Source organism: Lysobacter antibioticus HS124 (assembly GCF_000336385.2).
GTDB classification, from domain to species: domain Bacteria; phylum Pseudomonadota; class Gammaproteobacteria; order Xanthomonadales; family Xanthomonadaceae; genus Lysobacter; species Lysobacter firmicutimachus.
The window spans coordinates 1-47,568 of record NZ_HG424447.1 but is presented as its reverse complement, the minus strand read 5'-3'; the positions used below and the strand labels follow the sequence as shown (position 1 = coordinate 47,568).

Here is a 47,568-nt window from a genome sequence, read left to right as displayed (position 1 = left end):
CGCTACTGGCAGGACGGCAGCGGATCGGTCCGCAAATTCACCGCCAGGCCCGGAAACCATATGAACGAAAAAGGCCCGCGCAGTCGCGCGGGCCCATCGGGCGCTTGAATGGGCGCGCCCGGATCGGGCGTGCGGTCGCCTCAGGCGGCGATCAGGCGCACCCGGGCGAAATTGCGCTTGCCGACGGCCAGCACCCCCTCGAAGCCCGGGGCGAACAACTGCTGGGCGTCTTCGATCACGTTGCCGTCGATCCGCACCGCGCGCTCCTTGAGCTTGCGGTTGGCCTCGGAATTGCTCGGGGTCAGGCCGGCCGCGGTCAGCAGGGCGGCGATGCGCAGGCCCTCGGCGGGCACGCTGAGGTCGGTCAGCGGCAACAAGGCGGTGTCGCCCTCGCCGCGCACCGCGGCGTTCCAGCCGGCCACCGCCTGCTCGGCCGCGGCGGCGCCGTGGAACCGCGCCGCCAGTTCGCGCGCCAGGCGCAGCTTGAGGTCGCGCGGGTTGAGCTGGCCGGCCTCGATCTCGCCCTTCAGGCGCGCCGCCTCGGCGATGCCGATCTCGAAGCTGAGCAGGTCGATCCAGCGCCACATCAGCACGTCGTCGATCCTCATCGTCTTGGTGACGATATCGATCGCCGGCTCGTTGATGCCGATGTAGTTGCCCAGCGACTTGGACATCTTGTTGACGCCGTCCAGGCCTTCCAGCAGCGGCATGGTCAGCACGATCTGCGCCGGCTGGCCGTGGTGCTCCTGCAGGCCGCGGCCCATCAGCAGGTTGAATTTCTGGTCGGTGCCGCCGAGTTCGACGTCGCACTGCAGCGCCACCGAGTCGTAGCCCTGCACCAGCGGGTAGAGGAATTCGTGGATCGCGATGGGCTGCTGGGCGGCGTAGCGCTTGGCGAAGTCGTCGCGCTCGAGCATGCGCGCCACGGTGTGCTGGGCCGCCAGCTTGATCATGTCGGCCGCGCCCATCTGCCCGAACCACTCGGAATTGAAGCGGACCTCGGTGCGGTCCTTGTCCAGCACTTTGAACACCTGGTCGGCGTAGGTCTGGGCGTTGGCCAGCACGTCCTCGCGGGTCAGCGGCTTGCGGGTGACGTTCTTGCCGGTCGGGTCGCCGATCATTCCGGTGAAGTCGCCGATCAGGAAGATCACCTGATGCCCCAGGTCCTGGAACTGGCGCATCTTGTTGAGCAGGACGGTATGGCCCAGGTGCAGGTCGGGCGCGGTCGGGTCGAAGCCGGCCTTGATGCGCAGCGGGCGGCCCCCGGCCTTCATGGACGCGCCGAGCCGCGCCTCCAGCTCGTCGAGCTTGAGGATTTCGTCGGCGCCGCGGGCGATCAGGTCGAGGGTTTCTTGTACGGATGTGGACACGGGGGACTCTGGGACTCGTCGGGTCGGCCGCGGCCGCGCTTTGCGCAATCGGTCACGGATTCAGGTTAATTGGGAGTTAAACGAAAACGGCCTCGTTCGATGCGAAAACCCCATTCAGCTCAAGGGTTTGACGCGTACAACTCGCGTGTCTATGGTAACGCCGCAACGCGGCCTTCACACCTCGAACGAGGGATCGATCCATGACAGTACCCGAGCAGGCTTCCAGTGTGGGCGCCGAACGACGCGAACGCCTGAAAGCCCTGCGCGAGGCCGCGCTTCGACGCCCCGTGCTGGCGCGTCATATTTCCGATGGTTTCAACGGCCGCTGGTCGGGCCGCCAGTGGGTGCAGGCCGGCCTGTTCGCGACCCTCGGCATGATGGTCGCGGCGATCGTGCCGGGCTTCAGCCAGCCCGCGCCGACCCTGCGCGCCCATGAGCCGCGCCAGTCGCTGGCGCTGGCTCTGCCGCCGCTGCCGCTGGCGCGGGTGCGCGGCCAGAACGGCGACAGTTGGCAGTTGGTCCGGGTAGGCCGCGGCCAGACCCTGGGCTCGGTGTTCGAGGATCTGGAGATCCCGGCCTCGACCCTGAGCAAGATCCTCGAACAGCCCGGCGCGAAAGATGCGCTGACGCGGATGAAACCCGGCACCGAACTCGCGTTCGACATGCCGGTCGACGGCAGCCTGCGCACCTTCCGCTACGACCGCGACGACAGCCACCGCATCGAGCTGAGCATCGCCGGCGACAAGATCACCCAGAAAGTCATCAACCGACCGACCGAGACCCGCACCGTGGTGCTCAGCGGCAAGGTCGGCAAGTCGCTGTTCCGCTCGGCGCGCAAGGTCGGCCTGACTCCGGCCAACATCAACACGCTGACCGACGAGATCTTCAAGTACGACATCGACTTCAACGAAGACGTCGGCGCCGACGACCGCTTCAGCGTGGTGGTCGAACAGACCTGGCGCGAAGGCGAGTTGCTCAAGACCGGCCCGGTGCTGGCGGCGACCTTCACCAGCGACGGCAAGCTGCACACCGGTTTCCGCTTCGAGCGCGGCGGCAAGGCCGAGTACTTCACCGGCGACGGCCGTCCGCTGAAGAAGAGCTTCATCCGCATGCCGATCCCCTACGCCCGCCTGACCTCGGGTTTCGGCTCGCGCCGTCACCCGGTGCTGGGCCGGATCCGCATGCACACCGGCGTCGACTACGCCGCCGGCACCGGCACCCCGATCATGGCCGCCGGCGACGCGCGGGTGCAGTTCGTCGGCTGGAAGGGCGGCTACGGCCGTGCGGTGATCCTCGATCACGGCCGCGGCTACACCACTCTGTACGGGCACATGTCCAACTTCGGCCGGGTCAAGCCAGGGCAGCGCATCGGCCAGGGCACGGTGATCGGCTACGTCGGCAGCTCCGGCCTGGCCACCGGCCCGCACCTGCACTACGAATTCCGCATCAACGGCGTGCACCGCAATCCGCTGTCGATCACCATGCCGCCGCCGGAGCCGCTGAGCGGCATGGCGCTGGCGCAGTTCCGCACCCAGACCAGCGTCGCCCTGGCGCGCATTCGCCAGGTCGAGAACATCATCTACGCCGATGCGGGCCCGGCCCCGGCCGCGCCGGCCAAGACGGCGGCCAAGACGACGGCGAAGAAGAAGACCACGCGGGCCTGAGCGGCCGCCGCGGGTACGCAACGAGAGCCTCTTCGGAGGCTCTATTTTTTTGCGCCAGTTGTTAGCCTTCCACGATGGGACACAGGGAAGCCGCGCCGTGACTGAAACCTCTTCGACCCGCTCGGACGCCGGCGCGGGCCTGCCGCCCTCCGGCCTTTGGGAGCCTCGTCGTGGCTGAAACCTCCTCGACCCGCTCGGACGCCGGCGCGGGCCTGCCGCCCTCCGGCCTTTATCTTGGACTGATCTCCGGCACCAGCGCCGACGGGATCGATGCGGCGCTGGTGCGTTTCGCCGCCGGCACGCCGACCCGTTGCGAACTGGTGCTGGGCCGCACTTATGCCTGGGAAGCGCGGCTGCGCGAGCGCTTGGTCGAACTCGGCCAGGGCGGCGATGCGCGCGCGCTGGAAGAACTGGGCACGCTGGACGTGCAGGTCGCCGAAGCCTTCGCCGACGCCGCCACCGCGCTGATCGGCGAAGCCGGGATCGCCGCGGACGCGGTTGCCGCACTGGGCTCGCACGGCCAGACCGTGCGCCATCGCCCGGCCGGCGCCGGCTACGACGGTCGCCACCCCTTCACCTGGCAGATCGGCGACGGCGCGGTGATCGCCGAGCGCAGCGGCATGACCACGGTGGCCGACTTCCGCCGCCGCGACGTCGCCGCCGGCGGCCACGGCGCGCCGCTGATGCCGGCCTTCCACGCCGCCCTGCTGCACGACCCCGGCGAGGATCGGGCAGCGCTCAACCTCGGCGGCATCGCCAACTTCACCCTGCTGCCGGCGCGCGGCGAGGTGCGCGGCTTCGATACCGGGCCGGCCAACTGCCTGCTCGACGCCTGGGCGCTGCGCCACCTGGGCACGCCCTACGACGCCGACGGCCGCTTCGCCGCGTCCGGCGCGGTCGACGCCGGACTGCTCGCGCGCCTGCGCGGCGAACCCTGGTTCGCCCTGCCGCCGCCGAAGAGCACCGGTCGCGAACAGTTCCACCTGACCTGGCTGGAGGCGCAGTTGCGAGGCGGCGAGGCGCCGCAGGACGTGCAGGCGACCTTGCTGGAACTCAGCGCGATCACCGTCGCCGACGCCCTGCGCGCGCACCAGCCGGCGACCCGACGGGTGCTGGCCTGCGGCGGCGGGGTGCGCAACGGCGCCTTGCTGGCGCGGATCGCGGCGCACCTGCCCGGGGTGACGGTGGAATCGACCGCGGCTTATGGCCTGGACCCGGACTTCGTCGAAGCGATGGGCTTCGCCTGGCTGGCGCGGCAGACCCTGGCCGGGCTGCCCGGCAACCTGCCCAGCGTCACCGGCGCGCGCGGGCTGCGCGTACTCGGCTGCGTGCACCCGGTGGCCTGAGCCGCTGCGGGCGGCGGCGCAGGCCGGGCAGGCGGATTCGCCTGTCGGGACGGGGCGACCGCCCTGGGCGCTGCGATGCTGAACGTTGCGGTGCGCGCGGCGCGGGCTTAGGCCGGATCGCGGTCGAGGCGGTACTCGTCCAGCAGGTCCAGGCCGCTCAGGTCCGGCCCGACGGGCTTGGGCGCGACCGGCTCGGCGCGGCCGATCTTGGAGAAGCCCGGATCGCTGGGGATGCCCTCCAGCGCGGCGATGGCCTGCTGCAGGGCGATCGCGTCGGAATCGTCGAAGCGGCCGACCATCTCGGCCTCGACCGCGAACAGGCCGTTCTCGATCAGGTACAGCGCGGTACGCGGCAGACTCCAGCCGCGCGTTTCCGCGACCCGACGGATGCGGTCGGCCAAAACGCCGTCGAGGTTGTGCAGGATGATGTCGGTCACTGCCGGGAAAGGTGCCACCGCACACTGACGACCGCAACACAAAGTTGGCGGATTCGTGTTCAGGTACTCGACTGCCCCCGGCGCCGCGCCGATCCGGCACCGCCGTGCCGCCGTTTCGGCGAGACGGGAACGCCGTTCAGCCGCCCCGTCTTCAGCCGGCTGCCGCGGGCGGGCGGCGCAAGGCCAGCACGATGCACAGCACCAGCGCCGGCACGCCGATCAGCGCAGTGCCGACGAAGAACAACGAATAGGCTTCCAGCAGGCTGCGGTCCAACGCCAGGTGCTCGACCGCCACCCCAGACAGCCCCTTGAGCAGCTTGCCGAGCAGGGCGTAGAACGAACTCAGCAGGGCGTACTGGGTGGCGGTGTAGCCGACGTTGGTCAGGCTCGACATGTAGCCGACCAGGGCCACGCCGGCGTAGCCGTTGCAGAAGTTGTCGATCACCATCGCCGCGGTGAACACGCCCGGGTCGTTGCCGTGGATGGCCAGGTAGGCGAAGGCCAGGTTCGAACCCGGGCCGAGCACCGCGCCGGCGAGCAGGGTCGGAATGAAGCCGAAGCGGACCGCGGTCAGGCCGGCGGCGGCGACCCCGGCGATGGTCGCGACCAGGCCGAACGAGCCGCGCACCGCGCCGACGGTTTCCTTGGCCACGCCAAGGTCGGCGTAGAACGGATTGGCCATCGGCCCGAACAGGAAGTCCGGCAGGCGATACAGGCTGATGGTCAGCAGCATCAGCAGCGCCCAGTGGCCGTGCTGACGGAAGAAGGCCACGAACGGACCGACCAGGGCGTCGAACAGGCCCTGCAGCGTGAACAGCGCCGGATGCGGCACGGCCGCGGCCTGCAGCGACGCGGCCGGCTCGCGCGCGATCAGGGTCGCCAGCACGCCCACGCCCATCAGCGCCGCCATCGCGCCGTAGGACAGCGACCAGCCGGCCTGCGAGGCCAGGATCAGGATCAGCGAGTCGGTCACCAGCAGGGCGCCGCGGTAGCCCAGGGTCGAGGTCGAAGTCAGCAGGCCCTGCTGCTCGGGATTGGAAGCGCTCTCGATGCGCCAGGCGTCGATGACGATGTCCTGGGTCGCCGAGGCGAAGGCCACCACCAGCGCCAGCGCGCCGAACACCAGCAACTGATTCAGCGCCACTCCGCCGAGCAGCAATTGGCCCTGGCGCGGCTCGACCAGGGCCATGCCGATCAGGGCGACGGCGGCGACCACCTGGGTCAGCAGCATCCAGCCGCGACGCCGGCCCAGCCAGCGGCCGACCACGGGGGCGTCGAGTTTGTCGACCAATGGCGCCCACAGGAACTTCAGCGAATACGCCAGGCCGACCCAGGACAGGAAGCCGATCGTCGACAGCTCGATGCCGTTCTCGCGCATCCAGAAGCCGAGGGTGTTGCCGACCAGGTAGATCGGGATGCCCGAGCTGAACCCGAGCAACAGCATCACCAGCACCTTGGGCTCGCGCAGGTTGGCCAGCACCAGGCGCCAGCCCTTGCGCGCCGGCGCCGCCGCGCGCGCGCCCGCGGCGCCGGCCTCAGAGGTCATAGTCGACGACGAAGGGGGCGTGGTCGGAGAAGCGCGGCTCCTTCAGGATCGAACAGCCGCGCAGCCGATCGCGCAGGCTCGGAGTGGCGAACTGGTAGTCGATCCGCCAACCCACGTCGTTGGCGCGCGCCGCGCCGCGGTTGCTCCACCAGGTGTAGTCCTGGCCCTCGGCCTTGAGCGTGCGGTAGGCGTCGACCCAGCCGCTGTCGTCGGCGCACACGCCGTTGAGCCAGTCGCGTTCGGGCGGCAGGCAGCCGGAGTTCTTCTGGTTGCTGGTCCAGTTCTTGATGTCCAGGCGGCTGCGCACGATGTTCCAGTCGCCGCACAGCACGTAGTCGCGGCCGCTGGCCAGCCACTGGTCGAGAATGGGCTTGAGCCATTCCATGACTTCGAACTTGAAGCCCTGGCGCAGCTCGCCGGACGAACCGGACGGGATGTAGAACGAGACCACGCTGAGGTTGCCGTAGCGCGCCTCGATGTAGCGGCCCTCGTCGTCGAACGGGGCCCAGCCCAGCGCGGTGCGGACCTCGTCCGGCTCGCGCTTGGAGTAGATCGCCACGCCGCTGTAGCCCTTCTTGGTGATCGCGTCGCGGAAGAAAGCGCAGTAGCCGTCGGGCAGGAAGGCCGGGCCGGCCAGCTGGTGCTCCTGGGCCTTGGTTTCCTGAACGCAGAGCACGTCGGCGTCCTGGGTCTTGAACCAATCGAAGAAGCCCTTGGTCGCGGCCGAGCGCAGACCGTTGGCGTTGAAGCTGATGATGCGCATGCGCGCTCCACGTCAGGGGTGCGGGGATCATAACAACGGGCACGGGTATCATGCCGGCCATGTCCTCGCCCCCGGCCTTTCCGACCGCCCCGCCGCCGGCGACCGCCGATGCGCCTGTGCGCGTCGTGGCGGTCGACGCCGCGCTGGCGCCGGCGGTGCGCGCATTGCAGGTCGCGCCCGAACAATGGCCCTTCGTCGGCGACGCGAGCGCCAACCTCGATCAGGCCTGGGCCGATCCGGCCAGCGAGGCGATGGCGATCCTTGCCGGCGAGCGGGTGATCGGTTTCTACCGCCTGGATTTCGCGACGGCCGCGATCGCCGGCCGCGCCTTCGCCGAACCCAGCGTCGGTCTGCGCTCCTACGTCGTCGACCGCGATGCGCAAGGCCGCGGCTACGGCCGCGCGGCCATCGCCGCCTGCCGCGACGACGTGCGCCGACGCCATCCGCAGCGGCGTTTGTTGGCCCTGACCGTCAACGTCCGCAATGCCGCCGCCATCGCCGCCTACCGCAAGGCCGGCTTCGCCGACACCGGCGAGCTCTACCACGGCGGCAGCGCCGGGCCGCAGCACCTGATGCTGCTGCGCCTGCAGTCGGCTGCCGATTCCTCTTCCCCCGATCCCGTTCGCGACGCCCCATGACCGACCACCGCTCCCGTTTCCTGCAACTGGCCCTCCAGGCCGAGGCCCTGCGCTTCGGCGAATTCACCCTGAAGTCCGGCCGGGTCAGCCCGTACTTCTTCAACGCCGGCCGCTTCGACTCCGGCGCCCGCCTGGCCGGCCTGGCGGCGTGCTACGCCGACGCGATCGAGCAGCACGGCCTGCAGTTCGACCTGCTGTTCGGCCCGGCCTACAAGGGGATTCCGCTGGCGACCGCGCTCGGCTGCGAATACGCGCGCCGCGGCCGCGACCTGCCGTTGGCGTTCAATCGCAAGGAGGCCAAGACCCACGGCGAGGGCGGCACCCTGATCGGCGCGCCGCTGGCCGGGCGCCGGGCGCTGATCGTCGACGACGTGATCACCGCCGGCACCGCGATCCGCGAGGCCCTGGGCCTGATCGGCGCGGCCGGCGGCGAAGTCGCCGGGATAGTCATCGCCCTGGACCGGCAAGAAGCCGTGGACCCGGCACAATCCCGACGCTCGGCGGCAGAAACTGTCGCAATCGAACACGGCTTGCCCGTGATCTCGATCGCCGGTCTCGACGACCTGCTGGCCTTCACCGGCGAAAGCGCGGAATTCTCCACGCAGCGCGAACGCTTGCTGGCCTACCGTGCCGCCTACGGCCGCGGCGACGCGGCCTGAACGGTCTTCCGCGGCGACCGGCGCGCCGGCGCCGCGGGATCGAACCGTGACCGCTGCCGCAACCGGCGCGCATGCCATGGCCCGACTCTTGCTTGGTTTTGCTCGAATGACCGCGGGTTCCGACGGTACGAGGGCGCTATGAACCGAATCCCATCCCTGACCGCGGCTGCCGTGCTGCTGGCGCTGGCCTTGCCGTTCGCCGCCGGCGCCCAAGAGCAGACCGCGAAGAAGAAGCTGTACTGCTGGAACGAGGGCGGCCGCAAAGTCTGCGGCGACGCCCTGCCGGCCACGGCGGTGGACAGCGCGCGCACCGAGATCAGCTCGCGCAGCGGTCTGCCGGTGGGCCAGGTCGGGCGCGCCCTGACCCCGGAAGAGCGCATCGCCGCCGATCAGGCCGCGCGCGCGGCGCGCAGCGCGGCGATGGCGGAAGAGGCGAAGAAGCGCCGCGACCACGCCATGGCCGAGTCGTATTCGACCGAGGAAGAGCTGCGCAATTCCTTCCAGGAGCGGATCATCCTGCTCGACGAGACGGTCAAGGCCTCACGGCTCGGCATCGAGGGCCGTCGCCAGACCCTGCTGAGCCTGCTGCGCAAGGCCGGCGAAGCCGAGCTCGGCAACAAGCCAGTCGACAAGTCGCTGGCCGACAACATCCGCCACCAGCACGACGAGCTGCTGCGCCAGCAGGATCTGCTCAAGCAGCAATTGGTCGAACGCAGCCTGGCCGACGAAGACCTGGCCACCGCCCTGCTGCGCTACCAGTCGATGCGCAAGCGTCCCGGCCAAGGCTGAGCCGAGCGGCCGGCGGCCGGACGGTTTCGTCGCCGGCGCCGTCGTCCCAACGAAAACGCCGCGGCCAGGCCGCGGCGTTTTGCTGGGTTCCTCGCCGGCGGCGCCAGTGGCGCCGCCTTAGGCACGACGCTCAGAACGGCAAGGCCAAATCCGGCTTGAGCGCCAGCAACTGCTCGCGGAACGCGTCCTGGATCCGCTTCAACGCCTCGACGTTGTCGGCGTCGAAACGCATGACCAGGATCGGGGTGGTGTTGGACGCGCGCACCAGGCCCCAACCGTCGCTGAAGTCGACCCGCAGGCCGTCGATGGTGGACAGCCGCGCCCCGTCGAAGCTGGCCTCGTTGCGGAAGCGCTCGACGAAGCTGTGCGGGTCGCCGTTGGGTGCATCGACCTTGATCTCCGGGGTCGAGATGCCGTTGGGCAGGGCGTTGAGGGTCTCGCTCGGGCTCTGCGGCTGCGCGGCGAGGATCTCGAGCAGACGCGCGGCGGCGTAGATGCCGTCGTCGAAGCCGTACCAGCGTTCCTTGAAGAAGAAGTGGCCGCTCATTTCGCCGGCCAGCTCCGCATCGGTCTCGCGCATCTTGGCCTTGATCAGCGAGTGCCCGGTCTTCCACATCAGCGGGCTGCCGCCGTGGCGCAGGACATGGCCGGGCAAGCGGCCGGTGCACTTGACGTCGTAGATGATCATCGCGCCGGGGTTGCGTTCCAGCACGTCGGCCGCGAACAGCATCAGCAGGCGGTCCGGGAAGATGTTCTGGCCGTCGCGGGTGACCACGCCCAGACGGTCGCCGTCGCCGTCGAAGGCGATGCCGAAGTCGGCATTGAGGCGGCCGACCATCTTGATCAGGTCGTTGAGGTTGTGCGGCTCGCTCGGATCGGGGTGGTGGTTGGGGAACTCGCCGTCGATCTCGCAGTACAGCGGCGTGACCTCGGCGCCGATCGCCTCCAGCACGCGCGGGCCGACATCGCCGGCCACGCCGTTGCCGGCGTCGACCACGACCTTGAGCGGGCGGTCGATCTGGATGTCCGAGGCGATGCGCTGGACGTAATCCTCGGAAATGTCGCGATGGCTCAGCTGGCCCGGCTCCTGCGCGGTGTGCAGGCGGCCGCCGACGATGCGGCGGTAGAGGTCGGTGACGGCGTCGCCGGACAGGGTCTCGCCGCCGACCACGATCTTGAAGCCGTTGTAGTCCGGCGGATTGTGGCTGCCGGTGACCGAAACGCAGGAGCCGGCGCGCAGGTGATAGGCGCCGAAGTACACCACCGGCGTCGGCGCCATGCCGATGTCGACGACGTTGCGCCCGGCCTTGCGCAGGCCGGCGATCAGGCCTTCGACCATCGTCGGGCCGGACAGGCGGCCGTCGCGGCCGACCACGATCTCGCTGAGCCCCTGCTCCTGCATCACCGTGCCGATGGCGTGGCCGATCTTCTCGGCGACGCCCGCATCGAGGCTGCGTCCGACCACGCCGCGGATGTCGTAGGCGCGGAAGATGCCCGGATCGACGGCCAAGGGACCGGATGCGGCGGCTTGCGAGGATGGGGTCATGTCGTGAGCGTCCGGCTGGGGAGAGGCCGATATGGTCTCAGCCAGCGTCTGAACCGGACCTTCGTCCACCGCCGGCGGCGGCGCGTTGAAGCGTTGACGCAGGCGCGCCAGCACGAACCCGAGCACGGCGAAAATCACCGCGGCGATGAAGCAGGGAATCGCGCCCAGGCCGAACGGCCCGCCGGCCACGTCGGGCACCGCCGCCGCCACGCGCAGGTCGCTGCCGGGGATCTTGGCGGCGAGCGCTTCGGCGCCGTTGCCGAGCGCGGTGTCGCCGCGCTCGATCACGCTGAATCCGCCCTGGCGCAGGGCCAGGTAACTGCTGCCGTCGACCGGCGCGTTCTCCAGCGCGGCGCTGATGCGCTGCAAAGGCAGCTGCAGATACGCCACGCCGACCAACTGCTCGCCGACCCGGGCCGGCGCGGCCAGGGCCAGCACGGGCTTGCCGCCGGCGCGCACGATCGAGGCCATCGGCTTGTCGGCGACCATCGCCGCTTCCATCGCCGCCAGCCGGCCGTAGCCGCCCTTCGGCAACTGGGCGTAATCGGGGGCCAGATCCTGAGCCAACACCTCGCCCTCGCTGGCCCCGGCCCAGCCGCGGGTCAGCTGCGCCGAGGCGGCGGCGAAATCGCCGGCCTGCAGCGCGGCCTGCATGTCCGCCGCGGCCAGGCGCTCGCGCAAGCGCTTGTGCTCGACTCCGAGCGCGTTGTGCGCCTCGCCCACCGCCTGGTCGCGCAACTGGCTGATGTCGGCGCGGCGCTGGGTGTCGACATGCTGCTGCACGCCGCTCCAGCCCAACCACAGCGCCAGCACCAGGCTGACCGCCGCCAACGGCACCAACGCCGGCTTGAGCTGCGCGGCGCTGATCTGCGGTTTTTCCATCTTCAGATCGACCATTCCAAGATCCTTTCCCCTGTCTGTGCTACGCGCACGACCCGTTCAGTGTGCACCGGAGGCGGCGACCGATTCCGTCGACTACGCCTCGCGCCGAGCTAGCAGGCCGCGCGCCCCGCACATTCCTAGCAGGTTGCGTGCCATCGCCCCCCGGCGCCGGCCCGCCTTGCGCTCAACGCACGCCGGTATGGCCGAAGCCGCCGGCGCCGCGCTCGCTGCTTTCGAACTCCTCCACCACCTGCAGGCTGGCGCGCACGATCGGCAGCACCACCAGCTGGGCGATACGGTCCCCCGGCTGCATCGTAAAAGCCTCGCGGCCGCGATTCCACACACTGATCAGCAGCGGCCCCTGGTAATCGGCGTCGATCAGGCCGGTGCCGTTGCCGAGCACGATGCCGTGCTTATGGCCCAGCCCGGAGCGCGGCAGGATCACCGCGCACAGGCCAGGGTCGCCGAGGTGGATCGCCAGGCCCGAGGGCACCAGGGCGGTGTCGCCGGGATGCAGGACCAGCGATTGGTCCAGCGCGGCGCGCAGGTCCAGGCCGGCGCTGGCCGCGGTGGCATAGCTCGGCAGCGGCCATTCGCCGCCGTGGCGCGGGTCGAGGATCTTGATTTCCAGGGTGTGGTGCATCGAAAGCGTTCCGCTGAGAGAAAAGAGTCGGTCCGGCCCGCGCTGCGGCGCCGGCCCCGGGCCGCACGGGCGGCGGAAAGCGGGCTGGCGCGGCGTCAGGCCGGCCAGCGTTCCAGGATCAGGTCGAGCAGGCGGTCGGCCAGCTCGGTCTTCGGCGCCGGCCCCAGCGCGCGTTCGCCATCGATCCAGTACACGGTCAGGGCGTTGTCGTCGCTTTCGAAGCCGCTGCCGGCGACGCCGACGCGGTTGGCGGCGATCAGGTCGACGCGCTTCTTCTCCAGCTTGCCGCGGGCGTAGAACTCGACATCGTGGGTCTCGGCGGCGAAACCGACCACCAGGGTCGGCCGCTGCGCGTGCACGGCGACCTCGGCCAGGATGTCCGGAGTACGCACCAGCGCCAGGGTCAGCTGCTCTTCCTTCTTCTTGATCTTGCCCGGGGCGACCTCGGCCGGCGCGTAGTCGGCGACCGCCGCCGCGCCGATGTAGGCGTCGGCCGGCAGCGCGCCGATCACGGCCTCGCGCATCTGCCGCGCCGAACGCACGTCGATGCGCTCCACGGCGGCCGGGGTCGGCAGCGACACCGGGCCGGCGATCAGGGTCACCCGGGCGCCGCGGCGCGCGGCGGCCTCGGCGATGGCGAAACCCATCTTGCCGCTGCTGCGGTTGCCGATGAAGCGGACCGGGTCGATGTCCTCGAAGGTCGGCCCGGCGCTGACCACCAGCCGGCGACCGGCCAGGTCGCGCAGGTCGCGTTCGCCGCCGCTCATGCGCCGGCTCCGGCCAGCGCAGCGACCAGCTCGTGCGGTTCCAGCAAGCGGCCCGGCCCCGATTCGGGTTCGGCCATGCGGCCTTCGCCGGGGCCGAAGAAGCGGACTCCGCGGCTGCGCAGGGTGGCGACGTTGGCCTGGGTGGCCGGGTGCCCCCACATCCGATGATTCATGGCCGGCGCGATGGCCACCGGCGCCTCGGACGCCAGGCACAGGGTGCTGATCAGGTCGTCGGCGAAGCCGTGGGCGAGCTTGGCGATCATGTCGGCGGTGGCCGGCGCGATCAGGATCCGCTGCGCCCAGCGCGCCAGTTCGATATGGCCCATCGCCAGCTCCGCCGCCTCGTCCCACAGCGAGGTGCGCACCGGATGGCCGGACAGGGCCTGGAAGGTCGCGGTGCCGACGAAACGGGTCGCGTTCTCGGTCATCGCCACGCGCACCTGAGCGCCGGCATCCTGCAGGCGGCGCACCAGGTCGGCGGCCTTGTAGGCGGCGATGCCGCCGCAGACGCAGAGCAGGATGCGCTGGTCGTGCAGCGTGGGTTGGGAATCTGGCGCCATGTTCGGCAGGGGCTCTTCGATACGGTGCGGACAACGGACACTGAGCGGGGGAACGTGATGCGGTCGCGACGGCACTCGCGTCGGCCGATCCCTACCCTGCTCCGGGCACCTAGCTTACCCGATGCGCCGGATCCGCCCGATGGCCGCCCCGGCCGGCGCCGCGGAGGCTGTGCGCATGAGAATCCACGAATGGCCCAGCGCGGAACGGCCGCGCGAAAAACTCCTGGCCCGCGGCGCCGGCGCGCTGTCCGACGCCGAGCTGCTGGCGATTTTCCTCGGCTCGGGCCTGCGCGGCCAGGACGCGGTCGGCACCGCCCGTAGCCTGCTCAGCCGCCACGGCCCGCTGCGCGCCTTGCTCGAACAGCCGCCGGCCCAGCTGATGCGCATGCGCGGAATCGGCGCCGCCCGCGCCTGCGCGCTCAAGGCCGCGCTGGAGCTGGCCTCGCGCAGCCTGCACGCCGAGCTCGAACGCGGCGCGGCCCTGTCCGACCCCGGCTCGGCCGGGTTGTATTTCGCCCAGCGCCTGCGCGGCCTGCAGCACGAAGTGTTCGCGGCCATGTTCCTGGACGCGCGGCACCGGGTGATCGGCTTCGAGGAGCTGTTCCAGGGCACGGTCGACGGCGCCGAGGTGCATCCGCGCGAGGTGGTGCGGCGCGCGCTGCAACGCAACGCCGCGGCGGTCATCGTGGGTCACAACCACCCCAGCGGCAATGCCGAGCCCAGCCAGGCCGACCGCCAGGTCACCGCCCGGCTGCGCCATGCCCTGTCCCTGGTCGATGTGCGCCTGCTGGATCACTTCGTGGTCGGCGACGGTCGGCCGGTGTCGATGGCCGAGCGCGGCTGGATGTAAGGCGACGAACGAATGCAGGGCCGTAGCGGGCGGGTCGCCGGGGGCATGGCGGAAGGAACGACGGACGGGGCGAGCGCCGACGCCAACGGGAGACGAGCGGGCAAAGGCGAGGGTGCGGGTACGCTCCGGGTCGGGCACCGCATTCTCGGCATGACCGGCAGCGCAGCGATCGCGGGCCGGCGTCGGAAGAGCCGGTCTTCACTCATTCCTCACCCCTGTGTCCTCACTTCTATCGCCGTCGCCGCCGCCCCGGGCAGCGGCGGAAGCTAGTAAAATGCCCGGTTCCGTAACGCCCGCGAACACGCCCATTCCCGTGAAAGCCACCCTTCAAGCGCTCGTCGCGCAGGCCATTGACGCCCTGCGCTCCGCCGGCACCCTGCCGGCCGATCTGCCTGCGCCCGATTTCGTCATCGAGCGTCCCAAGACCCGCGCCCAGGGCGACTTCTCGACCAACGCCGCGATGCTGCTGGCCAAGCCGGCGCGCGCCAATCCGCGCGAGATCGCGCAGAAGCTGGTCGATGCGCTGCCGGCCAACGCCGACATCGCCCGGGTCGAGATCGCCGGGCCGGGCTTCATCAATTTCCATGTCGACGAATCCGCCTGGCGCCGCCAGCTCGGCGAAGTGTTCGCCGACGGCGCCGGCTACGGCCGCAACGCCAGCGGCGGCGGCCGCCGCGCCGGGGTCGAGTTCGTCTCCGCCAATCCGACCGGTCCGCTGCACGTCGGCCACGGTCGCGCCGGCGTGATCGGCGACTGCATCGCCCGCGTGCTCGCCGCCAACGGCTGGGACGTGGCGCGCGAGTTCTACTACAACGACGCCGGCGTGCAGATCAACAACCTGGCGATCTCCACTCAGCTGCGCGCGCGCGGCCTCAAGCCCGGCGACGAAGGCTGGCCGGAAGCGGCCTACAACGGCGACTACATCGCCGACGTCGCCCGCGCCTATCTGGACCGCGCCACGGTCGAATTTGAGAACCACGCCGTCACCGGCAAGGGCGACATCGACGACCTCGACGCGATCCGCCAGTTCGCCGTGGCCTACCTGCGCCGCGAACAGAACGAGGACCTGGCCGCGTTCGGCGTCGGCTTCGACGTCTACTTCCTGGAAAGCTCGCTGTACGAGCAGAACAAGGTCGAGGAGACCGTGCGCGAGCTGGTCGCGCACGGCCACACCTACGAGGAAGGCGGCGCGCTTTGGCTGCGCAGCACCGACTTCGGCGACGACAAAGACCGGGTGATGCGCAAGTCCGACGGCACCTACACCTACTTCGTGCCGGACGTCGCCTACCACCTGAGCAAATGGCAGCGCGGCTACGAGCGCGCGATCACCGAACTGGGCTCGGACCACCACGGCAGCCTGGCGCGCGTGCGCGCGGGCCTGCAGGCGCTCGACCAGGGCATTCCGCCGGGCTGGCCCGAGTACGTGCTGCACCAGATGGTCACGGTGATGCGCGGCGGCGAAGAAGTGAAATTGTCCAAGCGCGCCGGTAGCTACCTGACCCTGCGCGATCTGATCGACGAAGCCGGCCGCGACGCGGTGCGCTGGTTCCTGATCGCGCGCAAGCCCGATTCGCAGCTGACTTTCGACATCGACCTGGCGCGTTCGCAATCGCTCGACAACCCGGTCTACTACGTCCAGGTCTCGCATGCGCGCATGTGCGGCCTGATGCGTCAGTTGGCCGAACGCGGCCTCAGCTACGATCAGGCCGACGGCCTGGCCCAGCCGCTGGACCTGAACGACGCCGCCGCGCACGAGCTGGTGGTCACCCTGTTGCGCTACCGCGACGTGGTCGCGGCCGCCGGACGCGACCTGGAACCGCACCAGATCGCCGCTTATCTGTTGGAATTGGCGCAGACCTTCCAGACGTATTACAACGATCACCAGTTCCTGGTCGACGACGCCCATCAACGCCATGCGCGCCTGGTCCTGGCGATGGCGACCAAGCAAGTCCTGGCGAACGGTCTCGAGCTATTGGGGGTCCAGGCCCCGGAGGTGATGTAAGTGGCTGCACGTCGCGGAAAGTCCCAGGCCAAGCGCAACCATCAGAGCAACGAGAGCCTGCCCGGCTGGGCCTGGGGCGTGCTCGGGTTGTTGCTGGGCGTGGTCTTGATCCTGGTCGCGCCGAAGTTCCTCAAGTCCGAAGGCGACGGTTTCTTCCGTCCGCAGCCCAACCCCGACGCCCAGCCGGCGGCGGTGGCGGCCGACGAGGAATCCGTCGCGCCCGAAGGCGATACGCCTGCGCGCGCGGCCGCCGGCGAGCGCGCGCAGGCCGCCAAGGCCGAGCCGAAGGCCGCCGAGGCCAAGGACACCGACTACGACTTCTACACCCTGCTGCCGGGCAAGGAAGTCGAGATGAGCGATGCCGAACTCGCCGCGACCGAGGCCGCCGAGGAGCAGCGCCGCGCCGCGCAGCAGCGCCGCGCCAACCAGGCCGCCGCCACCCAGATCGCGGCGAACGGCTCGTCCGGCCAGACCGCGCCGGCGGCGACACCGGCCCGGCCGTTGCCGGCGCCGGTCGCGTCCAATCCGCAGCCCGCCGCGCAACCGGCGCAGAACGCGCCGGCCACGGCCAGCCTGCCCAAACCGGTCGACACCATCGCTCCGCCGCCGGCACGGCCGAACGCCGCCGCCCAGATCGCGGCGTCCGCTCCCGTCGGCGCGACGCCCAAGCCGCCGAGCGTCTCGGCCAGCCAGGGCGCGGCGGCCAAACCGGCCGCCGCGGCGGCCGCGATCGACGACAAGACCCGCTACCTGCTGCAGGCCGGCGCCTTCCAGGCGTCCGGCCAGGCCGAGGAGATGAAGGCCAAGATCGCCATGCTCGGTCTCGGCGCCCGGGTCGAGTCGGCGCAGATCGGCGGCAAGACCGTCTACCGCGTGCGCATGGGGCCCTACGGCACCGCCGGCGACCTGGCCGAGGCCAAGCGCAAGCTCGCCGACGGCGGGCTGCCGGGGATGGCGATCAAGGTGCAGTAAGCGCCGCCGCATCGCGAACGACGTACAGGCCGGGCCTAGCGCCCGGCCTTTGTTTTTTCGTCGACCGCACGCGGACGACATCGGCCGCCGGGCAGCGCCCGGCGCCGCCGAGGTGACGCCGCACGTCGGCGCAGTGACGCCTTCCGGCAGTGCGTGCCGTCACAGCGCGACGTCGGTCACCCTGATCGTCACTTCCGGCCTATTAGACTTCGCCGGCTAGTCGTCGTTGGGGAAGTAATGAACAAGCGCGTATTGAACGGCTGCCTCGGTGCGGCAGGCCTGTTGTTGCTGTTCGCGATGGTCACCAAGCTGTCCGGCCTGGACGCCCGGCAGATGATCGAAACCGGTGCCGGCGCGATTCCGTTGCTCGATATCGCCGCGGCCCTGGTGGCGATGGGGGTCGGCGGCGCGATCGCGCGCCATGCGCAATTCCGCTGGATCGCCCTGTTGCTGATGGTCGCGATGTGGACCCTGACCCTGTTCGCGGTGGTATCGATGGCCCTGCCCGACAGCCCGCCGCCCATGCGCAGCATGTTCGGCGCCCTGCGCTACAACGCGATCGCGATCGTGCTGACCGTGGTGGCCGCGTTCGTCGGCGCGGTGCTCGGCGAACGCCTCGGCCGCGGCCGGTTCGGCGCGCCGGCGCATTGAACCGGTCGCTGCGGCGCGCGCGCCGCAGCCTTCGCCCGGATGCGGCTCAGCCTCGCTTGAGCGCGATCAGCGCGGAGGTATCGGCTTCGCCGTAGCCGCGCTCGATCAGTTCGGCGTAGTCGGCCAGCGCCTGCTCGATGGTGTTGGTGCGCACGCCGCTGTCGCGGGCCATGCCGTGGACGATGCGCAGGTCCTTGAGCATGTGCAGGCACTTGAAGCCCGGCGCGAATTCGCTGCGCAGCATGGTCTCGCCGCGCTTTTCCAGGAACCAGTTGCCGGCCGCGCCGGCCATCAGCGTCGGCAGCAGCCGTTCCGCGTCCAGGCCCAGCTTTTCGCCGAGGGCCAGGCCTTCGCACACCGCTTCGTTGATCCCGGCCACCAGCACCTGGTTGACCGCCTTGGTCGCCTGGCCCGCGCCGGTCTCGCCCATGTGGGTGATGCGCGCGGCATAGGCGCCGATCACCTCGCGCACGCGCTCGAGCTGGGCGGCGTCGCCGCCGACCATGATCGACAGCTTGCCGTTGCGCGCGCCCTCGGCGCCGCCGGACACCGGCGCGTCGAGGAAGCCGATGTCGTGCACCGCCAGCAGCGCCGCCGCACGGCGCGCGGTTTCCACCGACACGGTCGAGTGATCGACCACGATCGCCCCGGGCTTGAGCACCTCGGCCAGCGCAGTCACGTTCTCCAACACGTCGGCGTCGAGCGACACGCACAAGATCACCACGTCGCAGTCGGCGAAGTTGGCCGCGGAGCGGGCCGCGCGCACCTCCAGCTCGGCCGCCAAAGCGTCGGCCCTGGCCTGCGTCCGATTGCCGACCGCGGTCAGCATGCCCTTGCCGTGAACGTGCCGCGCCATCGGCGCGCCCATCGCTCCCAGACCGATCACCCCTGCTTTCATTTCGACCTTCTGCCCGTGCGGGCGCTTATGTTGCAAAAACTGAATGGAGCATCGACCGCGAAACCGGACCGGACACGGCCGGCGCGCACGCCGATCTTTTCATGGACGGCGGCGGCGCGCCCGGGTCCGCGGACCGCAGCCGTGCGGATACGTGAACGCTTCAGCGCCGATTCGGTGAAACCGGTCCGACGCCGCTCAGGCCGCCTGCCACTCGAACACGTCGATCCGCGACGAGCCGGTCAGGTGCAGCGGATCGCCGAACGCCAGCACCCGCGCCTCGTCGATGTCGCTGGCGCGCAGCACGTAGGCCCCGCCGCTCTTGTCGGAAAAACCGCCGGCCAGCTCCAGCCGGCCCCGATCGCGCAGGCCGTCGAGGAAATCGCGGTGCGGACCGATCTGCGCCGTGTCGAACTGCGGCAGGCGCATGGCCATGACCAGATAGCGGTTCATCGTGTCGTCCTCAGGCCAGCGGCGCGTCGTCGAGATAGGTATAGCCGGTCAGCCCCGCCTCCAGCGCCTGGTCCAGGCGCTGCGCCTCGTCGGCCGGCAGGTTCGCCGCCGCGACCTTGGCGCGGTAGGTCGCGCGCAGGTCGGCCAGCTTGTAGCCGACGTAGTCGAGCATGACGTCGGTGGTGTCGCCGCGGCGCTGCTGCGCCAGCCGGTAACCGTCGCCGTCGACGCGCACTTCGACCGCGTCGGTGTCGCCGAACAGGTTATGGATGTCGCCGAGAATTTCCTGGTACGCGCCGACCAGGAAGAAGCCGAGCCGGTAGCTCTGGCCCGGATTGAGCGTGTGCAGCGGCAGCGAGCTGTCCAGGCCCTCGGTTTCGACGTAAGTGTCGATCTTGCCGTCGGAGTCGCAGGTCAGGTCGGCGATCACGCCGCGCCGCGACGGCGCCTCGTCGAGGCGCTCGATCGGCGCGATCGGGAACACCTGGTCGATCGCCCACACGTCCGGCATCGACTCGAACACGCTGAAATTGACGAAGTACTTGTCGACCAGGCGCTCGTTGAGCTCGTCGAGCAGGTCGCGATGGCTGCGCTCGCCCACGTCCAGGCGCGCGCGCACCGCATGGGCGATGGCGTAGAACAGGTCGTCGATGCGCGCGCGATGGGTCAGGTCGATCTGGCCCAGCGCGTACAAAGACAGGCCCTCGCCGTGATGATGTTGGGCCTCGTGGAAGAGTTCCACCGCCGGGCGCTGGTCGAGTTCGTCGTGGATCTCGCGCAGATGGCGGATCACCGCCGGCTCGTCCTCGTGCGCCGGCGGTACCCGGCCTTCCGGCGCCTCCTCGATCTCCGAGACGTTGGCGACCAGCACGGCGTGATGCGCGGTCATCGCGCGGCCGCATTCGGTGACCAGGCGCGGCGGCGCCAGGCCGTATTCCTGGCAGGCTTCGGCCAGCGGCTGGACGATGTTGGAGGCGTACTGGTTGACGCCGTAGTTGATCGAGCAATAGCTGCGCGAGCGGGTGCCTTCGTAGTCGATGCCCAAGCCGCCGCCGACGTCCATGTAGCGCACCTTGGCGCCGAGCTTGGACAGTTCGACGAAGTAGCGGGTCGCCTCGCGCATGCCGTTGGCGATGTCGCGCACGTTGGAGATCTGCGAGCCCATGTGGAAGTGCAGCAGGCCCAGGCAGTCCTGCAGGCCGTTGTCGCGCAACTGCTTCCACAGATCCAGCACCTGGCGCGGGCTGAGGCCGAACTTGGCCTTGTCGCCGCCGCTGTTCTGCCATTTGCCGGCGCCCAGCGAAGCCAGGCGCATGCGCACGCCGAGGCCGGGCTTGACGCCCAGGGCCTTGGCCTCCTCGAACACCAGCGCCAGCTCCGACGGCTTTTCGACCACGATGAAGGTCTCCATGCCCAGCTTGCGCCCGATCAGGGCCAGGCGGATGTACTCGCGGTCCTTGTAGCCGTTGCAGACGATCAGCCCGCCCGGCCGGCTCAAGGCCAGCACCGCCATCAGTTCGGGCTTGCTGCCCGCTTCCAGGCCGAAGCCGTCGCCGGCGTGCGAGGCCAGCGTGCCGGCCACGCCGTGATGCTGGTTGACCTTGATCGGGTACACCGCGGTGTAGCCGCCGGCGTAGTCCCAGTCCTGCATGGCCTGGGCGAACGCGGCCTGCAGCTTGCCCAGGCGGTCGCCGAGGATGTCGGGGAAACGCACCAGCACCGGCAGCTTGGCGCCGGCGGCGCGTGCCGCATCGACCACCTCGGGCAGGACCACGGTCGGGCCGCGCTCGCCGCGCGGCTTGACCACGATGCGGCCGGCGCCGTCGATGTCGAAATAGCCCTCGGACCAATGCGGAATCGAATAGGTCTTGCGGGCCTGATCGAGCGACCAGTCGGACATCGGCGTGCTACCAGCGTGCGGGGAGGAGCGGGCATTCTAGCGTCGTCCGCCCCCCGGGTCCCGCCCGGCGGGGGCGTCCGCGCTCAGCCGCGGACGTAGTCGGGCCCGCCCAACGCCTGGATCCGCTTGGCCACGGCCCGTTCGGCGCCGGCGTCCAGGACGATGCACGAGCCCGGCAGCTCGATCGCGTCGACCACCTTCTGCAGCGCGCCCGACTGGCTCCAGCGCCAGCCGCGGGTTTTCACCAGCACCACGTAATGCGGCACGCCGCTGTCGTCGCCCGGGATCGCCTTGCGCGCGATCCAGGCACGGGCGACGTTGCCGGCGCGTTGCAGCCCGGTCACGGCCACGGCAAGCGCCTGCGGCGCCAGCGCATGCGGCAGGAACTCGTCCTTGGCGCCGATCTGCTCGCGCGCCTGCAAGGCCAGCGCGCGTTGGCGCTGCAAGGCTTCGATCCGACGCCACACGGCCTGGTGGCCGGCTCGGTCGCCGATCTCGCGGTAATGGCGCTCCAGCACCGACAGGCCGGACTCGAGCAGGCGCGGGTCCAGGGCGATGGCGCGCTCGACATGGTCGACGCCGGCGACGTCGTTGCGCGCCAGCAGCCAGGCGCCGTAGCGGCCATGGCTGAGCGCGTGCTCCGGCAGGGCCTGCAGCGCGGCGCGATAGAGCGGGCCGACATCGCTGTCCGGCCGCAACTGCTCGACCAGCGAAGCGTACTCGGCACGCTCCTCGCCGCTGAGCGCGTCCGCGCGCGCGTCGAGTTCGCTCAGCCGGGCCTGATCGTCGGCATGCCGCAGGTGGCTTTCGCGCCACTGCGGCCCGGCCTGTTCCTGCCATTCCCGGCTGAACTGCCGCTCCAGCGCGTCGGCCAGCGGGCCGAGCAGGACCTGCGCCGCATCGGCCGCCGGCGCCGCAGGCGGCGCGGGCGTCTGCGCCAGGGCCTGCAGACGCTGGCTCAGGGTCGGATGGGTGTCGTCCAGGTCCGGCGCCCGTCCCAGCAATTCCTGCAGCCGCGCCGGCGCCTGCGGGTCCGGCTGGGCCAGGTCGGCCGCCATGTCGCGGAACAACAGCGCCGGCGGCTCGGGCTGGGCCGGCACGCGGCCCTGCACGGCCGGCCAGAAGTCGCGCTCCAGGCGCGCGTCGCTCAAGCCCAGCCGCTGCAGAGCCTGCGCCAGCGGCGCCGCGCCGACCACCCGCGCGGCGGTGGCGTCGGCATCGTATTCCTGTGCCCGGGCCAGCACGAAGCTGTAGGCGTCGAAGTAGGGCGCGTACCAGCCGAAGAAGCGCACGAACGCCGCGGTCGTCCAGGAGCGCCGCTCGGCCAGGCCGTGCAGCACCCGGTACCAGCCGGCGCGCACGCGGTAGATCCAGCCGGAAAACCGGCTGTGGCCGCCGCCGAAATGACCGAACTCGTGCGCGATCACCGCCGCGAGCTGGTCGCGGTCGAGCAGTCGCATCAGCGGCAGGCCGAGCACCAGATAGTGCTCGTGGCCGAGCAGGCCGAGCGCGCGCGGCACGCTGGCCGCACCGGCGTTGAGCGAGGAATCGAGCAGGATCGCGCGCAACGGCGGCGCTCCGGCCTCGCGGCGCAGGCGCTCGATTTCGGCTTCCAGGGCCGGTGCCTCGCCCGGCTGCAGCGCGTGGCCGGCCGGCGGCTCGAACTTCACCCACAGCGCCTTGAGCATGAAGCCGCCGAAGGCGACCGGAATCCACACCACCTTGATCAGCTTGAGCAGCAGCAAGGGACTGATCGCGACCAGCGCGGCCACCAGCCCGACCGACAGGCCCAGCGCCAGCAGCACGCTGCCGCCCAACACCGCAAAGCCCAGTGCGGCCAGCAGGCCGAGCTTGAACTTGTACGTCCCCGGCGCCCGCTGCGCCTGCGCTTCCAGCCGACCCACCAATTGCCGGTATCGCTCCATGGTCGCCATCCCGGCGCTCCCCTTTCCCTGAATGCGGTCATCATAGACCCGGCCCGCCGCCGCAGGCGCCTGCATTACAGTCCCTTACAATATCGCCCCCTCGCCTTCCCGCCGCGCCACCGTCATCGGCGCGGCTTACCCTGGAAGCGCGTCCCGTCACCGGAATCCATCGGCATGAGCAGCAACACCTCCTGGCATTACGAAAACTTCGACCCGACCGGTTCGTCGATCGGCTATCGGATCACCCGCAAGCTCGACGAGGTGCAGTCGCCGTTCCAGAAGATCGAGATCTACGAGACGACCGACTGGGGCAACCTGATGCTGATCGACGGCGCGGTCATGCTGACCACGCGCGACAACTTCCTCTATCACGAGATGATGTCGCACCCGGCGCTGTTCACCCATCGCGCGCCCAAGAACGTGGTCATCATCGGCGGCGGCGACTGCGGCACCCTGCGCGAAGTGCTCAAGCACGACGGTGTCGAAGAGGCCGTGCAGTGCGACATCGACGAGCAGGTCACGCGCATGGCCGAGAAGTGGTTCCCGGAACTGTGCGAGCGCAACGCCGACCCGCGCGCGCAGCTGCTGTTCGACGACGGCATCGCCTACATGGCCAACCGTCCGGCCAACAGCGTCGACATCGTCATCGTCGACTCCACCGATCCGGTCGGCCCGGCCGAAGGCCTGTTCAACAAGGCTTTCTACGACAGCTGCTTCCGCGCCCTGCGCGAGGACGGCATCCTGGTCCAGCAGTCCGAGTCGCCGCTGATGCTGCTCAAGCTGATCCAGGAAATGCGCACCGAAATGGGCAAGGCCGGCTTCCGGACCTTCAAGACCCTGCCGTTCCCGCAGCCGTGCTACCCGACCGGCTGGTGGAGCTGCACCCTGGCGCGCAAAGGCGACGGCTTCGAATTCCGCCAGGCCGACGCACAGGCCAAGGGCTTCGCGACCCAGTACTACAACGCCGGTATCCACCAGGGCGCGCTGTCGACTCCGGCCTTCGTCGCCGAAGCGCTGGGCGAGTAAACGCCGCAGCCGCCCGTCCGGCGCCGATGCGGCGCCGGACGACGCACTCGAGTCCGGCAGGCGCCGGGCTCCGCGCCGCCCGAAACCGTGCCTTGCGCAACGCAATGCACGTATTGCGTGCCCGCCGCGCACGCACGCAACCGCGCCAACGGCTCGACGGCCTCGGTCGCCAAACTGCGCGAACCGCTTTTGCGCTCGCACCGCTCGCGAGAGGTGTGCGGGCGCTTGGATTGTGCGACTTCAGGCGCGCGAGCCCGATAGAGCCCATGCATATGTACCGTTGAAACAATCTATTTCCCAAATGGGAAATCGCCCCGCATCGTAGCCCGCAGACACCGGGCACTCGACGAAGCCGCCGCATCGCACTGGCGATCGGCGGCCCGAACTCGCATTCGGCATCTCCTCACGCACACCGATGCAGGCGCGCGACTCGCCTGCCGAGCAGCGCCCCGCTGTTTCGGCCTGCCTCGACGTTGGATGGAGCGGCGACGGCGACCGATGCGCCCGCACGCTTTGAGTCACAGCCGACAGGAGTATGTATGTCCCAGATTCTGCGTTCCGCCTCGATCGTCGCCGCGCTCGGGGTCGCCGCCTGCAGCGGCCAGGCCAGCCGTCCCGCCCCTGCGCCGTCCGCGACGGTGGAGATGATGCCGGCCTCCGGCAGCCGGGTCAGCGGCAAGCTGGTCGTGCGTCCGAAGGGCGACCGGATGTACGTGAGCGGCGAGATCGCCGGACTGGAACCCGGCAGCACCCATGCCATCCACATCCATGAGAAAGGCGATTGCAGCGCCGCCGATGCCAGCAGCGCCGGCGGCCATTTCAATCCGGCCGGGCAACCGCACGGCCAGGTCGAGCATGGCGCCCATCACGCCGGCGACATGAACAATCTGGTCGCCGATGCCAAGGGCGTGGCCAAGGTCGAAGCCTACGCCAGCGGCGTGGCGCTCGGCGGCGGCGCGGCCAACGACATCGCCGGCCGCGCGGTGATCGTTCACGCCGCGCCGGACGACTACAAGAGCCAGCCGACCGGCAATGCCGGCGCGCGCCAGGCCTGCGGCGTCATCGAACTCGCGCTCTGAGCGATCGCAGCGATCCGCGTGGATCGCTGCGACGGCGCTCTTTGCCGACGATACGAGCGCCAGCCTGCGCTGCGAACACGTGCCGGCCAATGCCGGCAGCGCGTGCACGCCGGTGGCGATGCGCCGTGTCCGCCAGGCCGGCGGGCGTCGCTGCGCCCTCGCCGCTCAGCCGAACAGCTTCGCCGCGCCGACGTTGAACGCATACCCGCCCACCGTCAGCACGCCGAACAGGATCGCCGCCAGCAGCATCGGCTTGGCGCCGGCCTGCTTGATCGCGCCGACATGGGTGCGTAGCCCCAGCGCCGCCATCGCCATCGCCAGCAGCACGGTATCGAGCTGCACGATCGCCGCCTTCGCCGTCGCCGGCAGCAGATGCAGCGAGTTCAGTCCGCTGACCGCGACGAAGCCGAGCGCGAACCAGGGGACCACGATCTTCGACGCGCGCGCGGCGCCGTCGGCCGCGCCGACGCGCGAAGACAGCAGCAACAGGAACGGTGCCAGCAGCATCACCCGCAGCATCTTCTCGATCACCGCCGCCGAGGCCGCGGTCTCGCCGACCGCGCGCCCGGCCACCACCACCTGGGCGACTTCGTGGATGGTCGAACCGGCGTAGACGCCGTAAGCGTGTTCGCTCAGGCCCAGATACGGATACAGCCACGGGTACGCGAACATGCCGACGGTGCCGAACACCACCACCGTCGCCACCGCCACCGACACCTTGTGCGCTTGCGCGCGCACCACCGGCTCGGTCGCCATCACCGCCGCCGCGCCGCAGATCGCGCTGCCGGCGCCGATCAGCATCGACGTCTCGCGGTCGAGCTTGAGCCAGCGCGTGCCCAGCCAGGTGGCCAGGCCGAACACGCTCGCCACCACCACCGCATCGATCGCCAGCCCGGCCCAGCCCACCCCGGCGATTTCCTGGAAGGTGACCCGGAAGCCGTACAGCACGATGCCCAGCCGCAGCAGCCGTGCCTTGCAGAAGTCCACACCGCTGCCGGTGGCCGGCGCCAGCGCCGGGAAGAAGGTGTTGCCGGCGGCGATGCCGAGCACGATGGCCAGGGTCAGCGCGCTCAAGCCCAGCCCCTGCAGCGCCGGCAACGTGGCCAGGCCCATCGCCGCGGCGGCGATCGCGCCGGTCAGCGCCAGCCCCGGCCAGAACCCGTGCTGCCGGTGAACCCCGAGCGGGGCGGCGGGGGCGGACGAGGTCGGATTCAGGGCGGACACGGTGGCGGGCTCCGGCGGAAACTGGCGCCACGGTAGGCCTGCCCGTTCAGGGAGTCCAATACATATAATTCAAGCATCCATGAGCTGGACTCATGCAATGAACTTGCACCTGCTGCGCGTATTCCTGACCGTGGTCGAGCAGCAAGGCTTCTCGCGCGCCGCCGAGGCCTTGTTCGTCAGCCAGTCGGCGGTGTCCAAGGCTGTGCGCGAACTCGAACACCAGCTCGACCTGCCGCTGATCGAACGCAGCGGCGGCGACGCCAAGGCGGTGCGCGGGGTGCGCCTGACCGAACACGGCCGGGCGGTGTTCGAACATGCGCGGGCGATCTTCGCCCTGGAACGGATCGCGATCGAAGACGTGCGCGATCGGGTCGAGCTGCGCCAGGGCCGGCTGCGCATCGGCGCCAGCACCACCATCGCCGGCTACTGGTTGCCGCAGCGGATCGGCCCGTTCGTGCGCCGCCACCCGGGCCTGGCCTTCGAACTGGTGGTCGGCAACACCGAGGAGGTCAGCCGCGCGGTGATCGATTGCGCGGTCGACCTGGGCTTCGTCGAGGGCCGGGTCGAAGACCCGCGCATCGAGTCGACGCTGTGGCGCAGCGAACCGCTGCGCCTGATCGCCGCCTCCGGCAGCGCGCTCGGCGCACGCCGCCGACCCTCGCTGGAGGAATTGGCGCGGCAGACCTGGCTGCTGCGCGAGCCCGGATCGGGCACGCGCCAGGTCGCCGAATCGCTGTTCGCCGCACACGCCATCGTCCCGGCGCGGGTGATCGAGATCGGCAGCAACGAGGCGATCGCGCGCGCGGTCGCCGCCGGCGCCGGCATCGCGCTGCTTCCGGAAACCGTGATCGCCGACCTGGCGACCATGCGCCGGGTACGCACGATCGGCTTCGACGGCGGAGACGGCGACCAAGACCGGGCCTTGAACCGACCTTTGTACCGGCTGGAACTGGTCAACCGCCCGCGCGCGCCGGCCCTGCAAGCCTTCCTCGACGCCGACCGCGAGGATTGAAGGCTCCGGCGATCCCCGATCACCGCGCAGCACGGGCGAGGAGCGGCGCAAACCGCGACCGCCCTCCTCGGCCGCCGCACACGAAAACAATCGTCCGCGCAAACACTGTCGCTCGCACACGCGCCCGTGCGCCAACGGCGTTCGAAACGATCTTTGCGCGCGCGAGCCTGCGATGCGCCGGCGCGAGCGCCGATCGATCGACGCCTTCTCCAGAGCGAAACGGCGCGCTACGGCGACGCCGCAGCCGACTTACAACGCGTCGCCGTCCAGCTCTCCGGTGCGGATGCGCACCGCGCGTTCCAGATCCCAGACGAAGATCTTGCCGTCGCCGATCTTGCCGGTGCCGGCCGCTTTCATGATCGCCTCGACCACGGTTTCGACCTGATCGTCGGTGACCGCGACCTCGAGCTTGATCTTGGGCAGGAAGTCGACCACGTACTCGGCGCCGCGATAGAGCTCGGTATGCCCCTTCTGGCGGCCGAAGCCCTTGACCTCGGTAGCGGTGATGCCGGCCACGCCGGCCTCGGCGAGCGCTTCGCGCACGTCGTCGAGCTTGAACGGCTTGATCACCGCCATGACCATCTTCATACGCCTGTCTCCACCGCGCCGATTGCGTCCGCCGCACCCGGATCGGTGCGGCGACTGGCGCGCAGGATAGCGCGCCGGCGCGCCGCGACCTAGCCGCGCGCCGTCCGCCCGCCGTCGCGCGGCGGGATGGACGGCGTTCACATCGCCAGCGCGGCATGCGTCGGAGGATGGCAACGCTGGATGAAGACTCCGGCGAACCGCCCGAACCAAGACTTGCCGGCCGCGTCGGCGCCATGATGTAGTGACCGCCTCATCCACTCCGGACTTTTCCCACAGCCCGCCGCGGCCTCGGCCGACGGCGTCGCCCCGGTCCGACGCCGACACTGGCGTCCTGCCGGAGGAGCACTTCCCCTCATGATCGACCTGAACGCCATCGACGACCTCGCCCGCCGCCTCAGCTCCCTGGTTCCGCCGGGTTTGCGCGAAAGCCGCGAGGAATTGCAACAGAACTTCAAGTCGGTGCTGCAGACCGGCCTGTCCAAACTCGATCTGGTCACCCGCGAAGAATTCGAAGTCCAGCGCGCGGTGCTGCTGCGCACGCGCGAGAAACTCGAAGAACTGCAGCGCACCGTGGCCGAACTCGAAGCCCAGCTCGACAACGCGTCGACGCCGCAGCACTGACGCCCGACGGCATCGCGCCGTCGCGGCGCTGACAGGCGCCCGCCCACGGGCATCGGCGGTGCCGGTGCCCTCCTCCTTCTTCCCCTCGCCCCGCGCGCGGCGGCCGAATCTGCGGCGATGCGGCCTTTTGCCGCACCCTGTAGCGACCGTCGCCGGTCATCGCTGCCGCGCGCGAACGGCCTGAGTTGCGGCCAAGGAAGGCGCAAAAAAGACAACGCTCACTCGCCGCCCATCGAGGCATCGAACACTCGCGTCCTCCTGCCCCCGCGATGCAGGCCACCGCGACGAAACTCACGATGGCCCAGCGCGGCTATCGCCGAGCGAGCCCGCGCGCGACGCAGCCGCGGCAATCCGCCTGCCGCGCCCCTTGCAACATCGCCTCTCCCCGCGCAGCGCTTGCTCCGGCGCCACACTCGCCGCCGCACACTGCGATGCGGCATTTTCCGACGACCGCGCGCCGCAGCCACCGACGGCATCGAACTGCGCCCTCGCCCAGACTGCGGCCATCGTCATCGGAACCGGACCATGCCTACACGATGCCCGCCGCCGCCCGCCAGGAACCGGCGATGAACCTCGCCCTCGTCCACAGCCGCGCGCGCAGCGGCGTACGCGCGCCCGCGGTGCGGGTCGAAGTGCACCTCGGCGGCGGGCTGCCGTCGATGTCGATCGTCGGCCTGCCGGAGGCCGCGGTGCGCGAAGCCAAGGACCGGGTGCGCGCGGCGATCCAATGCGCGCGCTTCGAGTTTCCGCAGCGGCGCATCACCGTCAATCTGGCGCCGGCCGACCTGCCCAAGGACGGCGGCCGTTACGATCTGGCGATCGCGCTCGGCATCCTCGCCGCCAGCGGCCAGATTCCGCTCGACGCGTTGGGCGAATGCGAGTTCCTCGGCGAACTCGGCCTGACCGGCGAACTGCGCGCCGTCGACGGCGTGTTGCCGGCGGCGCTGGCCGCCGCGGCCGCTGGCAGGCGCTTGATCGTGCCGGCAGGCAACGGCGCCGAAGCCGCGTTGGCCAGCCGGGTCGAAGCGCGCACCGGCCGCACGCTGCTGGAAGTCTGCGGCCAACTCGCCGGCCGGCAAACCCTGCCGCTGGCGCAGGCCGTGCCGCTGCAGCACGCACCCGGACCGGACCTGCGCGACGTGCGCGGCCAGGCGCAGGCGCGGCGCGCGCTGGAGATCGCCGCAGCCGGTGCGCATCACCTGCTGCTGATCGGTCCGCCCGGCTGCGGCAAGACCCTGCTCGCCTCGCGCCTGCCCGGCCTGTTGCCCGAAGCCAGCGAAGACGAAGCCCTGGAAACGGCCGCCGTGGCTTCGGTGGCCGGCCGCGCGGACGGTCGCGGCCTGGACCCGGCGCGCTGGCGCGAGCGCCCGTTCCGCGCCCCGCACCACACCGCCAGCGCGGTCGCGTTGATCGGCGGCGGCGCCGACCCGCGTCCCGGCGAGGTCTCGCTGGCCCACCATGGCGTGTTGTTCCTCGACGAATTGCCCGAATGGGAACGGCGCGCGCTGGAAGTGCTGCGCGAACCGCTGGAATCGGGCACGGTGACGGTGTCGCGCGCGGCGCGCAGCGCCGAGTTTCCGGCGCGGTTCCAATTGGTCGCGGCGATGAATCCCTGCCCCTGCGGCTGGGCCGGCGACAGCAGCGGCCGTTGCCGCTGCGCCGAGGAAGCGATCCGCCGCTACCGCGCGCGCATCTCCGGGCCGCTGCTCGACCGCATCGACCTGCACCTGGAGGTGCCGCGACTGCCGCCGGCGCAACTGCGCCCCGACCAGCCCGAAGGCGAGAGCAGCGCCTGCGTGCGCGAACGCGTGCTCGCCGCGCGCGAGCGCCAACACGCGCGCGCCGGCCAGCCCAACGCCCGCCTCGACCAAGCCCAGACCGAAACGCATTGCCGCCTGACCGCGCGCGATCAGGCCCTGCTCGAGCGCGCGGTCGAAGGGCTGCAATTGTCGGCGCGGTCGCTGCACCGGATCCTGCGCGTCGCCCGCACCATCGCCGACCTCGCCGGCAGCGAAAGCATCGCCACCGCGCACCTGACCGAAGCGATCGGCTACCGGCGCGGCGAACGCGGCAGCGCCCATGCGCCACAGGCCGCGTAGCGCGAGCGGTGCCCGCTCATGGTCCGGACGATTGCGGCCGGACGATCGCGGCCCGCCGGCTACGCGCATCGTCCATCACTCAGCGATGCTGCGACGCTGCGGACCGCTATCGGGCGAACCTCTTCGCCCCGCCGACGCAGATCACCGCGCCCAGCGTCACCGCCAGCATGGTCCAGCTCACGTTTTCGTGCAGCAGCAACGCAGCCAGGCCCAGGCCCATGAACGGCTGCAGCAACTGCAATTGCCCGACCGCGGCGATGCCGCCTTGGGTCAGGCCGCGATACCAGAACACGAAACCGATCAGCATGCTGAAAAGCGAGACATAGGCCAGCCCCAGCCAGGCCGGTACACCGACGTGGCGCAACGAGGCCGGCGTGGTCCATACGGTGATCGCGAGCATCGCCGGCAGCGCCAGCACCAGCGCCCAACTGATGACCTGCCAGCCTCCCAGCGTGCGCGACAGCCGTGCGCCTTCGGCGTAGCCCAGGCCGCATAGCACGATCGCGGCCAGCATCAGCAAGTCGCCGCGCAGCGAGGTTTCGATCCCGCCCCAGGCGGCATAGCCGACGACGAACGCGCTGCCGAGCAGCGAAAACAGCCAGAACGGCGGCCGCGGACGCTCGCCGCCGCGCAGCACCGCGAACACCGCCGTGCACAGCGGCAGCAGGCCGACGAACACGATCGAATGCGCGGCGGTCACGTGCTGCAAGGCCAGGGCGGTCAGCAAGGGGAACCCGACCACACAGCCCAGGGCGGTGACGGCGATGGACGGCAGGTCCGCGAGTTGCGGCCGCGGCTGCCGCAACAGCACCAGCAGGGCCAGGCCCAGCACGGCGGCGATGGTGGCCCGCGCGCAGGTCAGGAAGGTCGGATCGAAATCGGCGACGGCGATCCGCGTCGCCGGCAGCGAGCCGGCGAAGATGGCCACGCCGATGAAACCGTTGATCCAGCCGCGGGTGCTCGTTTTCACCGAAGACTCCTTCATCGCCGGCGCCCAGCAAATCACCCGGCGGTCGGCTCGAACAGGCACAATCCCAATACAATTCGAAGTGACTGTTATGGCAATAGAACCAGCACAGTCGAAGGAGATCGGATGCAACGCAAGGGCACGCGCATCGCCGCGGTGATGGCGGACGTCCGTTCGAAGATCGCCGCCCGGGCCTATCTGCCGGGGACGCGCCTGCCCTCGGTGCGCGCCCAGGCGCGGGCGATGCGGCTGTCGGTCTCGACCGTGGTCGAGGCGTATGAGCGGCTGGCCGCCGAAGGCGCGGTCGCCTCCCGTCCGGGCTCGGGCTTCTACGTCGCCGGTCCGGCCGCGCCCCTGGCGCTGACCGACATCGGCCCGCGGCTGGACCGTGCGATCGACCCGTTATGGGTCTCGCGTCAGGCGCTGGAAACCGGTGCCGGATCGCTCAAGCCGGGCTGCGGCTGGCTGCCGGCGTCGTGGATGTACGAAGCGGGAATGCGTCGCGCCCTGCGCGCGCTGGCGCGGGCGGACACGCTGGAGCTGACCGACTACGCCACGCCGCTGGGCCATCCGGCGCTGCGCCGTTTCCTGTGCCGGCGCCTGGCCGCCACCGGGGTCGAAGCCGCGCCCGAACAGCTCCTGCTGACCGAATCAGGCACTCAGGCGATCGACTTGATCTGCCGCTATCTGCTCGAACCGGGCGATACCGTGCTGGTCGACGATCCGTGCTATTTCAACTTCCATGCCCTGCTCAAGGCGCATCGCGCGCACGTGGTGGGCGTGCCCTACACCGCCAACGGCCCGGACCTGGAGCGCTTCGAGACTGCGCTGCGCGAGCATGCGCCGCGGCTCTACATCACCAACTCCGGCATCCACAATCCCACCGGCGCGACGCTGTCGCCGGTGGTCGCCCATCGCGTGCTCAAGCTCGCCGATGCGGCGGGGCTGGCGATCGTCGAGGACGACATCTTCGCCGACTTCGAGCTCGCGCCGGCGCCGCGCCTGGCCGCGTTCGACGGTCTGGCGCGGGTGGCGCATATCGGCAGCTTCTCCAAGACCATCTCCGCCTCGCTGCGCTGCGGCTACATCGCCGCGCCGGCCGGTTGGATCGAGGGCCTGACCGACCTGAAGATCGCCACCAGTTTCGGCGGCGGACGCCTGGCCGCCGACGCGGTGCTGACCGCACTGACCGACGCCGGCTATCGCCGGCACATGGAGGCGGTGCGGCTGCGCCTGGCCGAGGCGATGGACAAAACCCTGAGCCGGCTGCAGGCGCTCGGCATCGAGCCCTGGCTGCGGCCGCAGGCCGGCATGTTCGCCTGGTGCCGGCTGCCCGACGGCAGCGACGCCGCCGCCATCGCCCGTACCTGCCTGAAGGACGGAGTGGTCCTGGCGCCGGGCAATGCCTTCAGCCAGTCGCAGAGCGCCGGCGATTTCCTGCGCTTCAACGTCGCCCAATCCGCCGACAGCCGGGTGTTCGAGGTCCTGGCGCGCGCCATCGCCGCTCCGCCGTAACGCCTCACCGGCGCCTGCCCGTCGCATGCCCGATCCGGGCAACCCCGCCCCACGCGCCCCAGAACCAGCGACATCGGTCGCCGCCGCCGCGGCGCGCGGCCACGACGACAACGTGCGCGGTAAGCGACGAGCATGCCGACTGCGGTGCGCCCCATAAGAAACAAAGCCTTAGGCCGTTTTATTCCCGTTTTATACCCGCGGCTGCGCTGGCTTCGGCGCGCCGCGGCCACCTACCCTGGACCGGTCTCCCAGCCACAGGAAGTGCTCATGTTTTGCATCCGTGCTTTACCTCCCCTGATCGTCGCCGTTGCCGCCGCCATCGCCTTCGTCCCCAGCGCCCGGGCGCACGAAACCCTGCCGCCGGACTGGTGCCTGGACAGCAAGCGCGAAGCCGAGATCGTCGCCAAGTTCGAGTTCGACGGCGACGAGCTGCGCGAAGTGGCCGACAAGTGCGGCATCGTCGAGCACGACGACTGGCTGACCGCCAGCGCGACGCTCGCCGCCTATTGCAAGATCGTCACGCCGCTGAAGGACGCCGTGCCCTTCGTGTTCGGCCCCGACAGCTATGCCGGCGAAGGCCACCACGCCGAGTATCGCCTCGACGACGGCGCCACCGGCGTTTGCGCGGTGTGTCCGCCGCGGCCGGCCAAGTGAACCGATGCGGCAGGGACGCCGCTCACACCATCGCGTCGCGACGGGTATAGGCCAATACCGCATCGACGCGTTGCTGCAAGGCGGCGCGGCTGTCGGCCGGCAGCCCGTCGCAACGGCTCAGTACGTAGTAGGCCGAGCGCAGCACGTCGCGCCAGCGCGGATTGCGCGGCAGTTTGGACACGGCCAGATAACGCTCCAGCGCCCGCGCGCGCAGGCGGCCGTCGTCGATGTTGACCCGCCAGATCCGGCTCTTCTCCGCCAGTTCCAGGCGACCGGTGCCGGTGGCGCGTTCCCAGGCTTCGAGCGTGGCCAACATCAGTTCGACCAGACTGCGGCGGAAGCCGTCGCGCATCGCCGCGTCGGCGGCGCCGTCGGCGGCCGCGACGGACGCCGCGCCGACCACGACACCGGGCTCCGCGCCGGTCGCATCCGTCGCATCCGTCGCATCCGTCGCGGCCGTTGCGGCGATCGGCGCGCCGGCCGTCGTAGCGGCGTCGCTCGGTTGCAGCGCCAGCACCACCAGCCCGTCGCCGCCCGACCAGGGTTCCAATGCCGCGATCAACGGCCGGCCCTGACGCGTGGCCAGCGACAGGCGCTGCGCCGCACTGTCTTCCATGCGTTCCAGCGCCGAGGCCAGGGCATGGCCGCCGGCCTCGTCGAAAAACCCCGCCAGCGGCTGCCCGACCAGGCCCTCCTCGTCGCCGGCGCCGAGGCGCAAGCGGCCGGCGCGGTTCACCGCGAGCACCTGGCCTTCCGCATCGAGCAGGCACAACGCGTCGTCGCGGCTGTCGAGCAGGGCCTGCAGCAGGCTGCGGTCTTCGGCCAGGGCGTCGGCCTCGCGCCGATAGCGCGCCAGCTCCTCCTCGTGGCGCACGCGCCGCGCCTCCTCGCGCAAGCGCTCGCGCTGGCGCCGCCGCTGCAACAGCAACCACACGCCCAGCACCGCCGCCAACCCTGCCGCTCCGGCGAACCACAGCATCAGCGTGCGCTGCTGGAACTGCGCGCTGCGCAGTCGGTTTTCGCTCTCCAGCGCGGCGATGGTGCGTTGCTGCTCAGCGGATTCGAAACGCACCCGCAACCAGTCCAACTGACGGTCGTGCTGGGCGCGCGCCAGGGCGATCGCCTTGGCGTGCGCTTCGCGCAGGGTGGCGTTGGCCGCGGCGGCCTCGCCGGCGCTTTCCTGAGCGGCGGCCAGCGCTTCGAGCAAGGCCACCCGCATCGGATCGCCCTCAGGCACCGCCGCCAAGGCTTCGCGCAATCGGGCCGCGGCCACCGCCGTGTTTCCGGACAACTGCGCGGTGCGCGCGATCTGCAGCTGCAGCGCCGGCGGCAATGGCAGCTTCCAGGCGTCGGCCAGGGCCAACGCGGCGGCGCTCCAGCGCTGCGCCTGGGCGATGTCGCCCTGCGACAGCGCGACCCGGGTCAGGCCGTCGTGCACGCGCAATTCGTACACCCGGTTGCCGTCGGCGCGATAGGCCGCCAGCGCCTCCTGCAACCAGGCAGAGGCCTGGCGCGCATCGCCGGTGTCCAATGCGACCTCGGCCATGGTTTCCAGCACATGCGCGGCTTCCACCGGCTCGGCCTTGGCCCGGTACGCGGCCAGGGCATCGCGGTAGTAGCGCATCGCCGGTTCGGTTTCGCCGAGTTCGCGATAGACGTCGGCGAGATTGTTCAGCACCGCGCCGGAGACCTCGCCGCGCGCGCGCTGGATGTCCAGGCTCGCGGTAAGGCTGCGCAGGGCGCCGCGGAAATCGCCGAGCCGGCGCAAGGCCGCGCCGACGTTGCTCAGGTCGCGCGCGGTCGCGGCGCGATCGCCGAGTTCGGCCGACAGGGCGGCCGCGCATTCGAAGCGCGTCAGCGCCTGCGGAACCGCTTCGCGACGGAAGTCGAGGATGCCGCGACGGCGCACCAGCTCGTAACGCAGGCCGGCGTCGCCGGGGTTGCCGATCACCGCTTCGGCGCAATCCAGCGCGCGCTCGGCCTCGTCGAGACGTCCCGCCTCGAGTTGCGACTTGGCCTGCGCGAACAGCGCCGCGGCGCCGCCGTCGGCGGCGGTAGGCGCGATCTTGGCCCGTTGCAGGCACAAGGCCGGCTGCGGCAAGGTCCGGGCGGCCCGCGGCGGGTCGCACTGGGCCGCGGCCTGCGCGCTCGCGCAGACGCTCGACACGGCGACGGCGATCCAGGCGCCCAGCCACACCGCCGCGCGAGTCCGCACCGGGGGACGACAACGAACCGCCTCGGCCCATCCAGGCATCGCGCCGCCCCTAGTCCTTATCCGCCGGCATGCCGGCAGCCGGCCCCGGGCCGTCGGGGGCGATCGCATCGTCCGGTCGCGCGGGCCGGCGTCCGCCGGCGCAGGCGCGCTGCCCGCAGACCCGCACGCTGTGCCGGTCCGCGACCCCAAGCTTGCTCATCTGCCACCTGCCTCATGCGGATATGGGCCCAGCGCGGAGTGCGTCCGTCCGGGCGAAACACCTCGTCCTTGTCGGGGTCGGGCCCAGCTTAGCAGCCCGCTCAGGAGCGCTGATAGCCGGCCCGACCGCGGCGCGGCAAGCCGGGAGCCGCGGCCGGCCGGTGCGCGGCGCCCGATCCGCACCGGACGTCGCGACGGCGCCGAACGTGCCGGCGACGGCAGCGCTCCGTTGCCGATGCCTGAGCCTTTCGCCGGCACGCCATCCACCGCCGGCGCAGGCCGGGCCGGTGCGCCGTGCGCGCTCGACCGTGGCGAGGCAGGCATCGCGAAGACACGCGACGAAGCGCCTGCACAGCGAGCCTCTTCGAACACAAGCCGACGCCCGCGAGCGTCGATGCGTCCGTGACGCGAGTCGCGAACGCACGCATTCGCTACACATCCGATCGTGCGGAAACATCTCGAAAACATGTCGTTTCGATGACAAACGGTATCCGTGATCTCCCTAGCTAGTCGATCCCTTCGCTTGTTGTTCTAATCCGCCGACCTCCCCTCAGCGCAGGCGATCGCCCCATGGGCTTCCCGACTCTCGACGGCGTTTCCTACTACCCGCAGTACTTCCAGCAGCCGGCGCAGACGGTGCCGCCGCCGCAACCGCAAGAGCAATTCCACACCGTCGAAAACGGCGAGAGCTTGGAGTCGATCGCGCAGAAGTACAGCACGCCGGAAGCGCCGGTCACCGCGCAGGACATCGCGGACCGCAACCAGATCGACGCCGGCGACGTGCAGCCGGGCCAGAGTCTGATCGTGCCGACGATCAAGCAGCACGCCGCACCCAAGGCAGCGCCGAACGCCACGCCCGAGCAGGGCAAGAGCGACCAGGCGATGAGCAAGTACCTCACTGCCGAGGACAATCTGACCGCATTCGAGAGCGGCTACCAGCGCAACCACAACGACCCGGACTATCAGCCGCTGCGCAGCGGCTACGCCAGCCAGGCCGATACCGCGCGCACCGAACTGCGCGACGCGATCGGCGCCGAGATCAAGGCCGAATTCGCCGCGCACTCGCGCCCGACCGGCGACATCTTCGACAGCAAGGCGATCGAGCAGTACGGCGCGGCGGTGATCAAGCGCTACGAAAACGACCCGGCCGGCAAGGCCGCGGCCGAGGCCGCGGTCAAGGACTTCGGCGTGCAGCACGAAGTCGACACCGCGCTGTCGACCGCCAACGCCATGGGCGACGCCAAGGGCGCGGTCGAATCGCTGAGCCGCGATCTGTCCAAGCTGTCGCCGGAGGCGCAGTCGCGGTTGCTGTCCAGCCCGGGCTTCGACAAGCTGATGGACGAGAAGATCGTGCCGTCGTTCACCAAGCCGCTGCAGGGCGAGCCATGGGAGAACGCGCGCAACGGCGCGAGCGCACCGCCGAAGGAAAGCCTGCTGCAGTTGCAGGCCTTGGTCGAGAAGGCCGATCCGCGCGTCGCCAACGAACTGGCCGGACGCGGCGTCGATGCCCTGAACGATTTCTTCCAGCGCGCCGAGAAGGACGGCTACAGCATTCGTCTGGGCATCGAAGGCACCACCGCCCTGGTGCAAATCGCCGGACGCGTCGGCAACACGGCGGACGGCCTTGCGGTGGTCCAGCGCATGGCCGACCTGCCGGTCGACGCCAGCCAGATCCATCTCGCCGTGGCCGACGGCGCGCGTCCCGACCTGCTGGTCGCGATCGCCAAGGCCGGCGGCGGCGACCGCATCACCGCCACCGCGATCGAAGGCGTAAAGACCTATGCCGGCAGCCTCAACGGCGATGTCGACAAGCTGGCCAAGGCCACCGACGAGCTGACCTGGCTGATCAGCAATCACGGCGGCTCGATGACGCCGGATCAGCTCAACAAGGCGATCCAAGACTACACCGCCGACAAACTCAAGAAAGACCCGAACTGGGAAAAGAACATCCAGGCGATGGAGGAAAAGGTCGCCCAGGGCGGCCAGACCCTGCTCGACCAGATCGAAAGCCTGAGCAACCTGCCGCCGGACCAGAAGGCCGCCGCCGACAAGGCCATCGAGGGCATCCTCGGCGACAGCAAGTCCTCGTACGCGATCAGCCTGGCGCTCAAGAAGCATCCGGAATACATCGACAGCGAGGCCGGCAAGCGGCTGATGCAGAAGAACGCCTACGACGCCAAGCTCGGCGAGCAGGGGCTGAAGCTGACCAAGGAACTGGCCAACGCCTACATCCGCAACGACGTGCTCTCGGCGGCGCAGAACTACGACCCGCGCAACCCGGCCAGCATCCAGCAGGCCGAGCAGGCGATCGAGCGGCTCAAGAACCCGACCCTGGTCAAGGCGCTGGGCATGGACGTCGACAGCAGCAAGTACCAGAGCTACGTCAAGCTGGTCGATGAGCTGAAGAAGAGCTTGCCGGCGGCCGGCGACGGCACCCAGCAGATCGTCGACAAGCTCAAGACCCACGCCGAGGCGATGGACAACGTTGACAAGCGGTTCACCGCCGAAGGCCATCGCCCGACCTTCGAGAAGAACCAGCCGGTCGGCCAGGTGCTGCGGATGGTCGGGGTCGGTTTCGCCACCATCGGCTACCTCAATTCGCAGGGCAAGGCCAACGACGGCCAGTTCACCCTGGCCAACCGCAACGACATCAAGGCCATCGTCGACGCCGCCTCGCTGGGCCAGAAGGGCACCGAGCTCGCGGTCGGCCTGGGCATGGTCGCCGAGAATTCGGCCCTGGGCCGCTTCGGCGCCGGCAACCGCGCCAACGACAACACCAGCCTCGATCCGGGCCGGATGACCCGCGCCGACCGCGTGTTCGGCCACCTCAGCGCCGGGCTCGATTACTGGGCGGCGGCGACCAGCTACTCCGCAGGAGACAACGTCCGCGCCGGCTTGTACGCGGTCAGCGGCGTCGGCGGCACCATGGCCGCGCTGTCGGGCACCAGCCTCGCCGCTTCGCTCGGCGCCGGCAGCTGGCTGGGACCGGTCGGCATCGCTCTGGTCGCGATCGGCACCATCGGCCTGACCATGAAGGATCGGGTCGATCACTCCAATGCGCACATGAACGAAACCTCGGCCAAGTTCCTGAGCCATGCCGGTTTCGGCGAGGCCGCCTCCACGGCGCTGGTCGATCAGAGCGGCGAAGGCTGGAGCCCGGTGACGCTGCTCGCGCGCTATGCCAGCGACAAGGGCTACAAGCTCGACGACCCCGCCGACCAGCAGAAGTTCGCGCTCTGGATCAAGGGGCTGGACAGCGGCAAGCTCGAGCGGCTGCGCGACGAGATGCACCACGCCCTGGACGACATCGACGGCGACGTCGGCAAGTTCGGCGGCGACACCACGGTCTATCGGCCGGAGAAGTTCATTCACGGCGGCAACGGCATGGCGGTGAAGGTGCCTGCGAACATCAGCACCATCGGCCACCTGGATGCGGTCATCCGCGACCTCGGCCTGCCGGAGTTGCCGAAGGCCTGAGGCGTGGCGCGCCGAGCGCGGCGCTGCGGTGCAGCGAATCGTCCTTCCCCCTTTTTTTGGGGGAAGGCGTCCGGCGGCGGATGACAAGCGCCTACGGGTTCGCGCAACTCGAGCGGCTTCCTCCTTTTAAAAAGGGGTTGTCGTCATTCGCTTTCGCTGCGCCCTGCGTGGCCCGCTCAACCCGCTGCGCGCGCCAGCATCGCCAGGCTCTCCTCGGCCAAACTGCGCGTCAGCGCGTACGCCGACAGATCCCGCCCCAGCCGCGCCGCCTGCCCCGACCACAGCGGGGTGAAATCGGCGCCTCCGGCGGCTTCGGCCTGCGCGCGCAACGGCGCCAAGGCACCGCCGGCGAGCGGGAATTCCGGGGCCAGCGGCGACATCGGGCCGAGTTCGCGCATCAGCCGGTTGACGATCCCGCGCGCCGGCCGGCCGGTGAACAGATTGGTCAGCGCCGTGCCGTCGTCGCGCGCCTCGCGCAGGGCTTGACGGTGCATAGGCGACAACTTCGCTTCGGGACAGAACAGATACGCCGTGCCCAGCTGCACCGCGGCTGCGCCCAGCGCGAACGCGGCGACGATGCCGCGCGCATCGCCGATGCCGCCGGCGGCGATCACCGGCACCCGCACCGCATCGACCACCTGCGGCAACAGCGCGAACAGGCCGAGCTGGGTCGAGACGCCGTCTTGCAACGGGCCGTCGTAGAGAAACACGCCGCGATGGCCGCCGGCCTCCGCCCCCTGGGCGACGATCGCATCGCAGCCGTTCGCCTCCAGCCAGCGCGCTTCGGCCACCGTGGTCGCCGAGGAGATCACCCGCGCTCCGGCCGCACGCACGCGTTCGAGCAAAGGCGCCGCCGGCAGGCCGAAATGGAAACTGACCACCTGCGGCCGCACCTGCTCGACCAGCTCGCAATAGGCCTCGTCGAACGGCGCACGGCCGGACGGCGTCAGCGGCATCGCCGGGTCCAGGCCGTATTCGCGGTAGTAGCCGGCCAGCCGATCGCGCCAGGCCGCCTCGCGCGCGGGGTCCGGCTCGGGCGGCCGATGACAGAAGAAATTGAGATTCAGCGGCGCCGCGGTCGCCTCACGCACCTGCCGGCACTGCGCCAACGCCTGCTCGACGCCGAGCATCGCGCACGGCAGCGAGCCGAGCGCGCCGGCCTGCATGGCGCCGATCGCCAGCTCGGCCAGATTCGGCCCGGCCATCGGCGCCTGCACGATCGGCAATGGGATGCCGAACAAGTCCTGGATACGGCGGTCGGGCCACATGCGCGCGCACCTGTCGCAACGGAGCTACAGCATGACATCGTCCCGTGTGCGTCGTCTCGCCGCGGCCGGTACGCAGCGTTGCGCGCTACTGCGGCGCTCGCGGCCAGATCGCGCCGCTGGGATCGAACTCGGTATTGCGCATGCGTTCGCCGCGCCAGCCGAAGCCGCAGATCGCCAAGGGGCCTTCGACCAGCGGGTCCAGGCCGAACGCGCGCTCGATATCGACCTCGTTGATCGCCGCGGTGACGAACGCCCCCAGGCCCAGCTCGGTCGCGCTGAGATACAGGGTCTGCGACAGGTGGCCGCTGTCCAGCACCAGGGCTCGATAGGCCTTGGCGTGGTAACGGTATTTCCAGAAGCTGCGCGCGTAGCGCGGCGTCAACACCGCCATCGCCGCGGCGTCGGCGAACCAGTGCTGGCCGGCCAGGGCGCGCAGCGCGAACGCATGCAGCTCGCCTTCGGGCGCCGGCAGCGGTTCCAGCGCGTGCTCGACCGGGTGGTAGTGATAGAGCCCCGGGGCGATGCCGTCGACCCGCTGCACGATCAGATAAGCCTCGGTCGGGTGCAGGCCGCCGCCGGAAGGCGAGTGCTTCTTGAGGAAAACGGTATCGTCGGCGACGGCGACCATCGACTGCGCGGCGAACACGCGCTGCAGCATGTGCGCGAACAGCTCGCGGCTCAGCGCGCGCTCGGGATCGAAGTTGCGGCAGGTGGCGCGCTGCGCGAGCAGGCGGTCGAAGTTGGTGTCGCCGACGCGCGGCAGGGCCAGCGTCGGCCCGGCATCGGCGCGCGAGGGCGCATGCGCCGGCGGCGCGCCGAGCTTGCGCCGCAGGTCCGGCGCGGTGTGCAGTTGGTTGGCCTCCATCGCGCCGACGCTGTCCAGGCCCTGCCAGCGCGCCAGCCGGTGCATCATCGCCGCGGCCGGCCACCAATGCGCCTCGCGCAGGCGTTCGTCGCGCTCGCGCAGCGCCGCCCGCGCGGGCGGGTCGCCGTCGCTCAGCACCAGGCCCACGTCGAGCAGGCCCGCCAAGGTCGCCGCGTCGGCGTCGAAAGCCGCCGCCTCGCTCCATTCGCCCGGACTGATCCGGCCGAGCAATTCGCGCTGCGCCGCATCGATCTCGATCTCGCCGTCCAGGTGCGCGGCCAGCGCCAGCCAGCGGCGCTGCCGCGCCAACCCGGCGCCGCCGGCCAACAGCGACGACAGATCGAACGCCACGTCTTCGCGCGGCTCCAGGAACAGCACGCTGCAACGGCGGATACGCATGAACGCCCCGAGTGGTGGTAGGACCGCCGCCGCGCGGCGCGTGCGGCGCGCGAATCGCGCCGGCAGGCGCCATGATGCCGGGCGATGCCGCAGGCAGCTAGCTGAACGCGTTCATTGGATCGCCATTGGCCGACCGTTCTGCGCTTTCGCGTGACTGCTCTGTGGAGCCCGAAGGTTGTGAGTCGCTCCATATCAGGGATAAATTCCGCCGCAGACAGATCCAAGACGGATCTTCACAAGGGGAAACAGATGTCCATCGAAAACACCGGCCAGGGCGGGCATCCGCCGTTGGCGCCCGAAATCGCCGACAAGTTGCTCGACTTGCTCAGCTCGGACGACCAGTTCCGCCAACTCTTCGCCAGCAACCCCGAAGGGGCGCTGCAGAGCGTCGGCCTGGCGCCGCTGCAGAGCGAAGCCGCGCTGACCGGCGGCAGCTGCCTCAACGTCAGCTTGCTGGCGAGCAAAGAGGAACTGCAGGCCTCGCGCGACGTGCTGCGCGATTACTTCACTTCGGCCGGCACCCACACGGTGGTGTTCGTGCTCGAGTTCGGCCATGTCCAGGCCACCGCGGCCGGCGCCGTCGGCCCCGGCGGCACGATCGGTTCGGGCGGCGGCACGCTGAGCTGAACCGCATCGGCGATTCCGCGCGGCGCCGGGCCGGGGAGCCTGCCGCCGCGACGGAACCGCCCGTCGCGCTCCGTCGTATCGACCTCGCCGCCGTCCGATCGCGGCACAGATCGCGCCGGATCGCGCTGCGGTCCGGCGAACGCTCGAGCAGCGCCGCCGCCGGCACCCGGTCGAAGCCGATGCGGCGCCTCAGCCCGCGGCGGCGACCGGCGCGAGCACCTGGATCAGGGCCGCCGTGCGCGGCGCCTCGCGCCGGGCGCGCGCAGCATCGGCCACGTTCATCGCCAGATAGACCTGGCCGCCGATCGGCTCGGCGTAAGCGCGGCCGCGGTGGTCGGCGATCCAGCGGTTCTCGCTCGCCGCCTCTTCCGCCCGGCCGGCCGCCAGCAGCGCATCGCGCAACGCGACCCGGGCCTGGAACGGTTCGCTGCCGTCGAGCAGAGCGCGCAGTTCGCGCACCGCGCGTTGCGGATCGCCGCCCAGGCGCGCCTGCTCGGCATAGGCGATCCGCAGCAGCTTGCGCGATTGCCCGTTGCCGCTGACATCGACCAGCCCGGCCACGCGCGGCAGCAAACGTTCGGCGACGCCGCGCTCGCCCTGGCGTTGCGCCAGCCGCACCGCGGCCAACGCGATCGCCGACAAGTCGTCCTGGTCGGCGCTGCCGGGCTTGACCGCGTCGTTGAGCACGCCCTGGGCGAACTGTTCGATCTCGCTCGCGCTGGGCGGGTTCTGCCCGGATACGCTGCGTACCAGCAAATCGGTGAAACGCATCGGATGCCGCACCAGCAGCCCGGCGTCGCGCGCCGCCTCGGCGGCCTTGCGCGACAGTTCGCGCGCGCGGGCCAGGTCGTCCTGGTCCAGGGCCACGGCGATGCGTTCGAACTGCACGGTCAGGTTGGCCGAGCCGATGTCGCCGTCGGCGCTGAGCGCGTCGAGCATCCGGTTGGCCTCGTCGAAACGGCGCATCGCCGCCAGCGCGGCAGCGTGGCGACGGTTGGGCGGGTAGTGGCCGCTGGCCTCGGCCTGCTTGAACGATTCGATCGCCTTGGCGTAGCGCTCCTGCGACAAATGCACCCGGCCGGCCAGTTCGAAGGCGACGTTGCGCAGCGGTTCCTGCGGCGCGGTCGCCGCGGTGGTCGCCGCCAGCGCGCTGTCGAAACGGTTGGCGAGGAATTCCGACCAGGCGTACTGGTAGCGGCCGGCGAAGTAGTCCGGGTAGACCCCGGCCAGCAGCTTCCACTTCGGCGGCGCGCGCAGCGAGGGCTGCGGGCCGAACTCCGCCGCCCAGGCGTCCAGGTACAGCGCTTCGCGCGGAGTCAGGTGGTCGCGCAGTTGCTGCGCCTTTTCCAGATAAGGCCGCGCCGCATCGGTGTCGGCGTTGCTGACGTAAACGCGCATCACGCCCATATGGGCGAGCGCGAAATTCGAATCGATCTGCACCGCGCGCTGGAAGTACTGCAGGGCCTCGTCGAACTGGCGGTGCGCATAGGCCTTGCTGCCCAGGGCGTAGGCGCGCAGCGCGTCGAGGTTGCCGGTGGCGACCTTGGGCAGCGGTTCGGAGTCCTTCTCGATGTTCTTCAGCGCTTCGCCGAGCTTGCCGCGCAGCGCACCGGTGACCTCGTCGATCGAGGCCAGGGCCGAGGCCGCGCCGACGCCGTCGGCGGATTCGGCGTAGACCGTGGTCTGGGTGTGGGGATCGATGACCTCGGCGCTGACCCGCACCCGCCCGCCGACCTCGGCCACGGTCGGCAGGATCACTGCGCGCGCGCCGTCGCGCAGCGCGATCTCCGAGGCGATCGCGCGGTCGAGCACGGTGTCGGGCTTGCGATGCATGCGGTCGAGGGTGTCGCGCGCCTTCAGATCGGACAGCACGTTGACGTAGCGCGACTGCTCCAGGCTGATCCGGAACGCCTGCTCCAGCGAATCGTCGAGCACGCTCTGCCCGGTCAGATTGCGCAAGTCGCCGACCACCACCCAGTCGCGCTGGTTGAAAGCGATCGCCGGCTGCGGCCGGGTCGCGAACCAGATGCCGGTGCCGATCACCGCCAGCACCGCGATCTCGGCCGCCAGCGCCGCCGGGCGCCGCCACAGCGGGATGTCGCGCCAAGCCTTGGGCCCGTTCGGCGGCGCGCGCAGCGGCGCGATGCCGGGCTCGCCGACCTCGTAGATTTCCTGGGGCTCGGGCACGCCCTTGAAGCGCCAGCGGCCGTGCGATTTCCACAGCAGCTGCTGGCCGCGCTCGCCCAGCTCGCGCGCGGCGCGATGGGCCAGCGGCTCGGCCACCGCCGAGAGCAGGATCTGGCCCGGCCGCGCGGTCGCCATCAGCCGGCCCGCCATCGGCTTGGCCAGGCCCTCGACCTCGACCGGCTTGGCCCCGACCCGCACCGCCTCGTCGCTGTTGCGCCAGGTCAGCACTTCGCCGACGTGCAAGCCGGCGCGGGCCTTGAGCTCGACCTTGCGGCTGGCGCCGAGTTCGCGCAGGCCGCGGGCGTAGTCCAGGGCGAAGCCGAGGCCGTCGATCGGGCGCTCGAACAGCAGCAGCAGGCCGTCGGAGCGGTCGATCAAGCGCCCGCGCCAACGCTGCTGCAGCTGCAGCACCAGACGATCGTGCTCGCGGAACAGACCCGCCGCCGGGCCGTCGCCGAGCCGTTCGACCAGAGTGGTCGAATCGCACAGGTCGGTCAGCAACAGGGTCCGCAGTTGCGGCCCGTCGGGGTTCGGGCGATGGGCGTCGTTCATCAACGGCATCCTTGTCGACGACGGCTCAGGCCGGCGTCAGTTCGGCATCCTGCCAGTGCACCCGATTGCCGCCCAGGCGCTTGGCCTGATACAGCGCGCCGTCGGCATGCGCATACCAATCGTTCCAATCGTACTTGGCGCTGACCAGGCAGGCGCCGACGCTGACCGGGCAGATCGTCGGCGGCGACTGCGGGATCGCCAGCAGGCCGTGCACGGTCGCGACGATGAATTCGGCGAAACGCATGACGTCCTGGCGGGTCGAGGCGGCCACCAGCAGGCAGAACTCGTCGCCGCCGAGACGGCAGGCGATGTCCTCCGGCCCGGCCACCGAGCGCAGGATGTTGGCCACGCTCTGCAGCACCCGGTCGCCGGCCAGATGTCCGTGGTCGTCGTTGACCTGCTTGAAGCGGTCGCAGTCGACCAGGATCAGGCCCATGGTTTCGGGCATGCCCAGGGCGCGGCTCTCCTGCAGGTGCAGGGTCAGGCCGCGGCGGTTGTACAGGCCGGTCAGATCGTCGGTGCGGACCAGCTCTTCGGTCTGGTTGAGCTGGTGGGTGGTGGCGTAGAGGCTGTCGAGCGCGGCCTCCAGGTCCTGATTGCGCCGGCGCAGGCGCCGGATCAGGCTTTGTTCGTTGAGCACCACGCGCATGATCGCGCGGCGCAGAAAATGCGAGACCAGGGCCGGGTCGCGGTCGACCAGGCGCTGGAACTCCTCGTGGCGCAGTTCGACCAGCAGGCCGTCGGTGGCGGCGATGGCGTCGGCGCTGCGGGCGTGGTCGCCGATCAGCAGACCGAGCTCGCCGAAGAATTCGCGCACGCCCAGGCGCTTGGTCACCAGGTCGTCGCCGAAGTCGAGCAGCACCGCGCCGCGGGCGATCACGAACATGGTGGTGCCCAGTTCGCCGCGACGGAACACGACCTGGCCGGCTTCGACCCGGCGCGGCCGGCCGATCTCGGCGAACAATTCGAATTCGCCGGGCGTCAGGACGGCCGTCGCCGCATCCGTCGGCGCCGCGGTCGCAGTCGTATTGTCGGTCTCACGGGCCATCGTCGGCACCGTCACGTCGCGATTCATCCCGATCTCCCCACACCCCGCGTCCTGTGGGGTCACAGCGGCAGGATAGCACCTGGTCTGAACGGCTAACGCCGTGCACCGGCTGGATCGGCCAGCGCTCCGCCGAGGGCCCCCGGTCTATTCACCGCGGGGCCATCATGGCACGGCGCCCGCGGCGGACGCATGTTGCAGCGACGCAACCCCGCGAGCCCCCGCGCACCGTCGGCGGACGTGTGCCGGCCTACTTATTAATGGGGGTAGCCGGGCCAGCCCGGGGCCCGGGGTGGTGGCCTGTTCAGCAGCCCCGTGGCGCGTCCCGGCAAGCGGCCGTCCTAGCCAATTGGTCGTAGCAAGGCCGCGACAGGCGTGGCGGCCCTATGCGGGCCGGGTGGTATCGGTCACTCGCGGCTAGGCCGTGGGGTCTCGGCCTGCCTACTCCCGCTTCCCCAACTCCTAAGGCGTTGCCGTTGCCGTTGCCGTTGCCGTTGCCGTTGCCGTTGCCGTAAAGAGATTGGCACCGCATTGAACTTGCGAGAACGTCCTGAAGCCCCGGAGGGCGGCCCGCAGGCAGACGGGCCGTGCGCGGTCAGGCCAGGGAGGGCCGGTGCGGACCAGCCCCGCGCACGCTCCGTCCCATAACGGCTTTTGATCCGAAACCGCCATGGCGTTTTCTTTGGTTACTT

Annotated in this window: 36 protein-coding genes and 1 pseudogene; 18 read left to right on the top strand and 19 right to left on the bottom strand. The window is 70.5% G+C overall.

All coding sequences use genetic code 11. The annotated features are described in order from the left end of the window. Positions 1–140: 140 nt before the first annotated feature. Positions 141–1,370 carry a tyrosine--tRNA ligase gene (tyrS, locus tag TX83_RS01850; RefSeq protein WP_064746211.1) on the bottom strand — a complete coding sequence of 410 codons (1,230 nt, stop codon included), beginning with the start codon at positions 1,368–1,370 and terminating at the stop codon, positions 141–143. A 200-nt stretch (positions 1,371–1,570) separates the two neighbouring features. Between tyrS and TX83_RS01845 the strand changes: the two genes are divergently transcribed. Together TX83_RS01845 and TX83_RS01840 are read left to right on the top strand one after the other, a co-directional pair. Next, positions 1,571–3,034: a M23 family metallopeptidase gene (locus tag TX83_RS01845; RefSeq protein ID WP_064746210.1), complete on the top strand. Its 1,464-nt coding sequence runs from the start codon at positions 1,571–1,573 to the stop codon at positions 3,032–3,034. Between the two features lie 170 nt (positions 3,035–3,204). Continuing rightward, on the top strand, positions 3,205–4,380 hold the full coding sequence (locus TX83_RS01840; protein ID WP_261369976.1) for an anhydro-N-acetylmuramic acid kinase: 1,176 nt from the start codon (positions 3,205–3,207) through the stop codon (positions 4,378–4,380). Between the two features lie 107 nt (positions 4,381–4,487). Here the strand turns inward: TX83_RS01840 and TX83_RS23135 are convergent, their stop codons facing one another. The 3 genes from TX83_RS23135 to TX83_RS01825 all read right to left on the bottom strand — a co-directional run bounded on the left by TX83_RS23135 (position 4,488) and on the right by TX83_RS01825 (position 7,126). Then, positions 4,488–4,817, bottom strand: coding sequence for a hypothetical protein (locus TX83_RS23135; protein ID WP_064746209.1), 330 nt, complete (start codon positions 4,815–4,817; stop codon positions 4,488–4,490). A 151-nt stretch (positions 4,818–4,968) separates the two neighbouring features. Next, complete coding sequence (locus tag TX83_RS01830; RefSeq protein ID WP_064746208.1) at positions 4,969–6,363, bottom strand: AmpG family muropeptide MFS transporter; 1,395 nt, start codon at positions 6,361–6,363, stop codon at positions 4,969–4,971. Next, positions 6,353–7,126 (bottom strand): exodeoxyribonuclease III, encoded by a 774-nt coding sequence (locus TX83_RS01825; protein ID WP_064746207.1) that lies wholly within the window; start codon positions 7,124–7,126, stop codon positions 6,353–6,355. The genes TX83_RS01830 and TX83_RS01825 overlap by 11 nt, the downstream gene beginning before the upstream one ends. Positions 7,127–7,185: 59 nt before the next feature. On the opposite strand from TX83_RS01825, the gene TX83_RS01820 reads away from it, so the two are divergent. The 3 genes from TX83_RS01820 to TX83_RS01810 all read left to right on the top strand — a co-directional run bounded on the left by TX83_RS01820 (position 7,186) and on the right by TX83_RS01810 (position 9,212). Next, positions 7,186–7,764 carry a GNAT family N-acetyltransferase gene (locus tag TX83_RS01820; RefSeq protein ID WP_186442491.1) on the top strand — a complete coding sequence of 193 codons (579 nt, stop codon included), beginning with the start codon at positions 7,186–7,188 and terminating at the stop codon, positions 7,762–7,764. After that, positions 7,761–8,423 (top strand): orotate phosphoribosyltransferase, encoded by a 663-nt coding sequence (gene pyrE / locus TX83_RS01815; protein ID WP_064746205.1) that lies wholly within the window; start codon positions 7,761–7,763, stop codon positions 8,421–8,423. Before TX83_RS01820 ends, pyrE begins: the two co-directional genes overlap by 4 nt. 138 nt (positions 8,424–8,561) lie before the next feature. Continuing rightward, positions 8,562–9,212 carry a hypothetical protein gene (locus TX83_RS01810; RefSeq protein WP_064746204.1) on the top strand — a complete coding sequence of 217 codons (651 nt, stop codon included), beginning with the start codon at positions 8,562–8,564 and terminating at the stop codon, positions 9,210–9,212. A gap of 130 nt (positions 9,213–9,342) precedes the next feature. On the opposite strand, the gene TX83_RS01805 is transcribed toward TX83_RS01810, so the two are convergent. The 3 genes and pseudogenes from TX83_RS01805 to coaBC form a co-directional block, all read right to left on the bottom strand. Further along, positions 9,343–11,640 (bottom strand): phosphomannomutase/phosphoglucomutase, encoded by a 2,298-nt coding sequence (locus tag TX83_RS01805; RefSeq protein ID WP_064746219.1) that lies wholly within the window; start codon positions 11,638–11,640, stop codon positions 9,343–9,345. Positions 11,641–11,824: 184 nt separating this feature from the next. Beyond that, on the bottom strand, positions 11,825–12,283 hold the full coding sequence (gene dut / locus TX83_RS01800; protein WP_064746203.1) for a dUTP diphosphatase: 459 nt from the start codon (positions 12,281–12,283) through the stop codon (positions 11,825–11,827). Between the two features lie 95 nt (positions 12,284–12,378). Beyond that, a pseudogene (gene coaBC / locus TX83_RS01795) lies at positions 12,379–13,610 on the bottom strand (bifunctional phosphopantothenoylcysteine decarboxylase/phosphopantothenate--cysteine ligase CoaBC). Between the two features lie 175 nt (positions 13,611–13,785). Here coaBC and radC point away from each other — a divergent pair. From radC to TX83_RS01775, 4 genes are all read left to right on the top strand, one after another. After that, positions 13,786–14,460 carry a RadC family protein gene (gene radC, locus TX83_RS01790; RefSeq protein WP_064746217.1) on the top strand — a complete coding sequence of 225 codons (675 nt, stop codon included), beginning with the start codon at positions 13,786–13,788 and terminating at the stop codon, positions 14,458–14,460. A gap of 313 nt (positions 14,461–14,773) precedes the next feature. Then, entirely contained in the window at positions 14,774–16,462 is a 1,689-nt protein-coding gene (gene argS, locus TX83_RS01785; protein ID WP_064746202.1) for an arginine--tRNA ligase, read from the top strand. Further along, positions 16,463–17,434 carry an SPOR domain-containing protein gene (locus TX83_RS01780; protein ID WP_064746201.1) on the top strand — a complete coding sequence of 324 codons (972 nt, stop codon included), beginning with the start codon at positions 16,463–16,465 and terminating at the stop codon, positions 17,432–17,434. It abuts the gene before it with no gap. 237 nt (positions 17,435–17,671) lie between these two features. Continuing rightward, positions 17,672–18,085 (top strand): hypothetical protein, encoded by a 414-nt coding sequence (locus TX83_RS01775; RefSeq protein ID WP_064746200.1) that lies wholly within the window; start codon positions 17,672–17,674, stop codon positions 18,083–18,085. Between the two features lie 46 nt (positions 18,086–18,131). On the opposite strand, the gene TX83_RS01770 is transcribed toward TX83_RS01775, so the two are convergent. The 4 genes from TX83_RS01770 to TX83_RS01755 form a co-directional block, all read right to left on the bottom strand. After that, positions 18,132–18,983: an NAD(P)-dependent oxidoreductase gene (locus TX83_RS01770; protein WP_064746199.1), complete on the bottom strand. Its 852-nt coding sequence runs from the start codon at positions 18,981–18,983 to the stop codon at positions 18,132–18,134. Between the two features lie 195 nt (positions 18,984–19,178). Beyond that, entirely contained in the window at positions 19,179–19,433 is a 255-nt protein-coding gene (locus tag TX83_RS01765) for a YciI family protein (protein ID WP_064746198.1), read from the bottom strand. Positions 19,434–19,443: 10 nt separating this feature from the next. Further along, a complete protein-coding gene (gene speA / locus TX83_RS01760) occupies positions 19,444–21,333 on the bottom strand; it encodes an arginine decarboxylase (protein ID WP_064746197.1) in 1,890 nt (629 codons plus the stop codon). Positions 21,334–21,416: 83 nt separating this feature from the next. Continuing rightward, entirely contained in the window at positions 21,417–23,258 is a 1,842-nt protein-coding gene (locus TX83_RS01755) for a M48 family metallopeptidase (protein WP_186442490.1), read from the bottom strand. A 174-nt stretch (positions 23,259–23,432) separates the two neighbouring features. Between TX83_RS01755 and speE the strand changes: the two genes are divergently transcribed. Next, positions 23,433–24,284, top strand: a complete 852-nt coding sequence (gene speE / locus TX83_RS01750) for a polyamine aminopropyltransferase (RefSeq protein ID WP_064746195.1) — start codon at positions 23,433–23,435, stop codon at positions 24,282–24,284. 539 nt (positions 24,285–24,823) lie between these two features. Next, the gene (locus tag TX83_RS01745; RefSeq protein WP_075574938.1) at positions 24,824–25,363 is read left to right on the top strand and encodes a superoxide dismutase family protein; all 540 of its coding nucleotides are present in this window, start codon (positions 24,824–24,826) and stop codon (positions 25,361–25,363) included. A 165-nt stretch (positions 25,364–25,528) separates the two neighbouring features. Here the strand turns inward: TX83_RS01745 and TX83_RS01740 are convergent, their stop codons facing one another. Next, entirely contained in the window at positions 25,529–26,509 is a 981-nt protein-coding gene (locus tag TX83_RS01740) for a YeiH family protein (protein WP_064746214.1), read from the bottom strand. 175 nt (positions 26,510–26,684) lie between these two features. On the opposite strand from TX83_RS01740, the gene TX83_RS01735 reads away from it, so the two are divergent. Continuing rightward, positions 26,685–27,599, top strand: a complete 915-nt coding sequence (locus TX83_RS01735; RefSeq protein WP_075574937.1) for a LysR substrate-binding domain-containing protein — start codon at positions 26,685–26,687, stop codon at positions 27,597–27,599. A gap of 249 nt (positions 27,600–27,848) precedes the next feature. Here the strand turns inward: TX83_RS01735 and TX83_RS01730 are convergent, their stop codons facing one another. Further along, positions 27,849–28,187 carry a P-II family nitrogen regulator gene (locus TX83_RS01730; RefSeq protein ID WP_064746193.1) on the bottom strand — a complete coding sequence of 113 codons (339 nt, stop codon included), beginning with the start codon at positions 28,185–28,187 and terminating at the stop codon, positions 27,849–27,851. A gap of 354 nt (positions 28,188–28,541) precedes the next feature. Here TX83_RS01730 and ubiK point away from each other — a divergent pair, with 354 nt between their 5' ends. Further along, on the top strand, positions 28,542–28,808 hold the full coding sequence (gene ubiK, locus TX83_RS01725) for a ubiquinone biosynthesis accessory factor UbiK (RefSeq protein ID WP_064746192.1): 267 nt from the start codon (positions 28,542–28,544) through the stop codon (positions 28,806–28,808). Positions 28,809–29,374: 566 nt separating this feature from the next. Further along, positions 29,375–30,907 (top strand): YifB family Mg chelatase-like AAA ATPase, encoded by a 1,533-nt coding sequence (locus tag TX83_RS01720; RefSeq protein WP_064746213.1) that lies wholly within the window; start codon positions 29,375–29,377, stop codon positions 30,905–30,907. A gap of 106 nt (positions 30,908–31,013) precedes the next feature. On the opposite strand, the gene TX83_RS01715 is transcribed toward TX83_RS01720, so the two are convergent. Beyond that, positions 31,014–31,877, bottom strand: a complete 864-nt coding sequence (locus TX83_RS01715) for a DMT family transporter (protein WP_087960653.1) — start codon at positions 31,875–31,877, stop codon at positions 31,014–31,016. Between the two features lie 123 nt (positions 31,878–32,000). Between TX83_RS01715 and TX83_RS01710 the strand changes: the two genes are divergently transcribed. Further along, positions 32,001–33,389, top strand: coding sequence for a PLP-dependent aminotransferase family protein (locus TX83_RS01710; protein ID WP_064746190.1), 1,389 nt, complete (start codon positions 32,001–32,003; stop codon positions 33,387–33,389). Positions 33,390–33,656: 267 nt separating this feature from the next. Beyond that, positions 33,657–34,043 (top strand): hypothetical protein, encoded by a 387-nt coding sequence (locus TX83_RS01705; RefSeq protein ID WP_064746189.1) that lies wholly within the window; start codon positions 33,657–33,659, stop codon positions 34,041–34,043. Positions 34,044–34,065: 22 nt separating this feature from the next. Here TX83_RS01705 and TX83_RS22455 read toward each other — a convergent pair whose 3' ends face one another. Beyond that, entirely contained in the window at positions 34,066–36,210 is a 2,145-nt protein-coding gene (locus TX83_RS22455; RefSeq protein WP_222423702.1) for a tetratricopeptide repeat protein, read from the bottom strand. Between the two features lie 816 nt (positions 36,211–37,026). On the opposite strand from TX83_RS22455, the gene TX83_RS01695 reads away from it, so the two are divergent. Then, a complete protein-coding gene (locus TX83_RS01695) occupies positions 37,027–39,933 on the top strand; it encodes a LysM peptidoglycan-binding domain-containing protein (RefSeq protein WP_064746187.1) in 2,907 nt (968 codons plus the stop codon). A 176-nt stretch (positions 39,934–40,109) separates the two neighbouring features. Here the strand turns inward: TX83_RS01695 and TX83_RS01690 are convergent, their stop codons facing one another. Continuing rightward, positions 40,110–41,201 carry an NAD(P)H-dependent flavin oxidoreductase gene (locus TX83_RS01690; protein WP_064746186.1) on the bottom strand — a complete coding sequence of 364 codons (1,092 nt, stop codon included), beginning with the start codon at positions 41,199–41,201 and terminating at the stop codon, positions 40,110–40,112. An 85-nt stretch (positions 41,202–41,286) separates the two neighbouring features. Next, positions 41,287–42,465 (bottom strand): putative peptide maturation dehydrogenase, encoded by a 1,179-nt coding sequence (locus TX83_RS01685; protein ID WP_064746185.1) that lies wholly within the window; start codon positions 42,463–42,465, stop codon positions 41,287–41,289. A gap of 249 nt (positions 42,466–42,714) precedes the next feature. Here TX83_RS01685 and TX83_RS01680 point away from each other — a divergent pair, with 249 nt between their 5' ends. Next, positions 42,715–43,092 (top strand): NHLP-related RiPP peptide, encoded by a 378-nt coding sequence (locus TX83_RS01680; protein WP_064746184.1) that lies wholly within the window; start codon positions 42,715–42,717, stop codon positions 43,090–43,092. A 189-nt stretch (positions 43,093–43,281) separates the two neighbouring features. Here TX83_RS01680 and TX83_RS01675 read toward each other — a convergent pair whose 3' ends face one another. Then, on the bottom strand, positions 43,282–45,831 hold the full coding sequence (locus TX83_RS01675) for a putative peptide modification system cyclase (protein ID WP_064746212.1): 2,550 nt from the start codon (positions 45,829–45,831) through the stop codon (positions 43,282–43,284). Between the two features lie 25 nt (positions 45,832–45,856). Beyond that, positions 45,857–46,906 (bottom strand): GGDEF domain-containing protein, encoded by a 1,050-nt coding sequence (locus TX83_RS01670; RefSeq protein ID WP_064746183.1) that lies wholly within the window; start codon positions 46,904–46,906, stop codon positions 45,857–45,859. Between the last annotated feature and the right edge of the window lie 662 nt (positions 46,907–47,568).

Excerpts from the sequence above, each read along its gene's own strand:
- TX83_RS01845 (WP_064746210.1), top strand. The coding sequence starts at position 1,571 with ATGACAGTACCCGAGCAGGCTTCCAGTGTGGGCGCCGAACGACGCGAA.
- TX83_RS01830 (WP_064746208.1), bottom strand. The coding sequence starts at position 6,363 with ATGACCTCTGAGGCCGGCGCCGCGGGCGCGCGCGCGGCGGCGCCGGCG.
- TX83_RS01825 (WP_064746207.1), bottom strand. The coding sequence starts at position 7,126 with ATGCGCATCATCAGCTTCAACGCCAACGGTCTGCGCTCGGCCGCGACC.
- TX83_RS01820 (WP_186442491.1), top strand. The coding sequence starts at position 7,186 with ATGTCCTCGCCCCCGGCCTTTCCGACCGCCCCGCCGCCGGCGACCGCC.
- pyrE (WP_064746205.1), top strand. The coding sequence starts at position 7,761 with ATGACCGACCACCGCTCCCGTTTCCTGCAACTGGCCCTCCAGGCCGAG.
- TX83_RS01810 (WP_064746204.1), top strand. The coding sequence starts at position 8,562 with ATGAACCGAATCCCATCCCTGACCGCGGCTGCCGTGCTGCTGGCGCTG.
- TX83_RS01805 (WP_064746219.1), bottom strand. The coding sequence starts at position 11,640 with ATGGAAAAACCGCAGATCAGCGCCGCGCAGCTCAAGCCGGCGTTGGTG.
- dut (WP_064746203.1), bottom strand. The coding sequence starts at position 12,283 with ATGCACCACACCCTGGAAATCAAGATCCTCGACCCGCGCCACGGCGGC.
- radC (WP_064746217.1), top strand. The coding sequence starts at position 13,786 with ATGAGAATCCACGAATGGCCCAGCGCGGAACGGCCGCGCGAAAAACTC.
- TX83_RS01775 (WP_064746200.1), top strand. The coding sequence starts at position 17,672 with ATGAACAAGCGCGTATTGAACGGCTGCCTCGGTGCGGCAGGCCTGTTG.
- TX83_RS01770 (WP_064746199.1), bottom strand. The coding sequence starts at position 18,983 with ATGAAAGCAGGGGTGATCGGTCTGGGAGCGATGGGCGCGCCGATGGCG.
- TX83_RS01765 (WP_064746198.1), bottom strand. The coding sequence starts at position 19,433 with ATGAACCGCTATCTGGTCATGGCCATGCGCCTGCCGCAGTTCGACACG.
- speA (WP_064746197.1), bottom strand. The coding sequence starts at position 21,333 with ATGTCCGACTGGTCGCTCGATCAGGCCCGCAAGACCTATTCGATTCCG.
- TX83_RS01755 (WP_186442490.1), bottom strand. The coding sequence starts at position 23,258 with ATGGAGCGATACCGGCAATTGGTGGGTCGGCTGGAAGCGCAGGCGCAG.
- speE (WP_064746195.1), top strand. The coding sequence starts at position 23,433 with ATGAGCAGCAACACCTCCTGGCATTACGAAAACTTCGACCCGACCGGT.
- TX83_RS01745 (WP_075574938.1), top strand. The coding sequence starts at position 24,824 with ATGTCCCAGATTCTGCGTTCCGCCTCGATCGTCGCCGCGCTCGGGGTC.
- TX83_RS01735 (WP_075574937.1), top strand. The coding sequence starts at position 26,685 with ATGAACTTGCACCTGCTGCGCGTATTCCTGACCGTGGTCGAGCAGCAA.
- TX83_RS01730 (WP_064746193.1), bottom strand. The coding sequence starts at position 28,187 with ATGAAGATGGTCATGGCGGTGATCAAGCCGTTCAAGCTCGACGACGTG.
- ubiK (WP_064746192.1), top strand. The coding sequence starts at position 28,542 with ATGATCGACCTGAACGCCATCGACGACCTCGCCCGCCGCCTCAGCTCC.
- TX83_RS01720 (WP_064746213.1), top strand. The coding sequence starts at position 29,375 with ATGAACCTCGCCCTCGTCCACAGCCGCGCGCGCAGCGGCGTACGCGCG.
- TX83_RS01710 (WP_064746190.1), top strand. The coding sequence starts at position 32,001 with ATGCAACGCAAGGGCACGCGCATCGCCGCGGTGATGGCGGACGTCCGT.
- TX83_RS01705 (WP_064746189.1), top strand. The coding sequence starts at position 33,657 with ATGTTTTGCATCCGTGCTTTACCTCCCCTGATCGTCGCCGTTGCCGCC.
- TX83_RS01695 (WP_064746187.1), top strand. The coding sequence starts at position 37,027 with ATGGGCTTCCCGACTCTCGACGGCGTTTCCTACTACCCGCAGTACTTC.
- TX83_RS01690 (WP_064746186.1), bottom strand. The coding sequence starts at position 41,201 with ATGTGGCCCGACCGCCGTATCCAGGACTTGTTCGGCATCCCATTGCCG.
- TX83_RS01685 (WP_064746185.1), bottom strand. The coding sequence starts at position 42,465 with ATGCGTATCCGCCGTTGCAGCGTGCTGTTCCTGGAGCCGCGCGAAGAC.
- TX83_RS01680 (WP_064746184.1), top strand. The coding sequence starts at position 42,715 with ATGTCCATCGAAAACACCGGCCAGGGCGGGCATCCGCCGTTGGCGCCC.
- TX83_RS01675 (WP_064746212.1), bottom strand. The coding sequence starts at position 45,831 with ATGAACGACGCCCATCGCCCGAACCCCGACGGGCCGCAACTGCGGACC.
- TX83_RS01670 (WP_064746183.1), bottom strand. The coding sequence starts at position 46,906 with ATGAATCGCGACGTGACGGTGCCGACGATGGCCCGTGAGACCGACAAT.